This window comes from Methylocystis sp. MJC1 (assembly GCF_026427715.1).
In the GTDB taxonomy this organism is placed as follows: Bacteria; Pseudomonadota; Alphaproteobacteria; order Rhizobiales; family Beijerinckiaceae; genus Methylocystis.
Genome location: NZ_CP107558.1, coordinates 1,525,710 through 1,581,910 on the forward strand (window position 1 = coordinate 1,525,710; position 56,201 = coordinate 1,581,910).

A 56,201-nucleotide genomic window follows, 5' to 3' on the forward strand; every position below is an offset into this window, starting at 1 on the left:
GCCTTGGTCTGTGAAATATCGTCTCGCCTGCCTGTTCGTTTTCGCCGTCTCGCCCGCGCTTGCCGTCGATCCTACCGGCATCCCGCAATGCGACGCCTTGCTGAAACGCTACGAGGCTTGCTCTTCGCTGCTCCCGCCGAAGCAGGTGCATGCGGCGCAAAAGGAGCTTCTCGACGGCGCCATGGGAATGCGGGCGGTCGCCAACGACCCGACGAAACGCGTCGACCTCGAGCGCTATTGCTCGGATACGTTCGAGCAGATGAAAAAGGCGAGCGACATCAAGGAGTGCATGTCGAAGCCGTAAGGCTCTGGCCGCCGCGCGACGCTTTTGCAAGCGTCTTTCCGGCGGCGCAATTATCAAGATAGGCACTTGCGCGCATTTCCCCGAGGCGGGAGACGGCGCGCTCGAACTCGCGCGCCTCGCTCCCATGCGGGGCGTCGTAAAGCTGGTCCGGGGCCGCAGCGGCGGAGATCGCCAGCAGCACATGCGCCTCATAGAGCACGTCGATGAGCGTGATCAGCCGCCGCGCCTCATTGCGTTGCTCCGGCGCGAGAACAGGCACGTCGTCGAGAATGATGGCGTCGAAGCGCCGCGCCATTTCCATATAATCCGAGGCCGCGAGCGGCCGTCCGCAAAGATCCGCAAAGCTCAGCCTGGCGACGCGCCCGGCGGCTTGCGGAACGAAGATCGTGCGCCGTCTCACCTCTATGGTCGCTGGCGCGCCGTGGCGCGCGCCGGCAAGGGCGAGGAAGAGCGCGTCCATGGCGGCATGGGCGTTTTCATCCGCGGGCGCGAAATAGACTTCCCCCGTGCAACCATGCCGGGCGCGATAATCGATCGGCGCCGCGAGCCGCAGCACGTCCATGCGCGATTGCAGGATCGCGATGAAGGGCAGGAACAAATCGCGGTTGCGTCCCCCGTCGTAAAGCCGTGACGGCTCGACGTTGGATGTCGCGACGATCACGACGCCATCGGCCAGGAGCGTCAGAAACAGCCGCGCCAGAATGGTGGCGTCGGCGATGTCCGTCACAGCAAATTCGTCGAAGCATAGCAGGCGCGTCTCGGCGGCGATCTCCTGCGCGACGAGCGTCACCGGATCGGCGACGCCGCTCGCCGCCTCGCTGCGAAGCCGGTGCAGCCGATCGTGCACGTCGAACATGAAGCCATGGAAATGGACGCGGCGCTTCTTCTCGACCGGCGCCATGCCGAAGAAGAGATCCATCAACATGGTTTTGCCGCGGCCGACCGGTCCCCATAGGTAGAGGCCGCGCGGCTGCTCCTCTCGCTTGAGCAAGCGCAGGGCGCGCACAAGCGGCCCGGCCGGTTTCTTCTTGGGCTTGGCCAGCGCGTCGATCAGCGCCTGCAGCCGTTTCACCGCCTCGCGCTGCGAAACATCGGGATGAAGCCCGCGCTCGACCACGAGCGCGTCGTAGCCTTCGACAAGAGGATGCTTCATCAGGCGCGCCGCATCCTGCCGCTCGCGGCCTCGAAAGCGCCGGGACGCAATTCGCAATAGAGCAGGCGGTCCGGGTCGACGGGACCGGGCATGACGATCTTGCCGCGCGGCGCGCGGGCGAAGCCGACGCGGGAATAATAGTCGAGATCGCCGACGAGCAGCACCAGCCCATGGCCCGCGGCGCGCGCGGCGTCGAGCGAGTGCTTCATGAGCTTCTCCCCAACGCCTTGCGAGCGGAACGCTGGTTCGACAGTGAGCGGGCCGAGCAAAAGGGCGGGCGCATCGCCGACGAGAATATTGGTCATGCGATTGGCGCCGACGAGCAGCGTGCCGACGCGCGCGACGAAGGACAGAGACAGGTCGGGCGCGACGCCTTCCCGCAGGCGATAGGCCGTGCGGGCGTAACGGCCAGGGCCGAAGGCGCGCTCGTCGAGTTTCTCGATCTGCGCCTCGTCGGCGGCCGTCATGGGGAAGAATTGGATGACAAGGTCGATCATGAGCCGGAGCGAGGCCATAGCACGCGGCGCGCGCCGGAGGCAAAACGGCGACGCGCTTCCACTCAGCCCCTCTCAGAGGCTATGCAACAATTGCCGCACGAAGGGGGCGCGTTTGAAGGCGGCGAGGTCGATCTTCATTTCTTCCCCGTCCTTCGGCTTGCCGCCAACGGCCTTTCGAGCGTCGCCGAGCACGCCGGCGCGATATTCGTCGAGCGAGAGCGCGCCGGATTTGCTTTTATTCCAACGCTTGAAGATCTTGTATTTCGCAAGGTCGTAGGCGTCGGAGCGGCCCTTTTCCGCCGCAAGATCGGCGAGGCCGAAGCTGAAGCGCATCCAGGCGTCGCGCGAAATGGCGCCTGTATGCTTCATGTCCATCTCGGCGAAGGTCTTGTCGATGAAGCGATTGGCTTCGCTCGTCGTGATGACCCCGTCGCGGTTCTCGTCGAATGTCTGGAATATCGCGTCGAGCACATGGACGGCGTCGCTTTGCGCATGGGCGGGCAGGGGGTCGATGGCGACGAAGAGGGCAAGCGCGGCAAGAAAGCGATTCATTTAAAATCCCTAAGACAGCGGCGTTTGTGGCTCGCCCCGGTTTCCTGTCTGGCGGTTGGCCCGAAGAGAATGGGCGCCGGGTCGCGGCGGCTCACCAATAGGGGGAGACCGGCTCGCCCGCCACGACCTCCGCGATCCGCGCGCGGGTGGCGGGCGTCGTATCCGAGGGCAGGGCGTCGAGCGGGAAAAAGCCCGCCTCGGCGATTTCATGGTCTGGCGCCCGCGGCCCCTGACAGTGAAAGTCGCGCACGACATACAGCGCCACATGGTCGCGGGGCGAGATGCGGCGGTTGAGATAGACGCCATGGAGCGCCGGCGCGCCCAGAATATGCACGCCCCCTTCCTCCTCGAGCTCGCGGATCAGGGCCTGCAGCATCGTCTCGCCGCCCTCGACGCCGCCGCCCGGCAGATAGAAGCCCGGCACATAGGTATGGCGCACGAGCAGCACCCGGTCGTCGGCGTCGAGGACGAGGCCGCGCACGCCGAGCGTCATCGGCCGCTGGAACAGCGCGCCGAAGGTGATGATCCGCGAGACAAGCCAGGCGCGCAGCGTCGGCTCTGGGGACGCCTCGGTCGGCGCGGGTGCAACGGGCGGGTGCTGTCTCATGACGCAACTATGGCAAATGGCGCGGGAAGGCTCTAGGACTATTCTCGATGACGACCGGGTGAATAGCGTGGACCGCGAGCCTTAGGCCCGCTCTTGAGAGATGCGCGCCAGAAGGCGCGCGGTCCGAAGGGCGCCGACGATCACCCTAACCCGTGCTCTCCCAACAAAGGTCGAATGTGAGCTTCCTTCTCGCCCATCTCTCCGACGCCCATATCGGGCCGATCCCGCGCCCCAATCTTGCCGATCTGCTCGGAAAACGCGTCACCGGCTATGTGAACTGGCTTTATAAGCGCGCCGGCCAGCACGACATGGGCGTGCTCGCGCGGCTCGTGACGGATATGCGCGCGCAGGCGCCCGACCATGTGCTGATGACGGGCGACATTGTGAACATCGGCTTGCCGGCCGAGATCGCGCTCGCCAAGGACTGGCTCGCCACTTTGGGCGCGGCGCAAGAGGTGAGCTTCACGCCCGGCAATCACGACGCCTATGTGGCCGATGTGACGAAGCTCGTGCACGAGGTCTTCGAGCCCTGGACGACCAGCGAATTGACGACGCCGGGCTTTCCCTATTTGCGCCGGCGCTCGGGCGTCGCGCTGATCGGGCTCGATTCCGGCGTGCCGACCGCGCCTTTCGTCGCCTCCGGCCGGCTGGGGGAACGACAGCTCGCGGCGCTCGGCGCCTTGTTGGATGAGACTAAGGCCGAGGGGCTGACGCGCATCGTATTTTTGCATCATCCGCCCCATGTCGGCGGCGCGCGCCTGCTGCGCGGGCTCGACGACGCCGGGGCGTTCGAGGCGGTGATCGCCAGGCATGGCGCCGAGCTTGTGTTGCACGGCCATAATCACAAGCCGAGCGTCGCTTATATCGCCAGCTCCAACGGCCGCACGCCGGTCGTCGGCGTCGCGTCGGCCTCGGCGCGGCCGGGCGGCCATTATCCGGCGGCCGCCTATAATCTCTACGCCATAGAGCGGGCGGGCGAGGCTCTGCGCATCAACCTGCGACGCCGCGAATTGAACGAAGCGGGAGAAGTCGTCGAGGCAGGCGCCGAGGAGCTGGTTCAGCCCGCGACATAGGTTTTATAGGCCCAGGCCGCGATGACCGCGAGAAGGCCGAAGAAGGCGGCGGAGCTCAGAAGCTCGACGAGATAGAGAAAGAGCCGGTAAGCTTTGCCGTCGAGCGCGCTCCCTTTCTCTTTTACGACCGCCGGGACTCCCGAGCGCAGCGCCTGGGCGCCGCCGCCGCTGGCGTAATCGACCGCCAGCGCTTTCTCCCGCTCGATCAGTCGGTGCGCAATATAGTCCGTCGCGGCGTCGACCATCTCGTCGATGTCAGCGGTTTCGCGAAGCGTGATGCGGCCGTGGCGCGTGTCCTGCAGGAATCGATAGGTCCGCCGGTCACGGTCCATCTCGACGAAGCCGATCTGGTCGATGAACAGGCGCGGGCGTTCGCCCGGCACGACGGCGATGTCGAAAATATCGCAGTCGGGCGGCACTTGCGCCAGAACAGGCGCGAGCGCATCGCCAAGGATCTCGAGCCGCACCACCTCGGCCGCGCGCAGATCGGCGAGGGCGGCCGAATGTTCGGCGTTTTCGATTCGGGCGCGTCGCAAGGCGGTCGCGAGACTCGCCATGCGCTGTTCGAGCGGCGTCTGAGTCGGCTTATCCGCAGCGGCAGCCTTTCCGACGCCGCTTTCTCCGCCAACAATGGACGAAATCCGATTGGTGGAGGCGGGCGCGGGCTTCTTGAGAGCTGTCGGACGGCCGTTGTCGGGCTTGGCAGGCAAAGGATCTTCCATGTCGCTCACTCGCTTCGCCCTCGGCCGGCGCGCGGAACTTTAAGAGTTCTTTTACTATAGCGGCAAGGGCGGGAGTTGCGAAGCGCCGGCAAGGGCGCCGCTGGGGCGGGGGTCGACTTTTCCCCCATGCTCCGGCTAGGGAATCGTCAGGCTGCCGGTGATTCCGGCAATTGACCACGAAACGCGGCGGCGGAAGCGCGGAGGACCCCCCATGGCCACCACCCATGGCGAATCGGAAACTGGCGTGGCTCTGGTCGAACGCGTTCTTTTCGGCCTCGCCTTCGCCGCCGTCGCGGCCCTCGAGGCGTCCGGCGGTCCCACGCATCTGCTGATCGCGGGCTTTTTCGCCGCGGCCTCTCTTTATCTTCTGCGACCAGCCCGAGAGACGAACCGCCAGGCCGCCAATTTCGCCGTCGATTTCGCGGCGGTCGGCGTCTTTGCGGCGCTCTGCGATCGTTCCGGCGTGCTTTGGCGCGCACCCGAGACGCTGGAGCAGCTCTTCCGCTTCTCACCCGTGGGCGCCGGCGCTGCCGCGCTGGCCTATCTTGGCGGCGCCATCGCGCTGACAGCGCGCTCGCGCATGCGGCTGCGCGGCGCGCTCTTTCTGTTGCCCTTCCTGTTCAGCCTGCTGATCGCCCTCGGCTCGCCGCCCGTGACGCAAATCGGCGCGGCCTTGTTCCTGGGCCTCGAGGTTCCCGAACCGGTGGCGAAAATCGCGGCGCGGACACTCGCGCTGTTCCTGCTGAACGAGGCGGTCGTCATCGGCGTGCCGCTGGCGCTCGGGCGCTTCCTGCCGCGGCAATGGCGTCCGCACGGCATCCTATTCGCTTCCGCTTTCATCGCCTCGCTGACGCCGTTCATTGCGACGGCGGTCTCTCAATTCGTCGCGCCCTACGTCCCGGCCCCCATCGCCGCGATCGCCGCCGCTATTGCCGAGGGGCTGGCGCAGGCCGGTCTCTGGGGCGAGACTTACCTCGTCACTCAGGCGATCGCCGGCCTGCTGCGGGCGACGCCGTCGCTTTCCGTCGTTGTCTATCAGGACTGGAAAACCGGAGCGGAAAAGGGCGCGGTCTATGGCTTCGCCTTCATTGGATTGCTGCTCGTTGCGGGGCTCGTCGTCTCTTTCCCGCCGGCCGTGACCGCCATCGCCTATTCCGGTCCCATTGGCGGCGCGATCATTGGCGCGGCCCTTTATCCGCTCGCACGCACGATCGTGGAGAGCACGGATTCGACGTCTCCCTTCTTCGGGCGTCTGCGGGAGGCCTATCGGAGTGAGGCAAATTTTGCGCGCGGCGCCGTCGTCGGCGCGGCTGTGGCGATCGCGGTGATGGTCGATCTGCCGTCGGCCAGCGCAAGCAACCGGTTCCTCTTCGGCGCCGCGGTCGGCGTGCTCGCTTATGCCGGCGTCGACCTCGCCTTCGACCTCGCCGCACTCATGCGCGATCGCCGCCAGCATTTCAGAAGCTGGCGCGTTTACACGCTGGCCGCGCTGCTCGGCGCATCGGTCGCGGGGGCCATCGCCTGGTATTTCGACGCGGACCAGCTCGGCACGGTGGTGCGCAAGTTCTTCGCCTATGTTTCGCTGGACTACGCCGCCGATGGTCGGCCGCTGAACGCCTACGTGGTGAGACCGCTCTTCTCGAAATGGGGCGCGACTGATCTCGGCGTCGTCGACGGCGGCGTGCGGCTCCTTTACGACGAGTCGCTTTCCGGCGTCATTCAGTGGGTTTTCGCGGCGCCGCTCTTCTCGATCAATCTCTTCTTCCTGACCGCTTTGGTGAAACGCAGCCTCCAGCCGCTGAGGCAGCTTGCGAGCTGGGAAGGTCTCGACATGCTCGTCGAGAACGCCGTGCGCGTGCTGCGCTGGGGCTTGTGGATGGCGCCGGTCATCTATTCCTTCCTCAAGGCGACGCCTGACCCGACTTGGTACAATCAGGACGGCTTGATCCGCACCGGCGTCGCGACCTGGATGAGCTACGTCCTGCCGGACAATGAGTTCCGCTCCTGGAGCCTCGACATTTTCACGGCGCTCCTCGCCTATGACGTCATCCGCGTGCTGATCTGGTTCGATCACATGGGCCTGCGCGTCGCGACGCTCGTGAACCTCTCCTTTGTCGGCGGCGACGCTTTGGACGAGCACGCGGCGCGCTTCGTTGGCAAACAGCAGGTGAGCCGATCCATTCCCGAGGGCATTCGCCGCTTTGGCACATGGGCGCCGCTGCTTCTGCCGTTCTACATCCCGCGCGGGGCGGAATGGGACAAAGCCTGGAACGCCGCCGAGCAGATGGCGGGTTCGCGGCCGCCTTCCTACACTTATCTCGTGGGCGGCTATCTCGCTTACGCGGGTTTCATCGCCCTCGGGCTGGTGCTCTTCCTGCTCACGCGGCTGGCGCAGGCGCAGAAGATCCCGCTCGAGGGCATCACCGGGGCCGGCGGCGCGCCGGGTTCGCGGCCCTTGAAGCTCGCCAATGGCCTGATGATCAGCGAATGGTTCCAGGACGGGCAGGGCGCGATCCGCATCGAGGGCGTCGCGCGCGGCGGCCCGGCGATCGATCTAACACGGCGCCCCGACGATCACGCCCATCCGCGCGGGCGGTTCCTGTTCGTGCGTGAGGACGGCGGCCAGCTTTGGTCGGTGGGCGAGGCGCCGACGCGGTGCCCCTGCGCCTGCGCCCAGCTGACGGACGCCGGCGAGAATTGCCTCTTCTTCATCGCTGAGCAGAACGGCTTCGTCGTCGAGGCGCGCGTGTCGCTCGCGCCCGACGAGGCGGTGGAGATTCAGCATCTCAAGATCGTGAATCTCGAGCAGCGGCCACGCAAGCTCATGCTCGCCTCGCTGCGCGAATGGGTGCTGAACGAAACCGCGGTCGAGCTGCGCGACGCGGCCTACAACGCCATCCATGTCGGCACTTGGTACGTTAAGTCGCTGAACGCCATCTTTGCGCAGAACCGCCTGTTGAAGGGCGGGGCGCGGCGTCAGGCCGATCGCCGCCTCTCGCCAGAGGTTGGCTTCCACGCCATCGCCGCCGGGCCGGATACCAAGATGACCATCCTTGGCTATGAGGACGTCAAGTCGCGCTTCTACGGCATGGGGCCGACAAACGCGCCGGATAGTCTCACTGACCTCGGCGAAGCGCCGCGCAGCCCCGAGGACGAAGGCTTGCTCTATGGTTTCGAGCCCTGCGCGAGCCTGCGCGTCGAAATCGAAATCGCGCCCATGGGCGCCGCCGAGCTTGTCATCGTCGACGGCTGGGCGAAGGATATGGGCCGCGCCACGGACTCGCTCGCGCGCCATCTCGGGCTTGCGCCCGTTGCGCCGGAAATTCTTGATAAGGCGCTGTCGCGCCGCCGCGCGCTCATGATGCCGCCGCCGTCCGCGCAGCAACGCTACGCCTTCTCGGATGACGGTCGCAGCCTCACGCTTGCGCCAGGCACGCCGCGTCCCTTCGCCCATGTCATCGCCAATGCGGTGGGGCAAGGCTGCGTGTTGACGAACGACGGCGATATCTTCTCCTTCTCCAGCAATTCGCGCCTCAACAGCTTCACGCCCTTCCGCATGGGCGAGGGCCGCATGGCGCCTCCTGGGCAGATGATCTACGTCTATGATCTCGCCCGGACGGACCCGCACAGCCCGACCTTCGTGCCGCTGCGCCGACGGGACGCGCGCTATGACGTGACCTTCGCGCCAGGCTCGGCGGTCTTCCGCTCGGAGCGTGATAATCTCGAGCTGGAGATGACGGTCTTCGTGAGCCCCACGGAGCCGATCGAATTCCGCCTGCTCAAAATCCGCAACAAGTCGGACCACGAGCGATTGCTTCAGATCGTGCCGGCGATGGAGGTCATTCTCGCCGAAATTCCGACGGAGAGCCTGGGCGCGGTCGAGTCCGTCATCGACGACGACGTGCGCTCCATCTACTTCCGCAATCCCCAAAACAACTTCGTCAAAGGCTGGGCCTTCGTCACGACCTCCATCCCCGCCGAATTCGCCGAGACTTCGCGCCGCCGCTTCCTCGGCCACGAGAGCCGCAACCCCTATCTGCCTTACATGGTCGAGCACGGCCATCCGGACGCCGGCGCTCCCGCGCATGAGCGCAAGGTGGCGGCCTTCTCCGGTTCAATCGACGTGGCGGCGGGCGGGGAGGCGGTCGTCGTCGTCGCGCTCGGCCAGACCACCACGATAGACGAGGCGAGGCGCCTCGCGTCTCTCGCGCGCGATCCCGAGTTTGCGAGGGCGCAGCTGGCGGCAAGCGACGCCGCCTGGAATGAGCAGCTGTCCGTGCTGCGCATCGAGACCAACCGCCCCGACGTCGATCGCCTCGTGAACGACTGGCTGCCCTATCAGCTTCTCGCCTCGCGCCTATGGGGCCGCACCGGACCGGCGCAGCGCTCGGGCGCGACCGGCTATCGCGATCAGCTTCAGGACGTCATTCCGCTCGTCCATCTCGCGCCCGCGCGCGCCCGCGCTCAGATCTTGCTGCACGCCAGGCATCAATATCTCGAAGGCGACGCCTGCAAATGGTGGCACCGCGCCCCCAATGGCGGAACGGGCCTCGCCGATCGGACCCATTCCTCCGATCCGCATCTCTGGCTGCCCTATGTCACGATCCGCTATGTGAAGGGCACAGGCGATGCGGCGATCCTCGACGCGGTCGAGAGCTTCCTCGAAGCCAATCCGGTGCCGAAGGATCAGGAGGGCGAGGCGACCGTCCCGCTCAATTCGCGCGATAAGGACACGCTGCTCGGACACTGCGCGCGCGCCATCGATTACACGCTCGATCGTTTCGGCGCCCATGGCCTGCCGCTCGTCGGCTCGGGAGACTGGGACGACGGCATGCATCTCGTCGGTGCGCAGGGGCGCGGCGAGAGCGTGTGGCTCGGCTTCTTCCTGCACGGCATATTGGTCGATATCGCGCCGCTGTTCGAGGCGAAGGGCGACGGCGCCCGCGCGGCGCGCTATCTGGCGCGCGCCGAGAAGCTGCGCGCAGCTCTCGCAGAATGTTGGCGCGGCGACCGCTATGTGCGCGACTTCGCAGACGACGGCCGCGAGCTTTCTCCGATGAGCGCCATGACCGCCCATTGGCCGACGCTCACCCATGCCGTGGACGCGGCGCGCGGCCGCGAGGCGATCGAGAAGGCTTTGGCCGTGCTCGGCCGCTCCAACCGCATCCTGCTCGTTACGCCGCCCTTCGACGAACATTCCGATCCCTATCCCGGCCGCAGCGCGGAATATCCGCCGGGCGTGCGCGAGAACGGCGGACAATATTCGCATGGCGTCTCCTGGTTCGTCGACGCGCTGGCGAAGCTCGGCGCGCAGGCCAAGGCCGAGGGCGACGTAAAAGCAGCGCAGGAACTTTTCGCCCAGGCCTTCGAGAGCTGGATCGCCATCTCGCCGATCTCCAAGCTGCGCACGCCGGCGGAGGCTGATGTTTATGGATTGCCGCCGCACCAGCAGCCGGCCGACGTCTATGAGGGCGAGGGCTATGAGGGCCGCGGCGGATGGAGCTGGTACACGGGCGCCGCCGCGCGCATGATTTCCGCCGCCTATGCCATGCTCGGTGTGGAATTCGAGAGTGGCGAGCTGCGCCTGCGCGCCGACGCCTTCGATCCGAAGGGCGGGTTGCAATTGAAAAGCGTCTCTTACAAAGGCAAGACGTTTACGAAAGAGAACAGCTGTGGGGTATAAGTAGAACACTGGCTTCGTTTACATTTATATTGTCTCGGTCTGGCTGTTAATGTAGCGTTTACGCCATTCAGCGCCGTTTGGGCGCTCGTATTGGCGTTCTTTTATGCGTGCTTCGGTGTTATTTCTTGTTTTTATTTATTTGCTTAGCGCCGCCACAGCGCGGGCGGGCGCCTGGCTGTACCCCGAAGGCCATGGGCAGCTCATCCTGACGACCGCCTTCGCCGACGCCCAAGACGCGTTCGACGCCAGCGGCCGGCTGTTGAAGACGCCCTCCTATCGCAAGTTGGAAACGCGCCTCTATCTCGAACATGGCGTGACCGATTGGCTGAGCGTCGTCGCCGAGGGAAGCGCGATGAGCTTTCAGGGCGGCGGCGAGTCGGCGCGCCTCAAACAGCTCGATGCGCTGATTGCGGAAGCCAAGAGCGGCCTGCCTTTCATCCTTCCGGCGGAGACAGGAATTAGATACCAGGGGCTCGGGCTCGGCGCCGCCGGGGCGCGCCTGCGGCTGTTCACCCACGCTCAATATGTTTTTTCGGTCGAAGCCAGCCTTCGCGCCGCGTCGAGCGAGGCGCGCCACTTTCTGGATATGCGCGACGCGGCGCAATTCGATGCGCGCCTCCTTATGGGTCGCTCTCTGAGCCTCTTCGGCTTTACGGGCTTTCTCGATACGCAGATCGGCTATCGCACGGGCGGCCAGAATGGCGACGAGGTCCGCGTGGATTTGACCGCCGGCGTTCGGCCGATCGACCGCCTTATGCTGATGGCGTAAAGCTTCTCGGCTGTCGCGCCACGCGGCGGGCTTTCGACCTTGATGGCCGCGCAGAAATTCCAGCTGAGCGCGGTCTACGACTTCACAACCACGGTTTCGGCGCAGATCGGGGCCGCCGCCGCGCTCAATGGCGTGAATTCGCCTCCCGAGCGCGGTTTGATCTGCGCCGTCTGGTGGCGCTACTGAGCGGTTATTGCGCCTCGGCGACGGTCGAGACCGGCTCCACCTTCACATGGGCGACGCCCGCCGAGCGGAAGCCCAGCGCGTCTGCGGCGGTGGCGGAGACGTCGATCACGCGACCGCCTCTAAAGGGCCCGCGGTCGTTGATGGTCACGACGACAGATCGATTGTTCACGAGATTGGTAACCCGCACCTTCGAGCCGAAGGGCAGCGTGCGATGGGCCGCCGTATAGGCGCCGACATGGCCGCCGCTCGCGGTGCGTCCACCAAGTTTATAATAAGAAGCCTTGCCAACCCAACCTGCTTCGGCGCCGCCGGTCAACGCAACCAGCGCGACGGCTCCAATCAACATTTTTCTCAACAGCAGTCTCCTCCTCGCACTTGCGTGCTTGCGGGTGATTTACGCTGGCGACCGTGCGCTAGCGTGACTGCTGTCAGTAGAGTGGCGTTCAGGCAAAATAAAGGTAGGAAGAAGACGTCACAGAGATAGGAACGTCTAGAAGTGTGACGATTCATTATAAATTGTGCGGCGCAAACAACGCGTCGACACTCTCTCATAATAGAAAGAAAATAGTCAGTTATACGATTCATGTCAGATATTACGGGGCAGGCGTCGTTGCATAATCGCAACACCACGAAAAAATCATTGGGGCGCTAGCCTGGCCGCAGGGCAGGCGCGCGTTGCTTGATTTGCCTCTTGGCGGCCGCATCTAGCGGCTTCTGGCGGCGTTGCGGTGGTAGACGCGCGCCCACGCTTTTCTTCGCTGCGCGCCGCCATTCGGCAAGGAGGCGGAGATGGTTACCCGTAAATTCAACGTCGCCCTCGCGAGCGCGGCGCTAGGTGCGGCGCTGCTCGCGCAGACCGGGGCGGCTGACGCGCAACTCCGCGCAGGCGGGGGCTTCGGCGGCGCGGCGCTCGGCGGTGGCGGAATGGCGCATGGGGCGATCGGCGGGCTTGGCGGCGGCGGCCTCGGCGGAGGCCTGGGCGGCGGGGGATTTGCACACGGACCGATCGGAGGGCTCGGCGGGGGCGGATTTGCAGGCGGCGGAATGGTGCGCCCCTTTGGCGGACTTGGGGGCGGCGGCGCGATGTTTGGAGCGGGACGCCTTGGCGGGGCTCCCATCGCTGGCGCTTTCGGCGGCGTACCCCGCATGGGCGCGCTCGGCGGCGCTTGGGGCGGACGCCCATTCGGAATGTGGGGTGGTCGCGGTCTTGCCTGGGGCGGACGCCCATTCGGGATGTGGGGCGGTCGTGGCCTCGCCTGGGGCGGACATTGGGGGCGCCCATGGGCCGGTTTCGGCTACCGCCGCGCGGCCTATGGCTGGGGCGGAGGTTGGGGCTGGCGGCGGCCCTGGTGGCGCCACAGAGGTTATTATTGGGGCGGCTGGCCGCTTTATGGCGCAGGCCTCCTCGGCGCGGGTTGGGGCTGGGGCGGCGGCTATGGTTGGCCCTATTGGTCGGATTATGGAAGCTGCTTGCAGCCCCGGACCATCCGGACCTACTGGGGTTGGCGGCGCCGCTGGGTGAATATCTGCAGCACATGGGGCTATCCGGCCTGGGGTTATGGCGGCTGGGGCGGGCCCGGGCTGCTCAACGCCGGCTGGGGTCTTTGGTGATGAAAACCCCTCCCTCGACGCTCGGGGGAGGGATTTTTTCAGGCCGCCGCCGAACGGGCATGAACGTCATGGCCGCCGTTTTTCTGCATGACGTCGATAGCGATCTTCTCTTTCGCCTCGTCCCAGGCGCGCGCCCAAAGCAGCATGCCGCCATGGGCCACCTGTGCCTTGACCCAGGTCGCCTCCGCCGAGCCCAGCAGCTGGGCGAGAGTGGCGCCAATCACGCCGCCGCCGCCGCCCAGCGCCAGCGCCGCCGCGATCGCCGCGCCGAGCGTTCCGCCCGCGGCCAGCGCCATGCCGGCGCCGCCGACCGCGCCGATGTAAAAGAGCGCCCCGATCAGGCTGGCCTTGGCTTCGTTGCGCGCCTCAGGATCGATATAGGCGCCGTGGGGCGCTGTCGCGCTGCCGCCGAGCTCTTCCGCCGAAAGGCTCTGATCGCCGAGCGCCTCGCGCACGACTGTCTGGGGCGCGAGAACGCTGATCGTCGTCTGGTCGAAGCCGTCGACGAGGAGATCGTCGATCGCCGATTGCATCTGGTCGAGATTGTCGAACACGCCGACGACCTCGCGCAGCTCGCCACGTTGCTCGGGCGTAAGAGCTTTTTGCGTTTCCATTCCCGTGCTCCCCGAGCGCGGCGCGACGAAGCCGCCTGAACCAACCGCGCTCTCGCTTTGTTAAAGGGAGCGGAAGAGGCAGGGCGGCAAGGTTCGAGTGGGGGATTTTGGGGCCCTTCGCCGCATTGGCGTGGAATGTTATAGGGTCTGTCTATGAGCGACACGCTGCAATTGGCCTTTTCCAAGGCCGTCGCACTACCTGAACCGGCGCGCGAAAAGATCGCGCGGGAGCTGCTGGACCGCATCGACGCTTCGTCGCGGTTGCGGGCGGAGGTCGACGCCGGAATCGCGGAACTCGACGCCGGCCTCGGCGCGCCGCTTGATATCGAGGCGCTGATACGGGAAGCGCGCGCCGAGCATGACCAAGGTTAGGCTACTGGTCTGGGCACCGCGCGAGCGAGGATATGGAGGGTGTTCGGCGCTATTACGCGCCGCGTCGCTTCAGCGGAGATTGCCGATTGCATTCTTGCGACATCACGCAGCCCGCTTGGAATACAACCCTCTTCCTGGCCGCGAGCGAGCTACTGGAAAAAATTACCGCCCGGCGTAGAAAAGAATTTTTGCTTCCGTTTCGTTTCTATTGGGATTGCTAACATGGAGAGCGCTTGAACAAATCGCATGCGATCCTGCTCGCTAGCCCAATTGACTAGCTCTGCGCCTTGATGGGCCGCGGCTTCAAGCGAAGGCCTGGCAACGGTTTCGAGTGCGGACGATGCAGAATATACCAAGCGTCCTTTCGTTAGCTCGTTACCGAACCGCATTCGAGCTCGCTCGAGAACTAAAGCAGAAATCGCAATTTCAGTTATTGCTTTCCGAGATGCGTGTTCATCGCCTGAAGCGTCGACTGTCTCCACCACATGATAGGAACCATTACGTAAAACCAAGTCAGCAACTAGGCCTTCGTCCAGCTCAACACCTGTAACAATACGATGAGATTGGAGGTCCTCCCCTTTCTTCGCGAGTACTCGCTGCTTCTTGAATACGTTCCTTATTTGAGTTAGCAGCTTAGATTTCTTCGGACGTGCTCTGACAAGGCCGGGTTCCGGCTCGACGAAGCGCTGCAGAATAAAACCAATGCGCTCCTCGTAAGAGACCGCATCTTCTGCTTGGAAGGTGCCTGGACGTGAAAATGAAAGAGTCCCGACTCGAGAGAGCAGATCGAGACGTTGCTCGATCGACAGGTCGCCGCGACGTAAATTGCTCTCGTCGATCCGCTTGAGGTTGTTAAGCAAGTCGGACAAAGCATCCAGATCTAACGCTTGAGAGATCACCTTAGCGCGTTCAAGGCGCTTAGCTGGTCGGATATCAATGCCTGAGTCACTGAACACGGCAGCGCCAATATTCAAGCTCTCGCCGCGAACTTTGTCGGGCGAGAACCGAATAATCGCGAAGTTATAGCAGTGAGCCATTGCGCAAGCCGTCACGTAGGCGATCTATCTTTGCAGCTCGTCCGCCGTTGGTCCACCAATCTACGAACTGCACCTTTTCGTCCGAAGGCAGCCATTCGTCGGGGGTGGAATCGACAACGCGAGTTATCGATTCCGGAGCAAGCTTTTCAAGCTTACCAACTAGCGCAAGTGCTGCATCGAGATCAAATCCGTGCCGCTCCCGGATGCCGCGGGCTGTGAATATCGTTCCGTGCTCTTTCGCTAGCGGAAACCCCTCGTAACCGCGTGAAAACAAGGCTCTGGCGTGATCGATAAGATAGAGACGGTAATAGCCATCGTGTTTGCAGCATATAAAATTGTTCTCGTGGCGATCCACGTTGTTGATGAATAGATCGAACGCGTACACTTCTGCGAGCACGCGCCTAAGGCCCGCAATTGGGAAGCCGCTTGGAAGAAGGGACATCGACGTCAGTATCGCGGCGGTATCAACCTTTTCGCCGATGGTAGCTATTTGGCGAGAACCGAAAACAAGCAAGCCACTCCTTAAGCGCACAATTTTCGGAGTTGGTACGGGAAGATTAACTAGCTCAGCTAGCTGGGCGGAGACTAGTTCAGATGCAGCGAGGCGAGGGCTCGCCTCGTTGCTTTTCACGAAATAGCGATGGGTATCGTCACCGTGAACTTCTCCAAGAATGTCCGCACCTTCCTCAGAAGGAAGGAATTCAAGAAGCGAGTTGACTGGGAAGAAGAAAGCGCGATCCCCATATGGCTCTCCCGGGATGATCGGTCGGGAAAGATATGGGGCGGCCCTCTTAGCCTGATTTTCGATGTGCCCGGTCATGGAGACTACCACTAGGCTTTACCGCATGTAACGGCAGCCATACTTTGTCACTTGCGGGTATCATAACGTATTGATATCTAATGATAAAAATATTTATGTTGTTTTCGGTTTGGCTCCAGTAGAAGGCAATCTTTGTCACCTTTCGCTCGTTAGCGTAGGGCAATCGCCGACTGCCGTATGGCGTCGTTCAGGCGAGAGTTCTGGCCGGATCAGTCCTTGGAGATTGGAAAGCGCGCTCTTGGAGTTTAAGTCGGCGCTGTCTTTTTACCGCGCGCGGATCAGGCGTTCTGCGTCGTCGCGCAAATAGAACGTCGCGCCCAAGGCGTCCTTGTTCAGCGCCGGGTGAACGTCGTTTTCGTCGAGCAGCCTTTGAAGCTTCAAATGATGGATTGAGAACGAACGAGAAAGCGAAAACAGCGAAACAAATTTTCTGTCGAATGCTTCGATCTCCTTAATTGGGATCGCTCGCAGAGGGTATCGATTTTTTGGATTTCTGACTACGATCGACGACATTAATCCAGCCGACACATCTCGGTCGATGACCGCAAGGCCAACGCCGATGCGCTTCGCGGCGACGCTAAAAGGGCAAAGCGTCAAATTTTGCGTCTTTCAGAACTTCGTTGACCTCTCGGAGATCGACGACGATGGCGGCGAAGCCTCGCTCAGTCCGCAGGCGCCCTTTCCAGGAGAGGCGATTATCAAGAATCGCGGAAACGACTTCCGCGGTGCTCCGATTGGCGCGCCTGGCTGCGTCCACAATTTTGAAGATCGGGGGCGCGATTGCGTCGACTTCTTCGGCTCCCTCTTGGAGCCGACGCAGGAAATCATCGAGATCGTCCCCGGCAAACGCGTGATCGCCGACGCCTAACGCCTTCGCTGATACAAGGGGCTCAATAAAGCCGTGTTCATACAAAACTCTAGCGTTCACACGGCCGGCGCCGAGATAGTCTTCGACTTCGGTGAGCGGCATCGAAGTAGCAATCCGCTCCAAAAGTTTCCGATGCTTGTCGGCATTGAACAAAAGGCGGCTGTTAAATTTGTCGCGCTCCGTATCGCTGAACAGGCCGGCGGCGAATAGCAGCGTTCTGAGGCGCTTGGGATGCACGCGGTATTCGATCGCGGCGGAATGAATAGAGTGCAAGCGACGGCGTTCGACGGGGACGCCCAAGATGAGATCGCCTGGGCCGACCGGCATCGTTTCGCAGGCATGGCGATATATGAGATCAATAATTGGCTTTTGTGACGTGTCGGGCCGACGGAGCCACTCGTTTAGCGGGCCTAAAACCGCCTGAACGCCTTGGTATCCATATTTGACAGGGGGATAGCTCGGCCGTCGCCAAGGCGCCTGATCGCGTGCGCGCCAAGCGCCCCGCGTTCGAGGCCAGCAAGGCTTTCGATCTTCGCGAGCGCGGCTGGTTGTCCGTCAATCACCGCTTGGAAGGAGAGATTGAAATCCGAACAGAAATGCCGCGCCTCTCGTTTGTGCAGATGTGCGAGCCGGGAGACGTAGCCCTCCGGCGCCTCGCCCGGCGCCAGAGCAAGGGTAGGGTAAAGCCCGCCCATCAGAAATTTCTCCGTCCGTTACGGATAGATTGATTATCGAGCCTCTTGTGGGCGCCAAGCGCCGTTGGTGCGACGGTTGCAAACGCCTTGCCGGAATCGATTTCATGCCAGGCGCGCGCAAGGAATGGATTGGCGTCCTCGGCGCAGCCGGTACGCAAACGCCATGCGATCGCGAAGTCGTCGGCATTCATCTCCGCGACTTGGAGGGGCGACGTGGCGCGCAACCGCGTCAACGCTCCATAGATGGTGTCGAGGACGAGGTCTACGGCCGCGCCGAATTGCAATTGGACGGCATGGAGAAGGCGGCTCCCGAAATCCGTACTGTCCGAAAGGACGAGGCGGAGACCAGCCTTTTCGACGAGGGTCTCCGCCATAGCGGTTATCTCTGGAGAGTCGTCGGGAATTTTGAGTGGCGAGAATTCTACGAATCTTGTGCGACGAAAGATCTGCGCGTCGGACTCCAGGAAAGACTTCAGGGTTGGAACACCGCTGAGGAGAAGCGAGACCGGCCAGTCGGGGTCGACCATGAGAGCCTTGAGCGTGTTGACGACACGCTGCGCCTCGATCGCGTTGGCGACCTGGGTCACGTGTTGCATTTCGTCAACGTGGACAATCTGGATCGCGGTTGATTTCAGCCTGGCGCGGACCTCTTCCCAGATCCTGTGCTCGGGCAACTCGCGCTCGATTGGATATCCGAGCTGTCGCAACGTGGCGCGACCGAGCTGTTTCGACGTGCAGGGCGACGGCGCGCGTACGGTTACAAGCGGGCAACGGGTGCCGAGCGAACCATAACCGACGAGCGCCTCGTGTTTCTCGACCATTCGGAGCGTGGCCGTGGTCTTTCCGGCGCCACTCTCGCCAATTAGCGCAAGGTTACGCCCCTCACGGTTCCGATACCGCGCCCTCGGATCGTCGCCTGCTCCTGCGGCGCCGGCAAAATGACGCCGCAGGAGCCAATCGAATGCGTCGCGCAACAGATCGTCTCTGGCGCCAGCAAAATAGACCTGCCGGAGGCCTTCGACGATCTCAGCCGGATCGTCGACCGCGCGTTGCTGAGCGTTGGTCGCCATGGCGTTGCTTAATCCTCGATCCGCCATGACCGCGAGCGCTTCGCGGGCTGGGAATTATCGGAAGTTGTCGACTGGTCCACGGGACGCTCTGGTTCACCGGTCGGAATTTGGTTCGACAGGAAGCCTGCGGACGTCGATTCGCCAGCCTCGACCCCGTCCGCCACATCGACAATCGCAAAGTTGATCATCGTGTTCTCAGCCGCCGCGCGCAGGGCGCCATCGCTGATGAGTTGCGGCGTAATACCAGCGCGGGTGACCGCGAGTTGATCGATTGCGCGCAATTTTTCGACCGCGTGTCGAACCGCAGGGCGGGAGACCTCCGCCTGGCTGGCGAACAACTTTCGCAAGTAAGCGCTCTCGCGCTCCCACTCCATAAGCGAGACGTTAGACAACACTTGATCGACGGCGGGGACGAGGATCCATTCTTCCTCGAGCTTTACCGCAATCGCGCTGATGAGGTCCGGGTCGAAATGAATTTCGACGTAACCATCACCCCGCTGCAGTCGATGCCGCTGCAGGTCATCGGAATGATACCAAAAATTGGCGTGCCTGATGCCCTCGACGCCAGTTTTCGCCTGCGCGGAGATTCCGAATTCGACAATCATTGTGAGTCGGTCCGGGGGCGGAGGAGCGCCGTATTTGTCCACGAGACGTCGCCAGGCGTTGAGCGGCGTTTCGCCGCCGAGACCCGAGTGCGGCTTGTTGTGGTAAATATCGACGACGGCAAGCGTCAAAGCCTGGGCAAGTTCTTCGAAAGTCAGCGTGGCTCGGGCTTCCGCGGGATAGTCGCCGCGCCGGACCGGGTTTTCAAAGGTTCGCCCTGTGTAAGGCGCGATTGCTTCGAGAGTCAGCGTTCGGAAGATGCGCTCGATGGTCGCGCGCAGCTGCGGCAAGCCGGCTGGCGTGTAGAGAATCGTAATGCCGAGACGAGCGACTGTTTCGCGGAAATCGGCATCGATGAAGCTGGAGCCGTTGTCTGCGGCGATGAGGACTGGAAGTCCTCTTGCGGCCCAGTCGGCCGACGCACCGTACGCCTTCGCGACCCTCGTCTTGTCAGACATCGCCAGCTTCAACGCCTTCAGGGCGCTCTTCGGCGACGGAGTCCGTGACAAGACGATCGCCATGACGTATCGAGTAGCGACGTCGACAAGGACAGTCACCCAGATGCGAGCGCGTTCGAGCTTTTTGATTTCGTCAGGGGACAGCTGCTCGATGACTCGCTCGTTAGGGAGGAGCGTGATGAGTGGGGACGTTCCACTCATCGATCTCGACACGCTCAAGCGGATGAAGCGTGTCGACTCCTCCGATAGACGATGACGACGAGACGCTTGCCGCGCGTAACCGCCGTGTAGACCAGATTGCGCGCCAACATCGTGTAGTGCTGTGTGGCGAAGGTGACGACGACCGCAGGGTATTCCGAACCCTGCGACTTGTGGATCGTGGTGGCATAGGCGGGAACCAGCATATCGAGTTCGCCGAAGGGATATTCGACCTCGCGCCCGTCGAAATCGGCCCACAGGACGCCCTCGGCCTGGTCGATGCGGAGGATGCGCCCGAGGTCGCCGTTGAAGACCTCGCGGTCGTAGTCGTTCTCGGTCTGCATGACCTTGTCGCCGGGGGCGAAGCTCGACCCGAAGCGTTCGATCCCGACGGCCAAGTTGGGGTTCAGGGCCTTCTGGAGGTCGGCGTTGAGCGCGCGGGTGCCGAGGGCGCCGCGCTGCATCGGGCAGAGGACCTGCACGTCGCCGATCGGGTCGAGCCCGAAACGCTTCGGGATCCTATCCCGGACGATCTCGACGACTTTCGCGGCTCCCGCCTCGGGCTCGCCGGCCTCGACGAAATAGAAATCCGATGCCTCGCTGGCTTTGGGCCATTCCGGCGCCTCGCCGCGGTTGATGCTGTGGGCGTTGACGACGATCCGGCTTTCCGCCGCCTGGCGGAAGACCTCCGTCAACCGAGCGACGGGGATCGCGCCGGAATCGATGATGTCGGCGAGAACCTGGCCCGGCCCCACCGAGGGAAGCTGATCGACATCGCCAACGAGAAGCAGGCCTGCGCCCGGCGGAATCGCCTTCATGACCGCGAACATCAACGGCACGTCGACCATGCTGGTCTCATCCAGGACGAGGAGGTCGCACTCCAATGGATTGTCGGCGTCGCGGCGGAAACCGCCGTTCTTGGGATCGGTCTCGAAGAGGCGATGGATGGTTTTGGCCTCGATTCCGGTCTGCTCGGCCATGCGCTTCGCCGCGCGGCCCGTGGGCGCCGCGAGGAGCAGCTTCGTTCCTTTGGCGATGAGGATGCGAAGGATGGCGTCGAGCAGGGTCGTCTTGCCGACGCCAGGGCCACCCGTCACGATGGTCACTTTGGATTTGAGCACGGTCTCAATCGCCGCGCGCTGCGATGCGGCGAGCGTTTTCCCCGTCCGCGCCTCGACCCAGGGGACTGCCTTGCCGGCGTCGATCGCTGGCCAGGGTGGGGCGCCCCGCGCGAGAACGCGTAGCTTCTCGGCGATCCCGCGCTCGGCGAGATGCAGGCCGCGCAGGAACACGCAAGGCTTTCCCTGAATCGTATCCGCGACCACTTCGCCCTCGGCGAGCTCCACCTCGAGGGCGCCGCGAATGATGAGCGCGTCGACATCGAGGAGGGCGACGGCGAGCTTCACCAGCTCCTCGACGGGCAGCCCGCAGTGACCGACTCTCTGGGGCGCTTCCCGCGTCATGCCGAGTTTCATGGCGATGGTGTCGGCCGTACGGAACCCGATGCCACGAATGTCGCGCGCCAGCCGGTAGGGATTCTCGGTCATGACTTGGATGGCGTCATGCCGTAGGTCTTGAAAATGCGAACGGCCCGCGACGTGCCGACGCCGTGGGCGTGCAGGAACACCATGATGTCGCGCACGGTCTTTTGCTCGGCCCAGCCGGCGACGATCTTGGCGGCGCGGAACTCTCCGATGCCGGAAACCTCTCGCATCCGTTCGGGCTCGGCCTCGATGATCTCGAAGGTCTGCTCCCCGAAAGCCGTGACGATACGCTTCGCGAGCACGGGGCCGATGCCGCGGACCATGCCAGAGCCGAGATATTTCTCGATCCCTTCGGCCGTCGTCGGCGGAGTTGTCTTGAGAAAGTCGGCCTTGAATTGGAGCCCGTGCGCCCGGTCGGTGACCCAGACGCCGACGGCGTCGCGGAAATCGACGCGACGTGGCCGACGACGGGCACGAGGTCGCGCTTGCCGCGCGCCTTCACCTTGAGAACGGCGAAGCCGTTGTCTTCGTTGTGGAAGGTCACGCGTTCGACGGATCCGACGAGCGTTTCCTTGGGAGGCGTCGGGTTGGTTGATGGTTGCAAACGATGACCCAGGAAGGAGCGTCGACGACGCTATCCTAACAACCGGGAGACAGGCTAGTTAAGCATACGCCGCTGGCTTGCCGCATAGCCCGCGTGCAGGGCGGCTTCAACCGCGCATCGCAAATTGCGCGCGCTGATGCCTTCGCGTTCGAAACGACGGCGAAGTCGCTCGATCGCTTCCGGAAGAAGGTCGATCGGTACTTCAACCTCCGCTTCTTCTGAACTCTTTGGCTGAAGGTCGGACAGAATAGACGCGAGCAGCGCGTCGAAATGCTCCGGCTGCGGCGGACCGATTTCGTGAATCGTCACGCGCGAGAGGAGGGGCCCACGGAGGCTTTGCGTGCCGTTGGCGCCAAGGACCCACATGACGTATGAGAGGTTGACGGGCAGGCCGAGACAAGGGTCCTGCCAATCGTTCGAGGTTTCTGGTTCCAACCAGGTCAGCAGCGTCCGGCTCACCGCGCCATTGCGGCTGTTCATGCTTTCTTTGTCGATTTCATCGACGAAGATCAATGGATTGCCGAAATCGATCCGCCCCAGCAAACGAACTGGCGCCGCGACTTCGGCTGTCGACCAACCTTTGGCTGTTCCCGCGAAATCCCGATTATCCGTTTCCCCCGCGCGATCGACGCGTTGGAATGGCAAGGCGAAGGCTTCCGCCAGGGCGCGGACGAAGCGCGATTTACCGACGCCGGGCGGACCTAAAAGCAGGATTGGCGCAAAGCCGCAGCCGCCATGGTGTCGTTTCGCGTGGGCGAGGATGTCGCGGCGCAATGCGTTCAAAACGGAGGCGAACCAGGGGAAGCGCGCGTAGAGCGCGGCGATCGCTGCGTCAACGTCCCCCGCAGGTGCCAGAGGCCGCGGTTTCGCCAGTCTTTCTTTCAGCGCATCGATCTCTCCCTCAGAGCTCCGTCGGCCGCCAAATCTGGACCCGGCTTGAGACGAAGGCTTTAGCGGCGCGATGAGGCGAACATGACCGACAGGGTCCGCGACGGCCATGGCGGTTTCGCGCGTTTTGGCCTGCTCGCTTAGCCAGCGATGGAGCAGGGGGTGCGGCAGCCAATATCCGGATCGTCCCGTCAGCAAGACATGCAACGGGATCGGGCAAAGCTCGGGCGGCGCCATGGGAGCGCATCCCGCCCCAACCGCGCACCGTGGCCCTCGTCGCATCCATTTCTCTTTGCGCCAAACGGCGTAATGAGCGTCGAGGGAATCCCAAAGGTCGCCCCAGCAGCGACCAGGATATCGCCGCAAAATCTCTCTCGCATGGTCGCCGGCGATCTCGATGCGGCGTTCTTTCGGGAGATCGCCGTGGCCGAAATAGGCTCCGTCCAGCGCGAAGACGAGCGCCGCCTTCAACACCACCAGCGCGTCGGATGGCGCGTACGAGTGCCCCGCGCTGTGCGTCGCGAATGGGCGGCGCGCCGCGAACAATGCATTGCGTTGTTCGGCGACAAGACAGTTCAGTTCGGCGCGCAGAAAGGCTGCGCCCCAGGTAATTTCGGCACGGGAAGCGGGTGTGTCGGCGTCGCGGCCGGGCGTCGTCACGCTTAGGAAAGTCGCCTCCGGTTTGTTATGGGGTCGCAGCCAGTGACGCTCGCCGGGGGCCAGACCGCTGCGCTGGAACCAGCCGAATCCTTGTCGCGCGCTGATTTGGACGCCGTCCTTGAGGCGGCCGTATCGATCAAGAACGGCGACGAGTTGCTGAAGCTTGATCAAGCGGAGCTCGCCTTCGGGGCCCACTGGCGCCTGCCGGGGCGCAGCGTCGGATTTCGCCGTGTCGAATTTTTGGAATTTGCGGTCGACAGTCATTGCCCGCCCCCTTGGGGACGAGCCGTTGGCGTCAATCCCCGAAAAATATCCACGCCAAATCGTTTGCGCCCGCGGTTATCCGCGGCGAATTAACGAGGCGTATGGTTGGGCGATTGACGATCATGGTTGTTCGCTTATCACGTTTGATGGATTGCGCCAAGAGCGCGTTGGCTCGCGCGGTTTCCACAAGCCCAGAACACGTCCCTTGGGTTTGTTCATCTGAGCCATTGGCCGCAAGCGGTTGGCGCGCCATTCAATTACTGGGTCTTGCCCGCCATCGTCGTCGCTTGCCTGAAGGTATAGAAAATATTTCGAATGACGTTCCAAGATTGAGGCTTCGCGCGTCTCAGAACAAAGGGAGGACTTGTCCTCGCCGATTTCTGAGCGGTGGAAGATGAACAAGACGGCGGCCAGGAGAGAGTGGAAAAGAACAACGGCGATCGCGATCGTCATGGGCGTGAAAGCGATCGAAGCAGGCAGCCCCGCCGTCGCGCACGCCTCGATGACCAACAGGGAAATCGCTGAGGCTGTCAAAATCTACCAAATTCCGCAAGGCTCGATGGACGCCGCGCTGAATCGTTTGGCGGACGTAAACGGCATTCACGTCCTCTATCATTCGCGACTGACCGAGCATCTCACAACGCCCGGGCTGAAAGGAAATTATACGCTTACCGGCGCGCTAGACTCTCTGTTGTCCGGAACCGGGCTCAAATACCGCCTGAGCGAGAATGGGGAGACAATCTCCATTGTCCTGGCTCAATCCGGCCAGACCATGAACGATGCAGGCCCACGCGGCGCGCAAGCATTGCCGCCAATCGAGGTTGGCGCTTCCTCTCCATCGACCCCACAGACATCTCGTGGGAGCGGAGAAGGCCACTACGGCGCGGAGCCGCCGCGTGACTCTCATCCCGGAAAGGATGCTCTCGGCGGGCGGTTGACCGGCTACATGGCCGACACGGCGAGCACGACGCTGAAGACCGATATGCCCTTGATGAAGACGCCATTCTCGGTGCAGGTCATCACGCGCGAGACGATGGACGATCAGCAGGCGATCGACCTCAAGGACGCTGTCGTAGGCAATTCAAGCGGCGTCCTTGCCGTGCCCAACAGCTCCTTCTACACCGGTCTTATGATTCGCGGTTTTTCAACGAACACAAGCCTATATTTCAACGGCTTGCGCCAATACCAGCTGATGAACGTCGATACCGCCAATCTTCAGTCGGTTGACGTTTTGAAAGGTCCGGCCGCCATGCTCTATGGGCGATCCGAGCCCGGCGGCTTGGTTGATCTTGTGCCAAAACGCCCCTTGGACACGCCTTACTATTCCGTGCAGGAGCAGGCCGGCTCATATGGCTTCACCCGGACGACGGTGGACGCGACGGCGCCTTTGAACAAGGAGAAAACGCTCGCCTATCGCTTCAACGGGAGCTATGTTCGTTCCGATTCTTTCCAGGACTTTGCAAACAAAGAATATTACTTCCTGGCTCCGACATTCTCCTTCCGCCCGAACGACCAATTCAGGGCCAATATCGACTTGCAGTTCATGCATGACGTGTTCATGCCCGAGTCCAACACCGTTGCGGTTGGCAACAGACCCGCGTCGATCCTAATCACGCGCTACCTTCAAGACCCCTCATACACCGGCAAGCTTCCGCAGCGGTTCGACCTTAGATACTATGGATATGACTGGACTTTCGACATCGACAAGAATTGGAGCCTGACGAATAGGCTATACTACAGGAGCCAAGGGCAAGATCTATCGTCGGTGTCCTTCATCGGCCTCAATCAAGCGACAGGCGTCCTGACGCGCGGCTCCTATTACCAGTCCATCACCAACCAAGGCATGGCAACAAATCTGGATCTGAAGGGCAAGTTCGTCACAGGTCCCTTGAGCCACTCCACGCTGGTCGGATTTGACTATTATAGCAACTATCAGCCGCTCGCGCCCTTCTATCTTGTCGTGCCGGCGTCGAAATATCTGCCCACGTTCAACATTTACGCGCCAATTTATGGGAGCAGATATGCCGGCGTAACGCCGAACCTTTTCACCACCAATGCGGAATCATGGAAAGGCGTCTACGCCCAGGACACAATTTCATTCTGGGACGACAAAATCCATCTGCTTCTCGGCGGTCGATACGATTGGGCGGAAGTCGACTACCAGGTGAAAAACAACGATCTGCGCACCGCTTGGATTGTGAGCCCGAGTTGGAGCAAGGCTTTCAGTCCTCGCGTGGGTCTTACCATTCAGCCGATGCCATGGCTTTCCGTATACGCCAACTACACGAAGGCGCTCAATGCCGACAACGGGCTCAACGCAGGCAGCGCGATTCCTTCGCCATTGCCGCCAGTCCGGTCCTATGAATGGGAAGGCGGCATGAAGGCGGAATTCTTGGATAAGCGGCTCTTGCTGACGCTGGCGTATTTCGACCTTGTCAAGACGAACGTCCCGGGGCCTGATCCGACCAATCCCGGCAACACGCTGGTGGCGGGCGAAGCGGAGAGCAAAGGATTCGAAGTCGATTTGAAGGGGCGGATAGACGAGAACTGGAGCGTGATCGCCAATTATACACATGACGATGTACGCGTTACCAAAGGCTCGCTCTACAATCCGCTCACCGAAATCAATACCCAGCTGTTTATTGCCGGAAATCGGCTTCCCACCGTTCCCAAGAACATGGGCAATCTTTGGGTCAAATACGACGCTGAGGGCTTACTCAAAGGCTTCAGCATCGCCGGCGGCGCCCAAGTCGTGGGGACCGCCTTCGGCGACAACGCCAACTCCTTCACGATTCCGGCCTATGCGATCCTGAATGGAATGCTCTCCTACCGTTTCGACGTCGGTCCGGCGCATCTCACCGCGCAGCTCAACGCTAAAAATCTCCTGGACACGACATATTATGCAAGCTCTGCATCACGGTTCCAGATCATGCCCGGAACTCCGCGAACCATCGTCGGTTCCCTACGGCTGGAATTCTAACCTTCGGGCGCTTCCCGCGGCCGCGCGCCGCCGCCGCGGGAGGCTTTCCTCTGCAGCTTGCTCGCGACAAGATAGATGACCGGCGTCGTGTAGAGCGTCATAATTTGGCTGAGAAGCAGGCCTCCGACGATGGTGACGCCGACCGGACGCCGCAATTCCGCGCCGACGCCCGTCGCCATAGCAAGCGGCAACGCGCCCAGCATCGCTGTGAGTGTCGTCATCAGGATCGGACGGAAGCGTTCGGTCGCCGCCGCCAAGGCGGCGTCGCGCGGCGAGAGGCCGTTCTCTCGCTCTGCCTGCAGTGCGAAATCGACGAGCATGATGCCATTTTTCTTGACGATGCCGATCAGCAACAGAACGCCGATCAAGGCCATGGCGGTGAAGGGCGTCTGAAACGCCTCGAGCGCGACCAGGGCGCCGAGCCCAGCCGACGGTAACGTGGAGAGGATCGTCAAGGGATGTATGAAACTCTCATAGAGCATGCCGAGGATGATATAGACAGCTATGAGCGCGCCGAGCACGAAGAGCGGCGTTCCCTTCATCGTCTTGATGAAATCCGCCGCGTCGCCGACGAAATCGGCATGTAGCCCATCCGGAATGCGCAGATCGTTCACCGCTTGCCGGACCGCCTCGGTGGCGGCGCCGAGCGAATAGCCGGGGGCCGTGTTGAATGTCAGCGTCGTGGCGGGAAAGACGCCCTGATGATTGACGGCGAGTGGCAAGACCCCGCTCTCGATACGCGCAACTGCGGCGAGCGGCGCGATCTTTCCGCCGCCTCCAGCCACATAGACATTGTCGAGATCGGGCAGGTTGCGCTGACGCGATTCAGGCGCTTCGACGATCACGCGATATTGGTTTCGCTCCGTATAGATGATCGAGGCCTGCCTTTGGCCGAAAGCGCTGTTCAGGGCGGCGTTGATCGAGGATATCGCCACGCCCATTCGAGACGCTGCATTGCGGTCGATGATCACATTTGCTCTGAGGCCGCCTCTCTGGACGTCGCTCGACACGTCGGCGAGCTGAGGTAGAGCTTTCAGCCGCTGGAGAACCTTCGGCGTCCATTGCGCGAGCTCCTCGACGGAAGAATCCCAGAGCGTGAATTGAAATTGCGCCTTGCTCTGCCGGCCGCCCGAGCGGAAATCCTGCGCCGGCGCCATGAACACTTTCAAGCCGTCAATCTCGGCGAGTTTCCGCCGTAACCTCGCGACGATCTCGGCACTCGTCGCCTTGCGCTGATCGGCTGGTTTCACCGCGATGAAAAACCGGCCCTGATTGCCGAGCAGGTTAAAACCGGCGACGCCGAGGATCGAACCGACCGCGGCGACGTCCGGATCGGCGGAGACCACATCCGCGGCCTTGCGCTGCAGCTCGACCATCCGCGTGAAAGATATCTCGGGCGAGGCCTCCGTCGTGCCGTTGATCAGCCCGATGTCGTCCTGCGGCATGACGCCCTGCGGAATGGTGAGATAGAGCTGCGCGGTCGCTCCCATTGTCGTCAGAATTACGAGGAGCGTCGCGCGCGGGTGATCCACGACGGGGCGCAGCGTTCTTACATAAAGCCGCAGGATCGCGCCATGCGCGCCGCCGACGATCCGGTCCATGACCGTCCGCCTCTCAGGCCGAGCAGAGTGAAGATGCGCGCAGATCATCGGCGTGACTGTCAAGGACACGAGCGTCGAGGCGATGATCGCGAAGCTCAGCGTCAATGCGAATTCACGCAGCATCAAGCCGATGGCGTCGGTCATGAACAGGAGAGGGATAAACACGGCGACGAGAGATAGGCTGATGGAAACGACCGTGAAGCCGATCTGCCGCGCGCCCTCGAGCGCCGCTTTTAGACGCCCCATACCGCGCTCGATATTCCTTTCGATGTTCTCGATCATCACGATGGCGTCGTCGACGACGAAACCAACGGAGATTGTCAGCGCCATAAGCGAAAAATTATCGATCGTGAATCCGGCCGCCCAGATCGCCGCGCAAGCGCTCGCAAGAGAGAGCGGCACTGTGACCCCAGCCGCGAAAGTGGGCGCGCCTCGGCGAAAAAACAGAAACACCACCAGCATGACGAGGACAACCGAGATCAGCAGGGCGCGCTGAATCTCTGAGACGCTGGCGCGGATCGTCTGCGTGCGGTCTGTAAGCACCGAGATTTCGACGCCGCTTGGAATCCAGCCGCGCAACCGCGGCAATAACGCCTTTATGTGATCTACCGTCTCGATCACATTGGCGTTCGGCTGCTTGGAGACGACCACGAAAACGGCTGGCTTCCCGTTGTACCATCCGGCGGACAGCCTGTTGCGCTGGCCCAGCTCGACGGAGGCGATGTCGCCGAGCTTCGCGACGGCTCCGGCGGAGGAAGCGACAACAATTTGGCGGAACTCGTCAGGCGTCGAGAGGAGACCGTTGGCCGCGAAAGTGAGAGAACGCGCATCGCCGTCCAGCGCGCCGAGCGGGCCAAGGACGTTGGCCTTCCTGATTGCCTCGCTCACCCTGTCGATGCTGAGGCCCATGCTGGCAAGTCGAGTCGGGTCCGCCTGGACGCGGATCGCCGGTTGCTCCGCGCCGGCGATCCTGACATCGGCGACGCCCGGAACCTGCGCGATCCGCTGCGCCATGATGGAGTCTGCGATGTCATAGATCGCGCTGGTCGGCAGCGTATCCGACGTCATCGCGAGGGCAAAGACCGGCGGCCCAGCCAGGCTGGCCTTGCGGAAGGAAGGAGGGGACGGCAGGTCGGAGGGAAGATCGGTCAACGCCGCATTGATCGCAGCCTGCACGTCGCGCGCCGCGGCGTCGATGTTTCGTCCGAGCCGGAATTGAAGGGTGATCGAAGTCGAGCCGTATGAATTGGCGGAAGTGAGCTCGGCGACGCTGGATATGCCTGCGAGCCGCCGTTCCAACGGCGCGGCCACCGCGGCGGCCATGGTAGCCGGATCGGTCCCCGGACGAGAGGCGGAAACGCCGATTATCGGCAGCTCGACGGACGGAACGCTGGCGACCGGCAGAAAGAAATAGGCGAGAGAGCCGAGCAGGAAGCAGGCGGCGGCGATCAGTGTGGTCGCGACGGGGCGTCGAATGAAAGGCGCAGAGACGTTCATCTGCGCCGGGCAGGCGGTTGCTGGGCGCCGCCTGATTCAAAGTGCGCGTGCTTCGGCTCTAAAATCTCTACGCAGATGGGCGGCAAGCCCTGGGCCGTTCGATCGATACTGAACTTATCTCGGAGCCGCTGCGGAGTTCTTTTCCTTATTGCTTCTCGCTCCGTCATACATGCAGTCCCACGGCAAGGCCTCTAACCCTAGACGTGGCAAGGCAAGAAAACGGAACCTCTCCTTTAAAAAAATTCTCGTTCCTCGAGCGTCAATACAACAAGGTCACATATTCGGTCATGTGGATGGCGTGCAGGCCGAGCGAGATCTCCACTTCGTCGACGAGTTGCCGCAGGTCGTCGACGCCGAAAACGCCGGAAACACGGCGCGCGCAAACAGATGGATCGACGCAATAGATAATCCCGCGATGGTAACGTCCGACCGCTGCGAGAACATCGCGAAGCGGCTGCTTCGTCACGATCAGCTTCCCGTGTCGCCAAGCGGTGGCTGCGTCGATGTCCACGGCTTCAGGCGCGCGCGCCGCGGCGCCGCGCTCATAACCGCTCTGTTGGCCTTCCGCTACAACGACCGAGGCTCCCCGGCTCATGACCAGCACGCGATGTTCATTCACTGTCACGCGCGCGCCGGAGCCGTCCAAGGCGACGTCAAAGGCGGTGCCGAGCGCGGTCACGGAGCCCTCGCCGGCCTCGACGACGAAGGGACGCGCGGGATCGGGCGCAACGTCGAACCAGGCTTCGCCGGAAAGCAGCGTCACGCGTCTCTCGGCGGCGCTGTAATGGACAGAGATAGACGACCTCGAGTCGAGCTGCGCCCAGGAGCCGTCATCCAGCGTGACGACTTTCCTTTCCCCGACGCCGGCGTAATGATCGGCCCGAATTCGTGTTACGACGTCGCCCAGCGACAGCAGCATCGCGAGAGCGGCCGCCAGAGTGGCGACCGTGGCCGTGATGCGCCGCCTGCGGCCACGGCGCGCGCGTCGGACCCGAAGGGACGGGCTCATCCCAGCGAGATGGCCAAACATGCGCAGGACCTCCTCGAACGCCGCGGCGTTTTCGGCATCTTCGGCGAGCCACTGCTCGAAAGCCGCCTTTTCCTCGGCGGAGGACAGCCCGCCCCTCAATCTCACGAACCAGTCGATGGCGGCGTCCCCGGCGTCGTCGGCGTCGGAACGCGGTGTTTCCTTGATTGGCTTCATCGATCGAACAGAAATCACAGCTCTTCGTCCTACGCGCGCTCAAATGAGTGAATACTCCTCACGCGCTAAATGCAAGCCGACCCAATAGACCCAAACGTTCGTGAAGTGTCAGGTTTCAAGAGCACTTTTTTTTCAAAGAAGGTTCCGAAATGCGGTCGCATATCGTCAAGTGAGTTAAGACCGGCAAAAAATGTCCGTTTGGGAGAACGAGTAGAAAAAATATGCGGCCCGGCAAAAGAAGCTTGGTACCGAGGAGCCGCGACAGAAATCGGCGGCGATCGAAAGTACGGAGGTAGCCGGCGTCAGCGCAAAGCAGACGTGGCGACAAATCAATTGAGCCCTCCAATCTCCAGGATAGCGGACTATTAGCGTTCGAATGCAGGCATACTATTTCAGTGTCTCGCATATTTTTCCATTCAAAAACGATTTATTAGTATTGACTCCTGTATTACTGAATGTGACTATCCATCTGTTTTTCGAATAGATGCTGCGAGAAACGTTCGTAATGCTTTGTTATACTACAGGCATGCGGAGCTATGTTTGGCATCAAATTAGGAGACGATAATGACTATCAAGATCACCAAGAAGGAAATCCTGCCCGTCGTTGGTCGCGTTCAGGCGTTTTGCAGCTCGTGCTCGGGCGGCGGTCAATGCGGCTGCGGCCCGGCCTAATTTGGTCTGAAGCTTCTGCGCCGCGCCCGGCTTGACCGGGCCGGCGCTCCGCGGCGCCGTTTTCCGGCGCCGCTTCTCTGGAGGCGGGTTTGGAAATGCAGATCGGATTCAATTTCACGCTGAATGGCACCCTCGAAATGGTTCAGCGCATGGTGAAGGAGCGCCAGATCGATTATTGCGAGTTGCTGATCGATAATTTTTTTCACTTTCCAGTTAAGGAGCTGGTAGACGCTTTCGATTGCCCGGTCGCATTTCACATTATGTTTTCGAAGCACCTCGAAAACGATACGGAGGCGCTACAGCAATTTGCCAAGAATGTGCGCACATTTATCGACGCAATGAATCCGGTTTACGTGTCGGATCATCTCTTGTGTTTCAGCCACAACGACAGGCGTCTGTTGCACCTTGCCGAAATTGACTACGGAGAATACGACTCGGTTCGACGGCGCGTCGAGTGGTGGCAGGATGCGCTCGGAACCCGACTCTATCTTGAGAATTATCCTTCGATCATGGAGGGCGGTTGGGAGGCACCCGCCTTCTACGAACGTCTTTGCAAGGATACTGGCGCCGGCGTTCTTTTCGACGCGTCGAATGCCATCGTCGCGAAGCATAATTGCGGCGCGCCTGTTGACTTATGGAAAGACGTCATCGCGAGCACTCGACATTTTCACGTCGCGGGCTACGGCCCGTCGTTCATCGAACCCAACGTGATCGTCGATACGCACGACCGCGAATTGGCGCCGGATACGATCGCTTTTCTGACTGATATGCGCGACGTCTTCGACAAACCTGGCGCAACAATCACCTACGAGCGCGATTTTGAGATCGATTACGATTCGATCTCCAGGGACCTCCAACGCCTTCACGATATTTTCCCTCGGACTCAGGAAAAAGCCCATGACATGCTTGTCACCAGCGCCAGCTAGGCTCGACGCGGATCTACTGGACGATTTCGCGAATCCCGAGCGACAAAGCGCGTACCCAAGAGAATCTAGAGCCTATGTCCGGGTTGATATCAGCATTCGCGCGTATTGGCATGCTTTGTTCGATCAGGTTCCGGAGCTCCTGGAACTCTCCGGTCCCGATGGGCGGGCGATATTCCTGCCGTTTATGGAATGGGCGCGCGCAAAGGGCGTAACATTCAACTGGGCCTTTTACCTCTGGGTCTATGGATGGCTGATGCAGTCAGGATTTCGTGACCGCCTTGGAAGGGATCTTCTCTTGAGAATGATGAGCGCAGCCGCGGGACGCTGGATCGGGGTCGATCGCGACACAGACCGCTGCGCGCTCGTAATCGGAAGCCCGATGCTTGAAGGCGCAGTCGTCGTGGGTTGGAAGCTCAAGAGCCTTCAAACAACCGTGATTCCAGTCGAGCGTCTTGATCTTGAAGAACCGCTTTCCAGTCCAGCCGGGCACTTCGGTTGTTTCTATGCGCCAAGCTTCGACCTCGACTATTTTCCCGGTTGGAAATCAATTCCGTTATGAGCAATAGGGACTTCTGGCGGGGCTATTGGTCTTTGCTTTTTGCGCTGGTCGCGGCGCAACTAACGCAGCAAGCCGACATCATCATGGTGAGCCACATGGGCGGCGCCGCGGTCGGAGCATATGCAGTGCTGATGCGGTTGGCTTTCGTGGATGTCGTCGCGATGATGGCGTTGAGCGCCGTTGCATCGACATCCGTTGTGAAGGCTCAGCGTGCCGGCCAGACGGCATGCGCGGTCAGCCAGATACGCACGCTCGCCGTGGGAGCTGGCGTGTGCTGCTCGATTTGCGGCCTTTTATTCTATCCGTGGTTCGGCGAGAGGCTTGTCGGTGACGAGAGGATTGCGTCATTCATCGAAGACGGCGTCTTCTGGTATTCCGTCGCCGCTCCCTTTCGATTTTTGAGCAATGTGTCGGCGTTTGTTCTTCATGCGGTGGGCCGTGGGTCGCTGGTCGTGAGATGGAAATTGATCGAGGCGGTCGCCAAGACGGCCGGAAACTATGTTTTCATGAACCTGCTTGGATTGGGATTTTCGGGGTGTTTCGTGAGCGGACTTATTGTCGTTTTCTGCTCAACAATCTGGTGCAACCAAGTTCTGGCCAGTTTTTGCAATAGCTGGATAGCTGTCCCTAAATGGAATTGGACGGCGCAATTCTTGCGCGCGACCGCTTGCGAAGCCCAGCGCCTGGCCTCTGTACAAATAGGCGTGTTGATCAGTTTCGCCTTGTTTGCAGCGCAATGGTCAAATCAACACGACATTTCACGCCTGAACTCCTATGCCGCAGGCCAGACGTTGATGCTTATCTTATTCACGCCGTTCATGGCGCTAATTAGATTTTTGTCGTTTAGACTCGCCGGATGGGATCGCAGTCAATATTTAGCGGTATTGCGTGTGGTTTGGGCGCCCGGCACTTTCATTGCCATCGGTTCGGCGATGCTCTTGTTTGAAAGCCAAGATTGGCTGGGGCGCCTATACGGCCAACAAGGCCCTTGGTGGGCGACTCTGGTCCAGGCGCTCGCAATTTCGCTGCCAATTCGATTTATTGCAAATGTCTTGAGAGCCATATTGCACGCGCACGGCGACTTCGGCGCGGTCGCGGCGGTCGATTCCACCGCGCTCTGGCTGATTGCTGTGCCCTTGGTTGGGCTTGGCCTTTATGCAGATTCGCCGATTCTGGCCTATTCGTCACTGGTATTTCCTGAGGCAGCGTGCGCAACATGCCTATGGTGTTGGCTTACGCCATCGGACGTCTCAGATATGGCCAAACGCTTTCATCCTCTGCCGCTATTCAGAAGGAGGTAGCCCATGGCGCCTCGACATGTATCCGTGCTGATTGTCGGCGCTGGTTATGCAGGACTGACGGCGGCCGCGATGCTGTCGCTGCGAAGAATTTCTTGTGTGCTTGTCGAAAAGAACAACTTCCTTTCGCGCCACCCAAGAGCTCATGGGCTCAATTTGCGCACGCTAGAATTATTGAGACAGATTCCCGGCCTCGAGGCGGATTTGCACCGCACAAGCCGCGCAGCCCCGGGGGATAACACGGTGCTGATCGCCGAAACGGTAGTAGGCCGGCCGATCAAAACAATTGATTGGCCAGGAGGCTTCGATACCCGCTCCCTTTCACCTGCGTCGTTGTGCAGCGCTGGGCAGGACAGGGTGGAACCGGTGTTGATGCGGTATGCGCTGTCACTGGGCGCCGAAATCAGATTTTCGACCGAGTTGGCGAGTTTCAGTCAGGACGACAAGGTCGTCCGCGCTGTCTTGCGTGACGCTCAAAGCGGCAATGAAACCGTTATTTTTGCGGATTATCTTATCGCCGGAGACGGAAGCGGAAGTTCAATCAGGAAAACGCTCGGCGTCGCGATGGAAGGGCCGGGCGTGTTGTCGCACGCAATATCGATCCTATTCGAGGCCGATCTGAGGAAGGTGATGGATGGCCGCGGCTTTTTGCTGTGCTACATTCGCAATCCAGAATTCAATGGCGCCTTCGTAAGCTGTGATGATCCCGATCGGGGTCAGCTCAACGTTGAATATGATCCCGCCCGAGAGAGCGCCGCCGACTACGATGCAGCGCGTTGTGAGCGTGTTGTGCGGGCTGCGCTGGGCCAGCCCGATCTCAATATCGGCATTCTCGATGTTCTGCCCTGGAAAATGTCGGCCGTCGTAGCCGAGCGCATGAAGATCGAGCGTGTCTTCCTGGTGGGCGACTCCGCTCACATCATGCCACCCGTCGGCGGCTTGGCGGGGCAGGCTGCAATTCAGGATGCCGCCGATCTCGCTTGGAAGCTTTCAATGGTGGTCGGGAACCAAGCTGGCGCCGCTCTCCTCGATACCTATGAGACCGAGAGACGTCCGATTGCGTGGCTTTCTATCATGCGGGCGAAAGAGAATTATGTCGAGCGGTTGCGGATTGACCGATCAGACCTTTCCGAGGCGCGCGGGCGATTGAGCTATCTCGAGGTTGCGATGAGCTATCGCTACCGCTCTGCCGCCATTTCGCTCGAAGAACCTGATGACGAACGGCTAACAGACGATGTTCGTAGCCCATCGTGCAAACCGGGATGCCGTCTTGCACATGTCCCCCTCGAGCGAAAAGGCGAATTGATTTCGACTCACGACCTTGTCGGCGACGGTTTTCTGGTGCTAGCGGGACCCGATGGCAAAATGTGGGTCGATGCAGCGCGCGCGATAGCGCAGCGCTCGCTCGCGCCGATCACGGCCTTTAGAGTTGACGGGGACATATTCGACGTGGATAACGCATTTCTCGCTCGTACCGGCCTCGGTCGCGACGGCGCATTGCTTGTTCGACCCGACGGCTTCGTCGCCTGGCGCTCGGCCTCAAGTCAAATCGACGCAGAAGGGCTAATGGCATGTGCAATGGCTCGAGCCTTGTTTGTGCCCGCGGAGAGGTTTTTGGCGTAGCCGTCACGTCTGATCTGGTTAGTGTGGGGAAGGGGCCTGAACGAGGCGATGGAAGTTCGAATGTGGCCTTGCTTGCCGTCTTATTCCGTGAGATTGGGGTCCGTTGCCCGTCATTTTTGGAGCTTAGGGCTGCGTCAAAACGTGCATCATGTGCCAGCGGACGACGCGTGTCAGAAGGATCGTCGTTCCAATTCTCGTCTGGCAAGATGACCTCGCCTCCTCGCCTCCTCGCGTCGTCAAAGTTGTAACGGAAATTGAGGCGAACGGTCTGCTCAGAAGAAAAGCCGAGTCTTACTTCTTGCTTGACGCCGTTGCGTCTCGGTTCGGCGCGGGGTCGGTTCCTTCCAAGATCATCCGGCGCCGACGCTCTAGATGTTTGATCCCAGGATTTGATGGTGCAATCTTTTCCAGCGAATGGAAGGATGCGCTATGGGCCAGGTTCTCCACGGGAGCGCCCGCACGACTGAGGCGGTGCGTCGAGCGATACAACATAGTCAAGAGAGCCTGAGAGCTCTCGCCAAGCGGTATGGCGTCAACCAGAAGACGATCGCCAAGTGGAAGAAGCGGGCGTCGGTTTGCGACGAGCGCACGGGGCCTAAAGAGCCCAGATCCACGGTTCTCACGATCGAGGAGGAGGCGATCATTGTCGCCTTCCGCCGTCACACATTGCTGCCCTTGGACGACTGCCTCTATGCCCTCCAGGCGACTATTCCCCACCTGACGCGATCGTCGCTGCATCGCTGTCTTCAGCGCCACGGCATCTCACGGTTGCCGAGCGTCGAGGGCGAGGTCTCCGCCAAGCGGAAGTTCAAAGCCTATCCGATTGGCTATTTCCATATCGACATCGCCGAAGTGCGCACGGCCGAAGGCAAGCTCTACATGTTCGTGGCGATCGACCGAACGTCGAAATTCGCTTTCGTCGAACTGCATGAGAAGGCCACGACGCGGATCGCCGCCGACTTCCTGTTCGCGTTGATCAAAGCCGTTCCCTATAAAATCCACACGGTGCTCACGGATAATGGAACGCACTTTACTGATCCCCGCGGCGAGACCTGGACCCCTGCGGAAATCAAGCAAATGCTGGCGGAGGGGCGACCCTTCAGGGCGCATGCGTTTGAGTTCGCCTGCGCCCGCGCCGATATCGATCATCGCCTGACCAAGCCCAAGCATCCTTGGACCAATGGCCAGGTTGAGCGCATGAACCGCACGATCAAGGAAGCGACGGTTAAGCGCTACTTCTATGAAACGCACGCAGAGCTGCGAACGCATCTCGACCACTTCGTCACCGCATACAATTTCGCCCGCCGCTTGAAGACCCTCAAAGGCCTCACGCCGTACGAATTCATCTGCAAACTCTGGACGAAAGAGCCAGACAGATTCATACTCGATCCGCTCCATCAGATGCCGGGACTAAACATCTAAACGATCATGCGCTTTCTGCAACAGGTCTGGAGGAAAAGATTCCTGCGACACGCTTATCCGGTCGCAAGCGGCAAGGGCAGCCTCGCGGTCCCGTGCAGGGCCTGGGGCGAAGCAGGTCTGCCAATCCGTTTGAATGAGGCTTTCCCCGGGCCGCGCCTGGGAGTCCGAAAGCTGCGCAAGAGCAGCCAGAGGCCAGATAATGTTCGAGCAAATAGCAGCGGTAGCCAACAAGCCAAATGAAACCGGCGGCGAGGCGGCTTTTTCTCGGGAGTCTCTTATATGCCGCTTCGCAAGGGTCATAGTGATTCACTCTGTGCCATTAACAAACAACGCCCCCGCGCGTTGCTTTGGTGGAAGTAGGCGACACCTCGATGAGGCGTCGACCAATTGCTAATTCGCCGCTGCTTTATTCCATGGATCCGAGAATCTCGCGGAGGTGAGAAGCGTGTCGTCTGTGAGGGTTTTCAGGAACGCCACGAGATCGGCCTTTTCCTGTGGCGTCAGGTCGATCATGACGATCAGACCGCTTTTGAGCGGGCTGGCTTGTCCTTCGCCAGCGTTGCGCCCCTTCTCGATCTTGCGGCCCCCCTGCGAATAGATTTCGATGACGTCTTCCAGTGTCGCGACGGTCCCGTCGTGCATGTAAGGCCCGTCAAAGCGATATTCCGCAGGCTGGGCGCACGAAACTTGCCCATGTCATCAGGATCGGCGGTTATATCGAAGAGACCTCGGTTCGGATCGGGATAGCCGCCCTTGCCGTCGATGTTGTAGAGCCCGGTGTTGTGGAACGGCGTCTCAGCCTCGCGCGTCTTCACGTGAACAAACTGATCATTGAAATTCACGCTGCCGTGGCAGTGGTGACACTCCGCCTTCTCACCAAAATAGAGATCATGCCCCCGTTGCTCGGCCTCGCTCAACTTGAGTCTGCCTTGCAGATATTGATCGTAACGGCTGTTGAACGACACGACTCCGCGCTCGAATGCTGAAATCGCCTTGACGATCGTCTCCAGAGAGATGGGATCAGCCTTTTCGGGAAACGCCTCCTTGAACCATTTCCGATAATCGGAATCGGCGCGAAAACGGGCAAGGATCTCGTTCTTATTCGCGTCATTCACGCCCATTTCGATCGGCCGCTCCCCCAACAACGGGTTCGTCATCTGCCGCTCGAGGGTCACCAGCGCCGGATTGGCCCAGGTCAATGTGCCATGCCAACCGGAGTTCACAATCGAGGGAGCGTTGCGTGGCGTATTCTCGCCGGTTGAGCCGACACTGAGCGCTCGCCCGTCAGTGAAGGCGCGCTCCTGCAGGTGGCAGGAGCTGCACGAAATTGTCCCGTTCCCAGACAAGCGCTTGTCGTAGAACAGGCGCCGACCGAGCTGAAACTTTTCCTCCGACATCGGATTGTCGGCTGGGACGCGCGGCGGCGGAACATAATTGGGCAGGTCCCATTGCCAGCCGGATTGTTTGGCTGGCTCGGCCGCCCCGGGTGACGCGGCGGCGAGACTCAGCACGGCAATCGCGAAAAGCCGCCCGCGCCTCATTGCTTGCCTCCCGCCACCTTCGCCGGGTCCGTCTTGAAGACCGGGGAGACGCCTGGCTTCGTTTGCTTGACGGCCTCGCCAGTGGCCCCTTCGGTCCCCGTGAGATTGAGGCCGAGCGCGGCGAAAATCGCGGGGCATTCCGGATCATCGAGCCCGCTCATGCAGCCGACCGCACCACCCTTATCGGCGAGAAGATCGCTGCTTTCGAAGAGTCGAGCGAGGTCGAACTCGACGCGCTGCGTTTTCGGGTCGAAATGGTCGAAGGCCACAGTGAAACGATTCTCGTGCGCACAGGAAACGATTTCGCCCGTGGCCGGATTGCCCTTGCAGCCAGTCGAGCCGAGATGGACCATCCAGGTCCTCGTCTTGGAGCCGTCAGGTTTGATTATGGGAGAAGGCGGGTCAACTTCGATCGTCAAAAATCTGCGGCCCGCCTGCCAATTCCAGGCCATACCGGCGATATCGAGAGGCGGCGGCACGGTCTCGACGTTGGAATGGTTGATAGGGACGGGCTTGCCGTCGACAATCGTCTCGACAGGCGCGCCGACAGAGAATTCGAGGCCGACATAAGCGCGCCGCGGCGCCGTTCCGGAAATTGTTGTGTTCTTTGCGGGATTTCCCTCCGTGCAAGGGCGTTGCCGCCGCGCGGGTCTTTGAAATCGAGCAAGGCGACATCGCCGTACTGCCATTCATTTTGCGTCAGAGCGACGGGCGTGCGTGTGCGCTTGGCGTCGACGAGCTTGACGTCGTAAACGTAAAAGCGCGCCTCACGGAGCTTGGCCTGCAAATGGCCGCCGCCGAGATTGGCAAGCGGTGCCCCACAGCCGACTTCCTTCCCGTCCGCCATCAATCCGAAGGTGATGGCGACGGGCTGATCTTTCGCCGCGGCCTCTTCGACGCCGCCGAGCGCCGCGAGTATGAATAGCAACCAAAACATAGTCCTTTGAAACAATCCCAGCGTCGCTTCGATCCTCGTTCGCAGACCGGAAAGACCCACGCGCGCTTGACCCTTCCCATGCATCATAGGTGGAGAACGGCGTAAATCTCCGTTAACAACCTCGGTATGTCACCATCGACGCTAACGGCGCTCCAGCGACGCGAGACACCCAGGGCGGATTAACGGCGAGACACCCATCAACCCGAATTCAGCAGCTATGCTCGGCCTTCCCCAAGTCGATTGCCGCAGTCCCAAGATGATCTTTAGAACGATTGGCTGCTCCCTCTTGGGAGGACGCAGTAAGTCGAAAAAGCGGAACCTCGTCGAAGTGATTTTTCCGGATGTGCTCCACGGGGCCCGAGATTCACTCCAAAGAATTCCTGAGCGCGGCGCGACAAGTCCGGAAAGCAAGGCTGATGTGTTTGCGCACCATCCTGTCCGAGATGTCGAGCTTCCGCGCAATCTCCTGAAGAGGAACGTCTTCGTAGATATGAAGTTTGAAAGCTTCGCGGCATCGCGGCGGTAGAGAGCTTACAGCCATGTCAAGTAGGCGGGATTTGCGTTCATAGTCCAAACGTTCGTCGAGAGACGCCTCTGCGGAGGGCGCTTCAACCAGATACTCGCCAAATTGAATATAGCTAGCTTCGGTTTTGCGACGGCGCGCAAAATCACGCGCCAAATTAGCCGCTATCGTCTTCAGGAACGCCGGCGGATCATTGATCCTCTCCGGCTTTTCTAGTCGAACGATCCGTACGAACGCTTCTTGAAGAAGGTCCGGCGCATCGGCGGAGCCGACTTTTCGTATGAGGTAGCGCAAAAGGTCTCCTTGGCTAGAAAGGAAGACGTCGCGGAGCGAATAAGTTTCTCCAATAGGGGCACGCGGCCGGCTGCCGCTAGATGAAAACGTTGAAAACACGTTGCTTCTCCCTTGACGGCGCTACAGGCCGCTCGACCGAAACATATCTACGCAGCCTCTCTGGCCGCGTTCGGTTGATCAGGAGAAGAAAGGCGGAGCGCGAGATGACCAGCTATTCAACCTACCTGAGATAGGCCTAGCTTCGTCGAAGGCTCCGGGAAAAATGACTTGCTTTTCCGGGAGCAAGTCCAAGATGGCGAGGAAAGTGACGGCGAGCGCCAGAACAGGCACGACGCGGGCGCCCACCAGGCAATGCTCGCAGCATTTGGAGTGATTGCAGTCGTCATGCGCCGGGCCGTCGTTGTCGCCGTTGAGGCTGCACAGGACGGCGGCTTCGAAGGATGCATGATAACCGCCCACGCCGGAAAGCTTTGTTGCACCGGCGAACGACGCGAGTTGAAACAGGAATACAGATACGATGACGCCAACGACAAAACTCCGTCGAAAGCTGCCAAAATATATCTGTCCCGACTCCATGGCGCTCAAAGATGGCCGAAATCTCCAGCGTGTCAAGTGCCATGGTCGCGCTTGCCAGACCCTATGGGGGCATAGGCGCTAGGATAAGGGGTGGACAGAGGGAATCGTGTGATGAGCGTGCTGGGACTCGAACCCAGGACCCCCAAATTAAAAGTCAGTTGCTCTGTGCGCGAGCGCGTCGCCGCTACGGCCCTGTCAGGATTGGTTGCGGCATCCGTCGTCGAAGATCAAGCGGTGACGTCCGTGGTAGCTAGGTGAGCCGCGCTTAATCCTTCTGTAACTGTTTGAAAATAAATGCGATGTCAGGGTCGCCATACGATTCGTTGGGCCTGTCAAGTGACAGACCCAAGCCGGATTTGGTGACAAGGTATGGTTGCCGTTACATAAAGTGTTAGTCTTTCACGAGCACCCCGTCGTGCTGCCGCAGGTCTCGCACTTCAGGCACGTCCCGTTGCGCACCAAGGTAAAATTTGCGCATTCGGGGCAGGCCTCGCCGACATAGCCCTTCATCCGCGCCTCGGCGCGTTTTTCCGCCATGCCCTGCACGGATTTCGTCGGCTCCGTCCAACCGAGTTGCGAGAGCGGCTCGGCGGCTTCCTCGCGCGTCACTTCCGGCGTTTCGCGCAGCGCCACGGCGCCGCCGTGGACCACCATCAGCTTGTCGGTCTTGGAGCGCAGTAGGCCGCGCGAGACGATGGCGCTTGTCTCGGGCGCCTTGCCTTCGTGCTCGCCGCGGCCCAGCACGTCATGGCCGATGTCGTCGGGCGAGACATGGGCGAGATCGTTGCGGCCGAGATAAGAGACAGCAAGCTCGCGGAACACATAGTCGAGGATCGACGTCGCGTTCTTGATCGCGTCATTGCCCTGCACTGGGCCCGCGGGCTCGAAGCGGGTGAAGGTGAAGGCGTCGACATATTCTTCGAGCGGCACGCCATATTGCAGGCCGAGCGAGATCGCGATGGCGAAATTGTTCATCAAGCTGCGGAAGGCCGCGCCTTCCTTGTGCATGTCGATGAAGATTTCGCCGATGCGCCCGTCGGCATATTCGCCGGTGCGCAGATAGACCTTATGGCCGCCGACGGCCGCCTTCTGCGTATAGCCCTTGCGGCGATCGGGGAGCTTCTCGCGCTCGCGCACCAATTGATGGATGACGCGCTCGACGATGCGCTCGGCGACATTGGCGGCGCGCGCCGGCATGTTTTGCGCAATGAGCTCCTCGACCTTGTCGTCCTCTTCGTCCTCGCCCTGGATGAGCTGGGCCGACAAGGGCTGCGAGAGCTTGGAGCCGTCACGATAGAGCGCATTGGCCTTGAGGCCGAGACGCCAGGACAGCAAGTAAGCCTGCTCGCAATCCTCGATCGTCGCGTCATTCGGCATATTGATGGTCTTGGAGATCGCGCCCGAGATGAAGGGCTGCGCCGCCGCCATCATGCGGATATGCGAGTCGACCGAGAGATAGCGCTTGCCGGTGCGGCCGCAGGGATTGGCGCAATCGAAGACGGCGTAATGCTCAGCCTTAAGGAAAGGCGCGCCCTCCAATGTCATGGCGCCGCAGGCGTGAATATTCGCCGCCTCGATCTCCTGTTTCGAGAAGCCGAGATGGGTGAGCAGATCGAAGTTTTTGTCCTCGAGCTGCTCAGGGCTGACCTTCAACACGCCTGTGAGGAAATCCTGACCCAGCGTCCATTTGTTGAAGACGAATTTGATGTCGAAAGCGCTCGGAAGGGCGGCTTCGATCGCCGCGATCTTCTCATCGGTGAAGGCGCGCGCGCGCAGCGAAGCGGTGTTGATCGCCGGCGCATTGGCGAGCGAGGCGTGGCCGACGGCATAGGCCTCGATCTCGGCGATCTCGCTTTCGCGATAGCCGAGCGCGCGCAGACCCTCCGGCACGGCGCGATTGACGATCTTGAGATAGCCGCCGCCTGCGAGCTTCTTGAATTTCACCAGCGCGAAATCGGGCTCGATGCCAGTGGTGTCGCAATCCATGACGAGGCCGATCGTGCCCGTGGGCGCGACGACGCTGACCTGCGCATTGCGATAGCCGTAGAGCTCGCCCTGCGCCAGCGCCTTGTCCCAGGCCGCCGCCGCATGTTCGGCGAGCCGCGCGTCGGGGCAGGAGGCGATGTCGAGCGGCACAGGATTGACGGAGAGGCCCTCATAGCCAGCGCGCTCGCCATGCGCGGCGCGGCGATGGTTGCGGATGACGTGCAGCATCGCCTCGCGGTTTTCCATGAAGCGCACGAAGGGGCCGCGCTCCTTCGCCATTTCGGCGGAGGTGGCGTAGCAGACGCCCGTCATGATCGCTGAAAGCGCGCCGGTGATCGCGCGGCCGGCCTCGCTGTCGTAAGCGACGCCGGAGGACATCAGCAGGCCGCCGATATTGGCGAAGCCGAGGCCCAGCGTGCGATACTCATAGGAAAGCTGTGCGATTTCCTTGGAGGGGAACTGCGCCATCAGCACCGAGATCTCGAGCACGACGGTCCACAGGCGCACGGCGTGCTCATAGGACTCGACGTCGATGCGCTTGGTCGTCGGATCGCGGAACTGCAGCAGGTTCAGCGAGGCGAGGTTACACGCCGTGTCGTCGAGGAACATATATTCCGAGCACGGATTGGAGGCGCGGATTTCGCCGCCGGCCGGGCAGGTGTGCCAGTCGTTGATCGTGGTGTGGAACTGGATGCCCGGATCGGCCGACGCCCAGGCGGCATAGCCGATCTTCTCCCACAGATCGCGGGCTTTGAGCGTCTTCGCAACCTTGCCGTCGAGGCGCTTGATGAGCGACCAATCGCCGTCGTTCTCGACAGCATGCAGGAACTCATCCGTCACGCGCACCGAGTTGTTGGAGTTCTGGCCGGAGACGGTCAGATAGGCCTCGCTGTCCCAATCCGTGTCATAGGTGTCGAAGGAAATATCCTTGTAGCCCTGCTTGGCGAATTGGATGACGCGCTTGATGTAGTTGTCCGCAACATCGTTCTTGCGGGCGAGCTTGATCTCGCGCTTGAGCGCCGGGTTCTTCTCCGGATTGAAGCAGTCGTCGCCCGAGCCCTCGCAATTCACGCAGGCGCGCAGGATGGCTTTGAGATGCTTCTTGACGATCTTGGAGCCGGTGACGAGCGAGGCGACCTTCTCCTCCTCCTTCACCTTCCAGCCGACGAAGGCCTCGATGTCGGGATGGTCGATGTCGACGACGACCATCTTCGCCGCGCGGCGCGTGGTGCCGCCCGATTTGATGGCGCCTGCCGCGCGGTCGCCGATCTTGAGGAAGGACATTAGGCCCGAAGAGGAGCCGCCGCCCGAGAGCTTTTCCTTCTCGCCGCGCAGCTTCGAGAAATTGCTGCCGGTGCCGGAGCCATATTTGAACAGGCGCGCCTCGCGCACCCAGAGATCCATGATGCCGCCGTCGTTGACGAGATCGTCCTCGATCGACTGGATGAAGCAGGCGTGCGGCTGCGGATGCTCATAGGCCGACTTCGACTTCACCATCTTGCCATTGGCGAAATCGACGTAGAAATGTCCCTGGCTCGGCCCGTCTATGCCATAGGCCCAATGCAGGCCGGTGTTGAACCATTGCGGCGAATTGGGCGCCGCCATCTGCATGGCGAGCATGTAGCGCAGCTCGTCCATGAAGGCTTGGGCGTCTTCCTCGGCGTCGAAATAGCCGCCCTTCCAGCCCCAATAGGCCCAGGCGCCGGCGAGCCGGTCGAAGACCTGCTTGGCCGAAATTTCGGAGACGTAGCGCTGATCCTTGGGGAGCGCGGAGAGCGCCTCCGTATCGGCGACGGAGCGCCACAGAAAGGAGGGGATGGAGGTCTCCTCGACTTTCTTCAACCGCGCGGGCGCGCCCGCCTTGCGGAAATATTTCTGCGCGAGCACGTCCGAGGCGACCTGGCTCCATTGAGCCGGGACCTCGATGCCGTCGAGCGAGAACACCACGGACCCGTCGGGATTGCGGATCTCGCTTTTCGTCGTGCGGAACTCGATAGACGCGTAAGGAGACTCGCCCGCCGTGGTGTGACGCCGCTCGATTTTCATGTTCTTCAATCTCCATCAGGCGCGAGGCCGCGGTCGCGCGCAGCCGTTCGCCGGCCCGCGACGTAAATGTCCGCCAATACGAACTCTGTAGAGGCGCGCCGTCGCCCGCGGTCGAATCGGCCCGCGAGGCTGGAACGCCGGATACGAGGATTACGCTCAAGCATAATGACGACATCCGGAGGGAGCCGGACACAGCTACACGTTGGGGAGAACGCTCGCCGTGACGTCATGATCTTGTGCCTCCACACTGCGCGAGTCTGAAGATGTCGTCAAGATATTGTGGCAGATATTAACAGGGAGACAACATGTGGACAAATCGGTGAATTCTGGGGATAAATCCAGAGGCAAGGCCTAAAATGTCGGCGCTTGCCCTTCATTGCTTCGTCGCTTTGCTCCTCGCAATGACGGTTGTTCCCAATACGGCAGGCTATTTACACCGTGCCGCCGGCGCGGGCTTCAGCAGAAAGGCGTGGTTCTCGGCGTTGGCGGGGCTGAGGTAGAGGTAGGTTCCGCGCGCCTCGGGGCCCGGGAGCTCCAGCCGCTCGCGGATTGTGAGCATCAATCCTTCGGGCTTCTGCTCCAGCGTGAAAGAGCCCGAGTCATTGAACGAGACGCGGCAGGCGCGCACGCCGTCTTCCTTGCTTTTGCAGAGCGCCGTTTTCTGTGCGGAGAGCGCGGCGTTGCAGACGAGGCCGGTCCGCTCCCAAAAACAGGCGCCGATGGTGCCGAAGGCGGTTTGGCCGGACCACATCACGAGCATGGCGTCAGCGAGGATGTGCTGCGTTTCGCCGGGCGTCTCGGGCACGGAAGTTTTCACGACCGAAAGGGTGGCTTTGCCGACGATCTGCCCGCGGTGCGCCGCGAGCCAGGCGGAGTCGTAGACGCGTTCGTAGCAGCCCGCGAGCGGAACGATCTCCTCCGCGCAGGACGGCGCGGCAAGCGCGATCGACGCCGCCAGGAAAAGCGCTCCCCGCCCAAAAATCATCCTTTGCCTCCGGAGCTTTGCGGGCGAAACTAGAGCCTGGCAGGCCTTGTGTCACCAATTCGCACGTCACAAAAGCTTTGTGGAATCGTGATGAGAAAATCGTGTAGTCGCGGGGGAATTATCGCGGATGTGGACCAGCCACGCGGATATTGGGCGGACGATCGCCGCTCTGACCAATCTTCAGCCGCCGTCGCCGCAGAAAAAGACCATTGTAGAAACGCTCGGCCGCATGGGCTCGCTCGAAGCGCGGCTTGCGCGCGGCAAGGGCGAGATCCGCAAAGCGCAGCGCCTGCGTTACGAGGTCTTCTATAAGGAAGGCGGCGCGATCCCGGACGCCAAGACCGCTTTCATGCGCCGCGACGCCGACAAATTCGACAAATATTGCGATCATCTCATCGTGATCGACCACGCCTGGACGAACAAGCGCGGCAAGGTGAAGCCGAAGATCGTCGGCGCGTATCGGTTGCTGCGCGGCGATATGGCGCAAAAGGCCGGCGGCTTTTACTCGGCGGGCGAATATGACATCGCGCCATTGCTCGCGCGTCATGCCGGCAAGCGCATTCTGGAGCTCGGACGCTCCTGCGTGCGCGAGTCGCATCGCAGCAAGCGCACGATCGAGCTCTTGTGGCGTGGCCTTCTGGCCTATGTTCGCGCGCATCAGATCGACGTGATGATCGGTTGCGCCAGCTTTCCGGGCGTGAGCCCGCTCGCTCATGCCCAGGCGCTGAGCTATCTCGCCCATTACGCCGGCGCGCAGGGCGAGTGGCGGGTGAAGGCGAAGACCGATCTTTATGTGCCCATGGCCATGGCGCCGAAGGACAGCCTCGACGCCAAGGCGGCGCGCGAGGCGCTCTCGCCGCTGATCAAGGGCTATCTGCGCCTCGGCGCGCGCTTCGGCGACGGCGCAGTTGTGGACCTCAAATTCAATACGACGGATGTCTTCGTGGTGATGCCGGTCGCGGAGATCGGCGCGCGCTACATCGAATATTTCGGCGGAGGCGAACGCCGCGCGGCGTGAGGCTTTCCGCCGGCAGCGCCTGTCATTGCGAGCGAAGCGAAGCAATCCAGAGCCACGCCTCGGCTCTGGATTGCTTCGTCGCTTGAGCTCCTCGCAATGACGGTAGGGCCAGAAGGCCAGCCTAACAGGCGCGCCCTTATGCTCGCATTTGCTGCAACATTGCCCGCACCTGCGCCTCTGTCTCCGCCGCCAGCGCTTTGCGATCCTTGCCCTCGAGTGAAATCGCTTCGCCGAAGGCTATACGGCAATGGACGCCGCTGCGTTTCATGAGGCTCCACAGATGCGGCAGGAAGGTCATGTCGCCATACCAGCCGACATCGACCGGCCGCGCGCCTTCCGTATAAAGGATGGCCGCGGGCGCAAGGGCCGCCGCGCCGTCATATCCCTGAAGGGCGTCGAAATGCGCCGGCTTGAAGGGCAGCGCGTCCGCGCCGTCGCTCGACGTGCCTTCGGGAAAGACGACGAGATCGCGACCCTCGCGTAGCACGCCGCAGAGCGCGGCGTTGACCGCCGGAATATCCTTGCGCGAGCCGCGCGGCACGAAGACGGTGCCCTGCAGCCGCGCCAGAAAGCCGAGAACCGGCCACCCCGCCACTTCGCTCTTTGCCAGAAAGACCAACGGATAAAGGCTCGCGAGCGCGATGATGTCGGTCCAGGAGACATGGTTCGAGACCACGAAGCGCGGGCTCGAGGCGGGCAGGGCGCCGGCGGGCGTCACCCTGATCCCGATGACCGCGCACATCAGCCGGCAGAAACTGGTTTGTATCTTGTGCTGGATCGCCCAGCCGCGCCGCCGCGCGATCGCCTGAACGGGAACGAGAAAAACGAAGGCGGCCGCCATGGCGGCGACAAAGGCGAAGGCGCGGAGGAGTGGGAGCATTCGGCCCTCATCCTTCCCGCGCAAGACGCCCGTATGACAGCAGCCCGCTTCAGCGCATTGTCCGACCCTCCATAAAAAACCTCAACATTTCGCGCGACGCGTCCGGGCCGTTCCGATCCGTGTGCGAGCCTTCCGGCGACCCTCCCGACCATGCGTGGCCCAGTCCTTCGATCGCCCAATATTCGACATGGGGCACCCCGCTTGTGTCGGCGACGACGGTGCGGCTGTAGGGTCGCCCTCCCGCCGCCCCGCGCTCGGTCGTTTCCTGATGAATCCGGGACAAGCCGGCGCGCGCTTCAGCGAGGATAAGCTCCGCGTTGGTGGGATGGACCTTGCGGTCCAAATCGCCATGGAAAATGATGGTGCGGACGCGGTCCTGCGCCCGCCGCGCGCCGCGATAGGGAGGCTTTCCACCCATGGCGGCGAAGGCCGTCGCGGTGTCGCTCGCGACGCCATAGGCGAGGCCCGAGTGGACGCCCGCGCCGGCGTAGAGGTCGGGGTAGGTCACGCTCATGACTTCCGCCATTGCGCCTCCCGCGGAAAGGCCCGCGACATAGACGCTGCGAGGGTCGATGTTCATCTCGGCGAGGAGCGCACGGGTGATGCCGGCGATGATGCTGGGCTCGCCGCGATCGCGGAGCTGGTCTTGCGGGTTGAACCAGTTCCAGCAGCCCAGATGATTAGCCGTCGCTGGCTGCTCGGGATAGGCCACGATGAAGCCGAATTCCTCGGCGAGCAGGTTCATTCCAGTCCCCACCGCAAAGTCGTCCGAGTTCTGCGTGCAGCCGTGCAGCATGACGACGAGCGCAGGCGCGGCCCCACGCGCCGTGGCGGGCGTATAGACCTTATAAGGCCGAGCGCCGGCCTCGCAGGCAAATGTTCGCGTCTCAAAAGCCGCGCCTTTAGGCACGGCGACGCGCGGGCGGTTACGGAATTTCGCCAGCGCTTCGAGTCCCTGGCCGAGATTTGGGAGGTCGCCGTTTCGCAGGCGCTCCAGCGTCTCTCCAAGCGGCAACGCCGTTCGTGGCGTCGACGGCGTTTCAGGCGTGACCTCCCCAGTTAGGGATTTCGCAGCTTCTGCAAGCTTCCCAGCCCAGTCCAGGTCTCTGGTCGGGGTCTCCTGCGCGGTCGAGGCGGTTCCTCCGGCGAGGCCGCGCATCAGGACGCGCGTCGCCTCGACGAGGTTTTGTGTGCGCGTGAGCTTGGTCGCCCGTTCGATCGCGTCGCCGAAAATCGGTTTCATGCTGTGGTTCCTCCACGGAAGGGCGCAGGCCCGTTCAGCCGATGCGGTCGGCAAGCGCCGCCCTGATTTCCTTGCTTGCCTGAAGCGCGCCGAGCACGGTGATCGACTCGATCACCTCGCGCGCAAGCTCGGGCGTGACATCGTCGCCGATGATCGCAAGCCCCAATACCTGTATGCGCAGCTTGCGCCCAGCGGCTTTCAGCGCCTCGAGTTCGTCACGGCTGTAGCGTCGCAGGCCGAGTTCGAGCGTGTGCCGCACGATGGATTGCTTGACGGCGTCGGCATGGACCGAAAGCTGATTGCGGATGGCGGTGCGGATGAAGTCGCTGCGGTTGGAATAGAAGCCCTCATGCACCAGCAGATCGATATGCCCGAGATCAACGTAACCGACGTTGATTGTGATCTTCTCGGACTCGCTGGTTCGCTCCCTCAACCGATGCAGCTCCGCCGCCATAGCCATCTCCACGCCATCCAGTTGGATGGTATATGAGCGCTAAAAGAGGCGTTTCAAGGTTGCGGAAGGTTCGAGGATGTCATGCGCCGCGTTAACGCCCTCTAATATCGCCTCCAATTTGTCTTCGGCCGGCGGGCTTGATTCCGTCCTTGGTGCGCGGCTCCATTGGCGCGGCGCTGATCGCGCCGCCCTTGACGTCGCCGCTTGCGGCGCCCTTATGTGCTCAGCCGCCGCGCTGGCGGTGGAGGAAGGTTCCCAGGAGAAATTCCCATGTCCTTTGTGATTGCGCGCCGCGCTGTCGTCGTTGCGGCCCTGTCGCTGGTTTCCGCCGGGCTGGCGACGGCCCCCGCCTTCGCGCACGGCCCTTCGCGCCAGAAAGTGGTCGAGAAGATCGAGATCGACGCGCCGGCCGACAAGGTCTGGGCCATCGTCGGCAATTTCCAGGACATGAGCTGGCTGCCCCCGGTCGCCAAGACCGAAGGCACGGGCGGCAATGACGTCGGCGCCAAGCGCAAGCTGACGCTCAAGGACGGCGGCGTGATCGAGGAGTCGCTTACGAAATATGACGCGGCGGGCAAGTCGATCGCCTATAAGATCGACAATGTCGACGTGAAGGTTCTGCCGGTGAACAATTACTCCTCGACGATCACCGTCAAGGACGCGGGCGGCAAGACGGAAGTCGAATGGAAGGGCGCCTTCTATCGCGGCTTCATGAACAACGACCCGCCGCCGGAGCTCTCCGACGAAGCGGCTATCAAGGCCGTCTCGGGCGTCTACACCGCCGGCCTCGCCGGGCTGAAGGCCAAGGCCGAGGGCAAGTAAACCCGCAACCCAGCGCGAGAGGGGCGCCGGGAGGATTGTAAAATGTCCAACCTGTCGCGCCGCGCCGCGCTTCTCGCGCTGGCGGCGCTTGTCCCTTGGGCGTCGGCAGCAAAAGCTGCCGCCGACGCCGGGCCTCCTGTTCCTGGCCCGAATTCCTGGGCCGCGCATGGCGCTGCCCCCCTCAAATCCGTCGAGACCATTGTGATCGACGCGCCGCCCGAGAAGGTCTGGGCGGTGGTGAGCGACTTCGCCCATTACGACTGGCTGCCCGGCGTGAAAGGCGTCGAGGCGAGCGGCGGCAATGAGCCTGAGAGGGCCAAGCGAAAGCTCCTCATGGCCGATGGCGGCGCGGTGGAGGAAACGCTCGTCCGATGGGACGCCGAGCGCATGACGCTCGCCTGGCATCGCGACCATGACGATGTGAGGCACCTGCCGGCCATCAATTACATGACGCATGTGACGGTGAAGCCTGCGGGCGAGGGCAAGTCGCTCGCCGAATGGAAAGGCCGCTTCTATCGCGGCCATCCCTTCAACGACCCGCCGCCGGGCCTTGACGACGACACGGCGCTCGCCGCCGTGACGGCGCTGCACCGCGCCAATCTCGCGGCGCTGAAGGCGCGGGTGGAGGGGAGATGACACCCCTGCGCGTGATCTCGAGCCGCCGCGCCCCCTCCCTGTCCCTCGCGGGAGAGGGGACGCTCGCGATCAGCGTCCGAGTCGTTGTCCGGTGGGCGCACACAAACTTGGCTAAGGCCCGAACGCGCCCCCTCTCCCGCGAAGCGGGGGAGGGATGGGGAGGTGGCCAGCGGCGTTTCTGCCAGCTCGGCGTTGTTGCCGCCCTCGCAGCGCTCGTCTCCTTCCCCGCTTACGCCGACGAAGCTTTTGTCACTGCGCAGGGAGCCGATGCGCTCGACATTATCGACGTCACAACGATGACGCCGCTCGCGCGCCTTCCCATCGGCGGAAAGCCGGCGGGGATTACTGTCAGCCGCGATGGCGCGCGCGCCTATGTGACGAGCCCCGAAGGCAAGTTCCTGACGATCGTCGACGCCAAAGCGCATAAGATCGAGCGGCGCATCCCGATCGCAGGCGGGCCGCTCGGCGTGGCCGCCGCGCGGGATGGCAAGCGCGTCTATGTCGCCGACCTTTACGGGCGCCGGCTGGTCGAGATCGACCCGGAGCAGGGCGAGCTGCGCAGCGTCGGCGTCGGGGCGATGGCCTCGGGGGTCGCCGTGACGCCCGACGGCAAGACCATCATCGTCGCCGATCGCGACGACAACGCAGTGTCCTTCATCGATGCGGAAAGCTTCACACGGATCGCGACGCTGCCGGTCGGCAAGCATCCTTTCGGCGTGACGATCGACGCCGCAGGCGCCCGCGCCTATACGGCCAATGTCGAATCGGACGACGTCAGCGTGATCGACATTGCCTCCCGCAAGGTCGTCGCGACGCTGAAGACGCAAAGCCGTCCGTATACGGCAACGCTGGCGAGCGGGCGGGTTTTTGTCGCGAACCAGCACGCCGATAGCGTGAGCGTCTTCGACGCCGCGACATTCGCGCCCCTGGGCGTCGTGAAAGTCGGCGAATATCCCGAAGGAATTGCTGCGAGCGGCGACGGTTCGCGGGTTTACGTCACGAGCTGGTTTTCAAACGAACTCTGGTCCATCGACGCCAAAACTCTGAAAGTCGCGGGCAAGGCGGAGACGGGAGATGGGCCGAGGGCTTTTGGGGCGTTTATAAAGACGGAGTGAACTTTGGAAATTCATTTCCCTTTGGAATTTATTGTCGAAGGCGCGCCGGTTTCCCTACAGACGAAAAGAGCGGCTTCTAAGCGCGACTGGCAGGACAGGGTGCGGGCCGCAAGCCGCATCGCCTTGCCCCCTGATTACTTCGCGAGCGACGACCGGATCGCCGTCACGCTCTATTATTTCCCCGACAGCGCCATGGATGGCGACATAGACAATATCGTCAAGCCGATCCTGGACGCACTGACCCAGCAAGTTTATCTTGACGATGGACAGGTTGAGCGCGTCGTCGTGCAGAAATTTGAACCTGACGGCGTTTTCCGTTTCGCCGCGCCGAGTTCAATGCTGGAAAAGGCTCTCACGCAGACGAAGCCGCTTCTCTATGTAAAGCTTTCGGATGATCCGTTCGAGGAACTGGCATGAGAGAGCCCGAGCAATCAAGACGGCTCATTATCGACCAACTGGCGCCCCGGCTGGAGGCGGAGGGTTATTCGGTCGTCTATGAACCGCCCCGGCAACTGCTGCCTCCGTTCATGGGGAGCTACGTGCCTGACGCAATCGCGCTAGGGCAGGACAAAAAAATCGCAATCGAGGTCATCGTCGAAGGCCAGCCAGGTGAGGCCAAGGAGCGCGATTTGCGGCGGCTCTTCAGAGATGCTCGCGACTGGGAGCTCAACGTCTATTTCGTGCGGCCGGGAGAAACTGGAGAGCTTTTTCCGGTCTCCCTCCACGCGATCGAAGACGCCATGGAATCGCTCGAGGGCTTGGCACAGACAGGCGCTCTGGCGGCGGCCTTGATGATGGGCTGGGGGATTTTCGAGGCTCTAGCGAGATTTCTGGCGCCCGATAAATACCGGAAGCCGCAAACGCCGGCGCGGCTGGTCGAATCTCTCGCGAACAGCGGCTATGTCACGCCCTCGGAAGCAGATTTCCTTCGTGAAGCGGGCCGGCTTCGCAATAGCTTGGCGCACGGCGATTTGGAGAGAGGCGTCAAGCAGGACGATGTTCGGCGGCTCATTGCCGTGCTGCGTGAGCTGCGCAGCTTGGCCGCCGATGGGGTGCATTGAACAGCTCGGCTCGGCACCCCTAGACACCGCCGCGCCGCAACGCCATAAGGAGCGCAACGACGCCGACTGGCCGGCGCAAGGCGCGCCGCAAAGAAGAGGCCGAACGCATTATGTCCATCTTCACCCGTTTCTTCACTTGGTGGGATCGCGCGACCCTCAACACGAGCCTGTGGACAGCGCTCTATGGCGAGCGCGTGGGGACGGACGAATTCGGCAACGTCTATTACCGCCGTCGCGGCGGGAAGAAGGACAAGGCGCTGGGCTTCGAGCGCCGTTGGGTGATCTTCAACGGTTATTGTGAGGGCTCCGCCATTCCGCAGGGCTGGCACGGCTGGCTGCATCATACGGTGGATACGCCGCCCACCAAGGAAATCTACGCCGGCAAGGAGTGGGAGCTGCCGCATCAGCCGAACATGACCGGCACGCCGCTCGCCTACCGCCCGCCGGGATCGCAGCTGTCGACCGGCGAGCGTACGCCGTCCGGTGGCGACTATGTCGCCTGGCGGCCAGAGGGCTGATTCCTTCCGTCCACGGAAACGCCTTTCTTGCCTGTTTATGTCGGTCCAGCGTTTTCCTCTGGCCGCTGCGCGCGGCGCGGTGACATGATGATCTCATCCCTTCGTTACGGCTTGGCGCTCGGCGCCTTTGTGGCCGCGCTCTATGGCATGGCCGCCGCCGAGCCCATCCGCCATCCGACAGCTATCTTCGCCGGCCTCGACAAGACGACCGGCCGCATCATTAATTTCGACGTCGCGATCGATGAGACCGTTCAATTCGGCTCGCTCAATGTAACGCCGCGCGTCTGCAACACCCGGCCGCAGACCGAAGCGCCACAGACGACGAGTTTCGTCGAGGTCGACGAAGTCATGAACCGGCAGGAGCGGCAGGCGAAACTGGAGATAAAGGACGCGCGGGCGGACGCCAAACCCGAGGCCAAGCGCATCTTCTCCGGCTGGATGTTCGCGGCGAGCCCCGGTCTCCATGGCGTGGAGCATCCTGTCTACGACGTCTGGCTCGTCGATTGTAAGGGCGGCAAGGAGAATGCGCCGGCGCCTGTCGCCGCCGAGGAAACCGCGCCGTCGGTAGACGGCGCCGCCGCGCCTGCGCCGGAAACGGGCCGGAAGAAGCGGTCGCGCAAGGTGGAGCCCAAGGCTCCCACGCCGGTGGAGAACGCGCCGATCGGCCCGTCTGATTCGGTTCCGCCGCAGCCCGCCATGGACGGTGCTCCGACCCCCGACGCCGGCGCGGCCGAAGCCCCGGCGCAGCAGCCCCAGCCGCAGAAGAAAAAGAAGAGGCGGTCGTCGCCTGCCGTGACGCCGGTCGAGCCGCAGCCGGGCGGGCTTCTGCCGTTCTGATCAATCTTCGAGCGCGGCGAGCGCCTGGCGGCCGGAGACTGTCTCTTCCGGTTTCCAGACGTGGAAATTGGCGACGACGCAGAGCGCCTCTTCCAGCGCGCGATGATAGGAATCCCGGGAAATCTCGATCGCGCCCAGAGAGGCGAGATGCGTGGTCATGAACTGCGTGTCGAGCAGGTGGAAACCGCCGGCGCGCAGCCGCGCCACGAGATGGGCGAGCGCCACCTTGGAGGCGTCGCGCTCGCGATGGAACATGCTCTCGCCGAAAAAGGCGCCGCGTAACGCGACGCCGTAGAGACCGCCGACGAGTTGGCCCTCGCGCCAGCATTCCACCGTATGGGCGAAGCCCATGTCGAAAAGCTGGCGATAGAGGCGGCGGATTTCGTCGTTGATCCAGGTCTTCTCGCGATCTGGCGCGGGGGCGGCGCAGGCTTCGATCACCGCGTCGAAGTCACGATCGACCACGACCTCGAAACGATCCGACCGCACGGTCTTGGCGAGCGAGCGCGAGACGATAAACGTATCCAGCGGAAAGATCGCCCGCTTTTCGGGATCCACCCAGAACAGCTGGTCGTCCTCGGCGCTCTCCGCCATGGGAAAGAGGCCGATGGAATAGGCGCGCAGCAAAAGCTGCGGCGTGATGGCGTAGGATGCGCCGGGTTTTGACATGGGTAAAAGGATAGCGCCTTATCTCGAAAAATGCAGCGGGCGGCGTCCGGGCTCGGGGCAATCCTGGGGGCGCGGGAGAGCGTCTGTATTTACAGCCCGTCTGGAAGCCCGCGCGCCGTCATTGCGAGGAGCAAAGCGACGAAGCCATCCAGAGCCGAGGCGGGGCTCTGGATGGCTTCGCTCTGCTCGCAATGACGAAGCCGGTTTGTCAGACCTCCGGCTCGATCCCGCCCGTCGCCAGGAAATGCTCGAGCCAATGGATGTCGTAGATCCCGTTCTGCACATCCGAATTGCGCACCAGCGTGCGGAACAGCGGCAGCGTCGTGTCGATGCCGTCGACGATGAACTCGTCGAGCGAGCGGCGCAGGCGCATGAGCGCCTCGGTGCGGTTGCGGCCGTGGACGATCAGCTTGCCGATGAGCGAGTCGTAATTCGGCGGAATCGAATAGCCCTGATAAACAGCCGAATCGACCCGCACGCCAACGC

At 61.9% G+C, this 56,201-nt stretch carries 52 protein-coding genes and 1 pseudogene (1 of these 53 only partly in view); 24 read left to right on the top strand and 29 right to left on the bottom strand.

Annotated elements, in window-relative coordinates:
- Window positions 1-10 precede the first annotated feature (10 nt).
- The gene (locus tag OGR47_RS07310) at window positions 11-304 is read left to right on the top strand and encodes a hypothetical protein (RefSeq protein WP_165048326.1); all 294 of its coding nucleotides are present in this window, start codon (window positions 11-13) and stop codon (window positions 302-304) included.
- On the opposite strand, the gene zapE is transcribed toward OGR47_RS07310, so the two are convergent.
- The 4 genes from zapE to OGR47_RS07330 all read right to left on the bottom strand — a co-directional run bounded on the left by zapE (window position 279) and on the right by OGR47_RS07330 (window position 3,113).
- On the bottom strand, window positions 279-1,457 hold the full coding sequence (zapE, locus tag OGR47_RS07315; protein ID WP_165048328.1) for a cell division protein ZapE: 1,179 nt from the start codon (window positions 1,455-1,457) through the stop codon (window positions 279-281). The two genes, OGR47_RS07310 and zapE, sit on opposite strands and share 26 nt — an antisense overlap.
- Window positions 1,457-1,954, bottom strand: a complete 498-nt coding sequence (locus OGR47_RS07320; protein WP_165048330.1) for a GNAT family N-acetyltransferase — start codon at window positions 1,952-1,954, stop codon at window positions 1,457-1,459. Before OGR47_RS07320 ends, zapE begins: the two co-directional genes overlap by 1 nt.
- A gap of 72 nt (window positions 1,955-2,026) precedes the next feature.
- The gene (locus OGR47_RS07325) at window positions 2,027-2,506 is read right to left on the bottom strand and encodes a hypothetical protein (protein WP_165048332.1); all 480 of its coding nucleotides are present in this window, start codon (window positions 2,504-2,506) and stop codon (window positions 2,027-2,029) included.
- 91 nt (window positions 2,507-2,597) lie between these two features.
- The gene (locus tag OGR47_RS07330) at window positions 2,598-3,113 is read right to left on the bottom strand and encodes an NUDIX domain-containing protein (protein ID WP_165048334.1); all 516 of its coding nucleotides are present in this window, start codon (window positions 3,111-3,113) and stop codon (window positions 2,598-2,600) included.
- Between the two features lie 176 nt (window positions 3,114-3,289).
- Between OGR47_RS07330 and OGR47_RS07335 the strand changes: the two genes are divergently transcribed.
- Window positions 3,290-4,186, top strand: a complete 897-nt coding sequence (locus OGR47_RS07335) for a metallophosphoesterase family protein (protein ID WP_165048337.1) — start codon at window positions 3,290-3,292, stop codon at window positions 4,184-4,186.
- Here OGR47_RS07335 and OGR47_RS07340 read toward each other — a convergent pair.
- Window positions 4,171-4,908, bottom strand: coding sequence for a hypothetical protein (locus tag OGR47_RS07340; protein ID WP_165048463.1), 738 nt, complete (start codon window positions 4,906-4,908; stop codon window positions 4,171-4,173). The genes OGR47_RS07335 and OGR47_RS07340 overlap by 16 nt on opposite strands.
- Window positions 4,909-5,119: 211 nt before the next feature.
- Here OGR47_RS07340 and OGR47_RS07345 point away from each other — a divergent pair, with 211 nt between their 5' ends.
- The 3 genes from OGR47_RS07345 (at window position 5,120) to OGR47_RS07355 (ending at window position 11,546) form a co-directional block, all read left to right on the top strand.
- Complete coding sequence (locus tag OGR47_RS07345; RefSeq protein WP_165048339.1) at window positions 5,120-10,591, top strand: GH36-type glycosyl hydrolase domain-containing protein; 5,472 nt, start codon at window positions 5,120-5,122, stop codon at window positions 10,589-10,591.
- Between the two features lie 115 nt (window positions 10,592-10,706).
- Window positions 10,707-11,360 carry a hypothetical protein gene (locus OGR47_RS07350; protein WP_246729537.1) on the top strand — a complete coding sequence of 218 codons (654 nt, stop codon included), beginning with the start codon at window positions 10,707-10,709 and terminating at the stop codon, window positions 11,358-11,360.
- Between the two features lie 42 nt (window positions 11,361-11,402).
- A complete protein-coding gene (locus OGR47_RS07355) occupies window positions 11,403-11,546 on the top strand; it encodes a hypothetical protein (protein ID WP_246729538.1) in 144 nt (47 codons plus the stop codon).
- A gap of 4 nt (window positions 11,547-11,550) precedes the next feature.
- On the opposite strand, the gene OGR47_RS07360 is transcribed toward OGR47_RS07355, so the two are convergent.
- On the bottom strand, window positions 11,551-11,892 hold the full coding sequence (locus OGR47_RS07360) for a septal ring lytic transglycosylase RlpA family protein (protein ID WP_165048465.1): 342 nt from the start codon (window positions 11,890-11,892) through the stop codon (window positions 11,551-11,553).
- Window positions 11,893-12,335: 443 nt separating this feature from the next.
- Here OGR47_RS07360 and OGR47_RS07365 point away from each other — a divergent pair, with 443 nt between their 5' ends.
- Window positions 12,336-13,157 carry a hypothetical protein gene (locus OGR47_RS07365; RefSeq protein ID WP_165048341.1) on the top strand — a complete coding sequence of 274 codons (822 nt, stop codon included), beginning with the start codon at window positions 12,336-12,338 and terminating at the stop codon, window positions 13,155-13,157.
- 38 nt (window positions 13,158-13,195) lie between these two features.
- On the opposite strand, the gene OGR47_RS07370 is transcribed toward OGR47_RS07365, so the two are convergent.
- Complete coding sequence (locus tag OGR47_RS07370) at window positions 13,196-13,771, bottom strand: hypothetical protein (RefSeq protein WP_165048343.1); 576 nt, start codon at window positions 13,769-13,771, stop codon at window positions 13,196-13,198.
- A 153-nt stretch (window positions 13,772-13,924) separates the two neighbouring features.
- Here OGR47_RS07370 and OGR47_RS07375 point away from each other — a divergent pair, with 153 nt between their 5' ends.
- Window positions 13,925-14,143, top strand: coding sequence for a hypothetical protein (locus OGR47_RS07375; protein ID WP_165048345.1), 219 nt, complete (start codon window positions 13,925-13,927; stop codon window positions 14,141-14,143).
- Window positions 14,144-14,292: 149 nt separating this feature from the next.
- Here OGR47_RS07375 and OGR47_RS07380 read toward each other — a convergent pair whose 3' ends face one another.
- The 3 genes from OGR47_RS07380 to OGR47_RS07390 form a co-directional block, all read right to left on the bottom strand.
- The gene (locus OGR47_RS07380) at window positions 14,293-15,180 is read right to left on the bottom strand and encodes a DUF3037 domain-containing protein (RefSeq protein WP_165048348.1); all 888 of its coding nucleotides are present in this window, start codon (window positions 15,178-15,180) and stop codon (window positions 14,293-14,295) included.
- On the bottom strand, window positions 15,164-16,000 hold the full coding sequence (locus OGR47_RS07385) for a HipA family kinase (protein WP_165048350.1): 837 nt from the start codon (window positions 15,998-16,000) through the stop codon (window positions 15,164-15,166). Before OGR47_RS07385 ends, OGR47_RS07380 begins: the two co-directional genes overlap by 17 nt.
- 577 nt (window positions 16,001-16,577) lie before the next feature.
- Window positions 16,578-17,021 carry a hypothetical protein gene (locus tag OGR47_RS07390; protein WP_165048352.1) on the bottom strand — a complete coding sequence of 148 codons (444 nt, stop codon included), beginning with the start codon at window positions 17,019-17,021 and terminating at the stop codon, window positions 16,578-16,580.
- Window positions 17,022-17,099: 78 nt separating this feature from the next.
- Here OGR47_RS07390 and OGR47_RS07395 point away from each other — a divergent pair, with 78 nt between their 5' ends.
- Window positions 17,100-17,243: a hypothetical protein gene (locus OGR47_RS07395; RefSeq protein ID WP_206527381.1), complete on the top strand. Its 144-nt coding sequence runs from the start codon at window positions 17,100-17,102 to the stop codon at window positions 17,241-17,243.
- A gap of 319 nt (window positions 17,244-17,562) precedes the next feature.
- On the opposite strand, the gene OGR47_RS07400 is transcribed toward OGR47_RS07395, so the two are convergent.
- The 5 genes and pseudogenes from OGR47_RS07400 to OGR47_RS07420 all read right to left on the bottom strand — a co-directional run bounded on the left by OGR47_RS07400 (window position 17,563) and on the right by OGR47_RS07420 (window position 24,245).
- Complete coding sequence (locus tag OGR47_RS07400) at window positions 17,563-18,633, bottom strand: ATP-binding protein (protein WP_165048354.1); 1,071 nt, start codon at window positions 18,631-18,633, stop codon at window positions 17,563-17,565.
- Window positions 18,634-18,641: 8 nt separating this feature from the next.
- Window positions 18,642-19,694: a hypothetical protein gene (locus OGR47_RS07405; RefSeq protein WP_371824418.1), complete on the bottom strand. Its 1,053-nt coding sequence runs from the start codon at window positions 19,692-19,694 to the stop codon at window positions 18,642-18,644.
- Window positions 19,695-19,933: 239 nt separating this feature from the next.
- Window positions 19,934-21,980 (bottom strand): annotated as a pseudogene (locus OGR47_RS07410) (ATP-dependent RecD-like DNA helicase); the annotation flags it as partial.
- Window positions 21,981-22,034: 54 nt separating this feature from the next.
- Window positions 22,035-23,792 carry an AAA family ATPase gene (locus OGR47_RS07415; protein ID WP_165048358.1) on the bottom strand — a complete coding sequence of 586 codons (1,758 nt, stop codon included), beginning with the start codon at window positions 23,790-23,792 and terminating at the stop codon, window positions 22,035-22,037.
- 120 nt (window positions 23,793-23,912) lie between these two features.
- Window positions 23,913-24,245, bottom strand: a complete 333-nt coding sequence (locus tag OGR47_RS07420; protein ID WP_165048360.1) for a hypothetical protein — start codon at window positions 24,243-24,245, stop codon at window positions 23,913-23,915.
- Between OGR47_RS07420 and OGR47_RS07425 the strand changes: the two genes are divergently transcribed.
- Window positions 24,244-26,772, top strand: coding sequence for a TonB-dependent siderophore receptor (locus OGR47_RS07425; protein ID WP_165048362.1), 2,529 nt, complete (start codon window positions 24,244-24,246; stop codon window positions 26,770-26,772). The two genes, OGR47_RS07420 and OGR47_RS07425, sit on opposite strands and share 2 nt — an antisense overlap.
- Here OGR47_RS07425 and OGR47_RS07430 read toward each other — a convergent pair.
- Window positions 26,769-29,870, bottom strand: a complete 3,102-nt coding sequence (locus tag OGR47_RS07430; protein WP_216697893.1) for an efflux RND transporter permease subunit — start codon at window positions 29,868-29,870, stop codon at window positions 26,769-26,771. The genes OGR47_RS07425 and OGR47_RS07430 overlap by 4 nt on opposite strands.
- A gap of 259 nt (window positions 29,871-30,129) precedes the next feature.
- Entirely contained in the window at window positions 30,130-31,074 is a 945-nt protein-coding gene (locus OGR47_RS07435) for a FecR family protein (protein WP_165056363.1), read from the bottom strand.
- Window positions 31,075-31,638: 564 nt separating this feature from the next.
- Here OGR47_RS07435 and mbnA point away from each other — a divergent pair.
- The 6 genes from mbnA (at window position 31,639) to OGR47_RS07465 (ending at window position 37,574) form a co-directional block, all read left to right on the top strand.
- Window positions 31,639-31,746 carry a methanobactin gene (gene mbnA / locus OGR47_RS07440; protein ID WP_165056293.1) on the top strand — a complete coding sequence of 36 codons (108 nt, stop codon included), beginning with the start codon at window positions 31,639-31,641 and terminating at the stop codon, window positions 31,744-31,746.
- Between the two features lie 95 nt (window positions 31,747-31,841).
- Window positions 31,842-32,672, top strand: a complete 831-nt coding sequence (gene mbnB / locus OGR47_RS07445; RefSeq protein ID WP_165056291.1) for a methanobactin biosynthesis protein MbnB — start codon at window positions 31,842-31,844, stop codon at window positions 32,670-32,672.
- Window positions 32,644-33,231 carry a methanobactin biosynthesis protein MbnC gene (gene mbnC / locus OGR47_RS07450; RefSeq protein WP_165056289.1) on the top strand — a complete coding sequence of 196 codons (588 nt, stop codon included), beginning with the start codon at window positions 32,644-32,646 and terminating at the stop codon, window positions 33,229-33,231. The genes mbnB and mbnC overlap by 29 nt, the downstream gene beginning before the upstream one ends.
- Window positions 33,228-34,532 carry an MATE family efflux transporter gene (mbnM, locus tag OGR47_RS07455; RefSeq protein ID WP_165056288.1) on the top strand — a complete coding sequence of 435 codons (1,305 nt, stop codon included), beginning with the start codon at window positions 33,228-33,230 and terminating at the stop codon, window positions 34,530-34,532. Before mbnC ends, mbnM begins: the two co-directional genes overlap by 4 nt.
- A 3-nt stretch (window positions 34,533-34,535) precedes the next feature.
- Window positions 34,536-36,152, top strand: a complete 1,617-nt coding sequence (gene mbnF, locus OGR47_RS07460) for a methanobactin biosynthesis FAD monooxygenase MbnF (RefSeq protein ID WP_165056286.1) — start codon at window positions 34,536-34,538, stop codon at window positions 36,150-36,152.
- Between the two features lie 429 nt (window positions 36,153-36,581).
- On the top strand, window positions 36,582-37,574 hold the full coding sequence (locus OGR47_RS07465) for an IS481 family transposase (protein ID WP_216697894.1): 993 nt from the start codon (window positions 36,582-36,584) through the stop codon (window positions 37,572-37,574).
- Between the two features lie 390 nt (window positions 37,575-37,964).
- Here OGR47_RS07465 and OGR47_RS07470 read toward each other — a convergent pair whose 3' ends face one another.
- The 3 genes from OGR47_RS07470 to OGR47_RS07480 are packed head-to-tail and all read right to left on the bottom strand — an operon-like array spanning window position 37,965 to window position 39,804.
- Window positions 37,965-38,087, bottom strand: a complete 123-nt coding sequence (locus tag OGR47_RS07470) for a hypothetical protein (RefSeq protein ID WP_256367650.1) — start codon at window positions 38,085-38,087, stop codon at window positions 37,965-37,967.
- 5 nt (window positions 38,088-38,092) lie between these two features.
- Window positions 38,093-39,115 carry a methanobactin export MATE transporter MbnM gene (locus tag OGR47_RS07475; protein ID WP_246729840.1) on the bottom strand — a complete coding sequence of 341 codons (1,023 nt, stop codon included), beginning with the start codon at window positions 39,113-39,115 and terminating at the stop codon, window positions 38,093-38,095.
- A complete protein-coding gene (locus tag OGR47_RS07480) occupies window positions 39,112-39,804 on the bottom strand; it encodes an MbnP family copper-binding protein (RefSeq protein WP_253948096.1) in 693 nt (230 codons plus the stop codon). The genes OGR47_RS07475 and OGR47_RS07480 overlap by 4 nt, the downstream gene beginning before the upstream one ends.
- Window positions 39,805-39,902: 98 nt before the next feature.
- Between OGR47_RS07480 and OGR47_RS07485 the strand changes: the two genes are divergently transcribed.
- Window positions 39,903-40,040 (top strand): hypothetical protein, encoded by a 138-nt coding sequence (locus tag OGR47_RS07485; RefSeq protein WP_246729838.1) that lies wholly within the window; start codon window positions 39,903-39,905, stop codon window positions 40,038-40,040.
- Window positions 40,041-40,416: 376 nt separating this feature from the next.
- On the opposite strand, the gene OGR47_RS07490 is transcribed toward OGR47_RS07485, so the two are convergent.
- From OGR47_RS07490 to OGR47_RS07505, 4 genes are all read right to left on the bottom strand, one after another.
- On the bottom strand, window positions 40,417-40,869 hold the full coding sequence (locus tag OGR47_RS07490) for an RNA polymerase sigma factor (protein WP_246729837.1): 453 nt from the start codon (window positions 40,867-40,869) through the stop codon (window positions 40,417-40,419).
- A gap of 177 nt (window positions 40,870-41,046) precedes the next feature.
- Window positions 41,047-41,454 carry a hypothetical protein gene (locus OGR47_RS07495; protein ID WP_165055457.1) on the bottom strand — a complete coding sequence of 136 codons (408 nt, stop codon included), beginning with the start codon at window positions 41,452-41,454 and terminating at the stop codon, window positions 41,047-41,049.
- Window positions 41,455-41,844: 390 nt separating this feature from the next.
- Window positions 41,845-45,477, bottom strand: a complete 3,633-nt coding sequence (locus OGR47_RS07500; RefSeq protein WP_165055456.1) for a vitamin B12-dependent ribonucleotide reductase — start codon at window positions 45,475-45,477, stop codon at window positions 41,845-41,847.
- 427 nt (window positions 45,478-45,904) lie between these two features.
- Entirely contained in the window at window positions 45,905-46,462 is a 558-nt protein-coding gene (locus OGR47_RS07505) for a hypothetical protein (RefSeq protein ID WP_165055455.1), read from the bottom strand.
- A gap of 127 nt (window positions 46,463-46,589) precedes the next feature.
- On the opposite strand from OGR47_RS07505, the gene OGR47_RS07510 reads away from it, so the two are divergent.
- Window positions 46,590-47,480 carry a GNAT family N-acetyltransferase gene (locus OGR47_RS07510; RefSeq protein WP_165055454.1) on the top strand — a complete coding sequence of 297 codons (891 nt, stop codon included), beginning with the start codon at window positions 46,590-46,592 and terminating at the stop codon, window positions 47,478-47,480.
- A 136-nt stretch (window positions 47,481-47,616) separates the two neighbouring features.
- On the opposite strand, the gene OGR47_RS07515 is transcribed toward OGR47_RS07510, so the two are convergent.
- Genes OGR47_RS07515 through OGR47_RS07525 form a run of 3 tightly spaced genes read right to left on the bottom strand, consistent with a single transcriptional unit; the run spans window position 47,617 to window position 50,057 of the window.
- Window positions 47,617-48,360: a lysophospholipid acyltransferase family protein gene (locus tag OGR47_RS07515; protein WP_165055453.1), complete on the bottom strand. Its 744-nt coding sequence runs from the start codon at window positions 48,358-48,360 to the stop codon at window positions 47,617-47,619.
- A gap of 49 nt (window positions 48,361-48,409) precedes the next feature.
- The gene (locus tag OGR47_RS07520; RefSeq protein WP_165055452.1) at window positions 48,410-49,603 is read right to left on the bottom strand and encodes an alpha/beta hydrolase family esterase; all 1,194 of its coding nucleotides are present in this window, start codon (window positions 49,601-49,603) and stop codon (window positions 48,410-48,412) included.
- Window positions 49,604-49,637: 34 nt separating this feature from the next.
- Window positions 49,638-50,057: a CopG family transcriptional regulator gene (locus OGR47_RS07525; RefSeq protein ID WP_165055450.1), complete on the bottom strand. Its 420-nt coding sequence runs from the start codon at window positions 50,055-50,057 to the stop codon at window positions 49,638-49,640.
- 270 nt (window positions 50,058-50,327) lie between these two features.
- Here OGR47_RS07525 and OGR47_RS07530 point away from each other — a divergent pair, with 270 nt between their 5' ends.
- The 7 genes from OGR47_RS07530 to OGR47_RS07560 all read left to right on the top strand — a co-directional run bounded on the left by OGR47_RS07530 (window position 50,328) and on the right by OGR47_RS07560 (window position 55,046).
- The gene (locus OGR47_RS07530; RefSeq protein WP_165055449.1) at window positions 50,328-50,879 is read left to right on the top strand and encodes an SRPBCC family protein; all 552 of its coding nucleotides are present in this window, start codon (window positions 50,328-50,330) and stop codon (window positions 50,877-50,879) included.
- Window positions 50,880-50,921: 42 nt separating this feature from the next.
- Entirely contained in the window at window positions 50,922-51,515 is a 594-nt protein-coding gene (locus tag OGR47_RS07535) for an SRPBCC family protein (RefSeq protein WP_165055447.1), read from the top strand.
- Window positions 51,516-51,622: 107 nt separating this feature from the next.
- Complete coding sequence (locus tag OGR47_RS07540; RefSeq protein ID WP_246729836.1) at window positions 51,623-52,630, top strand: YncE family protein; 1,008 nt, start codon at window positions 51,623-51,625, stop codon at window positions 52,628-52,630.
- Between the two features lie 3 nt (window positions 52,631-52,633).
- Window positions 52,634-53,047: a RusA family crossover junction endodeoxyribonuclease gene (locus OGR47_RS07545; protein ID WP_165055445.1), complete on the top strand. Its 414-nt coding sequence runs from the start codon at window positions 52,634-52,636 to the stop codon at window positions 53,045-53,047.
- The gene (locus OGR47_RS07550; protein WP_165055443.1) at window positions 53,044-53,691 is read left to right on the top strand and encodes a hypothetical protein; all 648 of its coding nucleotides are present in this window, start codon (window positions 53,044-53,046) and stop codon (window positions 53,689-53,691) included. The genes OGR47_RS07545 and OGR47_RS07550 overlap by 4 nt, the downstream gene beginning before the upstream one ends.
- A 110-nt stretch (window positions 53,692-53,801) precedes the next feature.
- A complete protein-coding gene (locus OGR47_RS07555) occupies window positions 53,802-54,209 on the top strand; it encodes an NADH:ubiquinone oxidoreductase subunit NDUFA12 (RefSeq protein WP_165055442.1) in 408 nt (135 codons plus the stop codon).
- An 84-nt stretch (window positions 54,210-54,293) separates the two neighbouring features.
- Window positions 54,294-55,046, top strand: a complete 753-nt coding sequence (locus OGR47_RS07560; RefSeq protein WP_371824419.1) for a DUF2155 domain-containing protein — start codon at window positions 54,294-54,296, stop codon at window positions 55,044-55,046.
- Here the strand turns inward: OGR47_RS07560 and aat are convergent, their stop codons facing one another.
- The gene (aat, locus tag OGR47_RS07565) at window positions 55,047-55,715 is read right to left on the bottom strand and encodes a leucyl/phenylalanyl-tRNA--protein transferase (RefSeq protein ID WP_165055440.1); all 669 of its coding nucleotides are present in this window, start codon (window positions 55,713-55,715) and stop codon (window positions 55,047-55,049) included.
- 208 nt (window positions 55,716-55,923) lie between these two features.
- Window positions 55,924-56,201, bottom strand: the final stretch of a protein-coding gene (gene accC / locus OGR47_RS07570) for an acetyl-CoA carboxylase biotin carboxylase subunit (RefSeq protein WP_165055438.1). It continues 1,081 nt past the right edge of the window; the window shows 278 of its 1,359 coding nt (coding positions 1,082-1,359); its start codon lies off the right edge, out of view — the gene reads right to left on this strand; it ends in the stop codon at window positions 55,924-55,926.

Excerpts from the sequence above, each read along its gene's own strand:
- zapE (WP_165048328.1), bottom strand. The coding sequence starts at position 1,457 with ATGAAGCATCCTCTTGTCGAAGGCTACGACGCGCTCGTGGTCGAGCGC.
- OGR47_RS07320 (WP_165048330.1), bottom strand. The coding sequence starts at position 1,954 with ATGATCGACCTTGTCATCCAATTCTTCCCCATGACGGCCGCCGACGAG.
- OGR47_RS07325 (WP_165048332.1), bottom strand. The coding sequence starts at position 2,506 with ATGAATCGCTTTCTTGCCGCGCTTGCCCTCTTCGTCGCCATCGACCCC.
- OGR47_RS07330 (WP_165048334.1), bottom strand. The coding sequence starts at position 3,113 with ATGAGACAGCACCCGCCCGTTGCACCCGCGCCGACCGAGGCGTCCCCA.
- OGR47_RS07340 (WP_165048463.1), bottom strand. The coding sequence starts at position 4,908 with ATGGAAGATCCTTTGCCTGCCAAGCCCGACAACGGCCGTCCGACAGCT.
- OGR47_RS07345 (WP_165048339.1), top strand. The coding sequence starts at position 5,120 with ATGGCCACCACCCATGGCGAATCGGAAACTGGCGTGGCTCTGGTCGAA.
- OGR47_RS07355 (WP_246729538.1), top strand. The coding sequence starts at position 11,403 with ATGGCCGCGCAGAAATTCCAGCTGAGCGCGGTCTACGACTTCACAACC.
- OGR47_RS07360 (WP_165048465.1), bottom strand. The coding sequence starts at position 11,892 with ATGTTGATTGGAGCCGTCGCGCTGGTTGCGTTGACCGGCGGCGCCGAA.
- OGR47_RS07365 (WP_165048341.1), top strand. The coding sequence starts at position 12,336 with ATGGTTACCCGTAAATTCAACGTCGCCCTCGCGAGCGCGGCGCTAGGT.
- OGR47_RS07370 (WP_165048343.1), bottom strand. The coding sequence starts at position 13,771 with ATGGAAACGCAAAAAGCTCTTACGCCCGAGCAACGTGGCGAGCTGCGC.
- OGR47_RS07375 (WP_165048345.1), top strand. The coding sequence starts at position 13,925 with ATGAGCGACACGCTGCAATTGGCCTTTTCCAAGGCCGTCGCACTACCT.
- OGR47_RS07380 (WP_165048348.1), bottom strand. The coding sequence starts at position 15,180 with ATGGCTCACTGCTATAACTTCGCGATTATTCGGTTCTCGCCCGACAAA.
- OGR47_RS07385 (WP_165048350.1), bottom strand. The coding sequence starts at position 16,000 with ATGACCGGGCACATCGAAAATCAGGCTAAGAGGGCCGCCCCATATCTT.
- OGR47_RS07395 (WP_206527381.1), top strand. The coding sequence starts at position 17,100 with ATGCACGCGGTATTCGATCGCGGCGGAATGAATAGAGTGCAAGCGACG.
- OGR47_RS07400 (WP_165048354.1), bottom strand. The coding sequence starts at position 18,633 with ATGGCGACCAACGCTCAGCAACGCGCGGTCGACGATCCGGCTGAGATC.
- OGR47_RS07405 (WP_371824418.1), bottom strand. The coding sequence starts at position 19,694 with ATGTCTGACAAGACGAGGGTCGCGAAGGCGTACGGTGCGTCGGCCGAC.
- OGR47_RS07415 (WP_165048358.1), bottom strand. The coding sequence starts at position 23,792 with ATGACTGTCGACCGCAAATTCCAAAAATTCGACACGGCGAAATCCGAC.
- OGR47_RS07425 (WP_165048362.1), top strand. The coding sequence starts at position 24,244 with ATGGGCGTGAAAGCGATCGAAGCAGGCAGCCCCGCCGTCGCGCACGCC.
- OGR47_RS07420 (WP_165048360.1), bottom strand. The coding sequence starts at position 24,245 with ATGACGATCGCGATCGCCGTTGTTCTTTTCCACTCTCTCCTGGCCGCC.
- OGR47_RS07430 (WP_216697893.1), bottom strand. The coding sequence starts at position 29,870 with ATGAACGTCTCTGCGCCTTTCATTCGACGCCCCGTCGCGACCACACTG.
- OGR47_RS07435 (WP_165056363.1), bottom strand. The coding sequence starts at position 31,074 with ATGAAGCCAATCAAGGAAACACCGCGTTCCGACGCCGACGACGCCGGG.
- mbnA (WP_165056293.1), top strand. The coding sequence starts at position 31,639 with ATGACTATCAAGATCACCAAGAAGGAAATCCTGCCCGTCGTTGGTCGC.
- mbnB (WP_165056291.1), top strand. The coding sequence starts at position 31,842 with ATGCAGATCGGATTCAATTTCACGCTGAATGGCACCCTCGAAATGGTT.
- mbnC (WP_165056289.1), top strand. The coding sequence starts at position 32,644 with ATGACATGCTTGTCACCAGCGCCAGCTAGGCTCGACGCGGATCTACTG.
- mbnM (WP_165056288.1), top strand. The coding sequence starts at position 33,228 with ATGAGCAATAGGGACTTCTGGCGGGGCTATTGGTCTTTGCTTTTTGCG.
- mbnF (WP_165056286.1), top strand. The coding sequence starts at position 34,536 with ATGGCGCCTCGACATGTATCCGTGCTGATTGTCGGCGCTGGTTATGCA.
- OGR47_RS07465 (WP_216697894.1), top strand. The coding sequence starts at position 36,582 with ATGGGCCAGGTTCTCCACGGGAGCGCCCGCACGACTGAGGCGGTGCGT.
- OGR47_RS07470 (WP_256367650.1), bottom strand. The coding sequence starts at position 38,087 with ATGATCGACCTGACGCCACAGGAAAAGGCCGATCTCGTGGCGTTCCTG.
- OGR47_RS07475 (WP_246729840.1), bottom strand. The coding sequence starts at position 39,115 with ATGAGGCGCGGGCGGCTTTTCGCGATTGCCGTGCTGAGTCTCGCCGCC.
- OGR47_RS07480 (WP_253948096.1), bottom strand. The coding sequence starts at position 39,804 with ATGGCAGTACGGCGATGTCGCCTTGCTCGATTTCAAAGACCCGCGCGG.
- OGR47_RS07485 (WP_246729838.1), top strand. The coding sequence starts at position 39,903 with ATGGCCGCCGCCGAGATTGGCAAGCGGTGCCCCACAGCCGACTTCCTT.
- OGR47_RS07500 (WP_165055456.1), bottom strand. The coding sequence starts at position 45,477 with ATGAAAATCGAGCGGCGTCACACCACGGCGGGCGAGTCTCCTTACGCG.
- OGR47_RS07505 (WP_165055455.1), bottom strand. The coding sequence starts at position 46,462 with ATGATTTTTGGGCGGGGAGCGCTTTTCCTGGCGGCGTCGATCGCGCTT.
- OGR47_RS07510 (WP_165055454.1), top strand. The coding sequence starts at position 46,590 with ATGTGGACCAGCCACGCGGATATTGGGCGGACGATCGCCGCTCTGACC.
- OGR47_RS07515 (WP_165055453.1), bottom strand. The coding sequence starts at position 48,360 with ATGCTCCCACTCCTCCGCGCCTTCGCCTTTGTCGCCGCCATGGCGGCC.
- OGR47_RS07520 (WP_165055452.1), bottom strand. The coding sequence starts at position 49,603 with ATGAAACCGATTTTCGGCGACGCGATCGAACGGGCGACCAAGCTCACG.
- OGR47_RS07525 (WP_165055450.1), bottom strand. The coding sequence starts at position 50,057 with ATGGCGGCGGAGCTGCATCGGTTGAGGGAGCGAACCAGCGAGTCCGAG.
- OGR47_RS07530 (WP_165055449.1), top strand. The coding sequence starts at position 50,328 with ATGTCCTTTGTGATTGCGCGCCGCGCTGTCGTCGTTGCGGCCCTGTCG.
- OGR47_RS07535 (WP_165055447.1), top strand. The coding sequence starts at position 50,922 with ATGTCCAACCTGTCGCGCCGCGCCGCGCTTCTCGCGCTGGCGGCGCTT.
- OGR47_RS07550 (WP_165055443.1), top strand. The coding sequence starts at position 53,044 with ATGAGAGAGCCCGAGCAATCAAGACGGCTCATTATCGACCAACTGGCG.
- OGR47_RS07555 (WP_165055442.1), top strand. The coding sequence starts at position 53,802 with ATGTCCATCTTCACCCGTTTCTTCACTTGGTGGGATCGCGCGACCCTC.
- OGR47_RS07560 (WP_371824419.1), top strand. The coding sequence starts at position 54,294 with ATGATGATCTCATCCCTTCGTTACGGCTTGGCGCTCGGCGCCTTTGTG.
- aat (WP_165055440.1), bottom strand. The coding sequence starts at position 55,715 with ATGTCAAAACCCGGCGCATCCTACGCCATCACGCCGCAGCTTTTGCTG.